The 54,303-nt window shown below is 66.5% G+C and carries 57 protein-coding genes and 1 tRNA gene (2 of these 58 cut by a window edge); 28 read left to right on the top strand and 30 right to left on the bottom strand.

From position 1 onward, the window contains the following. On the bottom strand, window positions 1-220 hold the 5' portion of the coding sequence (locus ACFQMF_RS12815; RefSeq protein WP_256408191.1) for a M24 family metallopeptidase. It extends 920 nt beyond the left edge of the window; only the first 220 of its 1,140 coding nucleotides appear in the window; it begins with the start codon at window positions 218-220; its stop codon lies off the left edge, out of view. A gap of 207 nt (window positions 221-427) precedes the next feature. Between ACFQMF_RS12815 and ACFQMF_RS12810 the strand changes: the two genes are divergently transcribed. Both ACFQMF_RS12810 and ACFQMF_RS12805 read left to right on the top strand, forming a co-directional pair. After that, window positions 428-502 (top strand) — tRNA-Val (locus ACFQMF_RS12810). 457 nt (window positions 503-959) lie between these two features. Next, complete coding sequence (locus tag ACFQMF_RS12805) at window positions 960-4,613, top strand: Eco57I restriction-modification methylase domain-containing protein (RefSeq protein WP_256408190.1); 3,654 nt, start codon at window positions 960-962, stop codon at window positions 4,611-4,613. Between the two features lie 3 nt (window positions 4,614-4,616). Here ACFQMF_RS12805 and ACFQMF_RS12800 read toward each other — a convergent pair whose 3' ends face one another. Beyond that, window positions 4,617-5,150: a hypothetical protein gene (locus tag ACFQMF_RS12800; protein WP_256408189.1), complete on the bottom strand. Its 534-nt coding sequence runs from the start codon at window positions 5,148-5,150 to the stop codon at window positions 4,617-4,619. Between the two features lie 169 nt (window positions 5,151-5,319). Between ACFQMF_RS12800 and ACFQMF_RS12795 the strand changes: the two genes are divergently transcribed. Next, a complete protein-coding gene (locus tag ACFQMF_RS12795) occupies window positions 5,320-5,523 on the top strand; it encodes a hypothetical protein (protein ID WP_256408188.1) in 204 nt (67 codons plus the stop codon). Between the two features lie 546 nt (window positions 5,524-6,069). Here ACFQMF_RS12795 and ACFQMF_RS12790 read toward each other — a convergent pair. Continuing rightward, window positions 6,070-6,576: a hypothetical protein gene (locus ACFQMF_RS12790; protein WP_256408187.1), complete on the bottom strand. Its 507-nt coding sequence runs from the start codon at window positions 6,574-6,576 to the stop codon at window positions 6,070-6,072. A 689-nt stretch (window positions 6,577-7,265) separates the two neighbouring features. Beyond that, window positions 7,266-7,607, bottom strand: coding sequence for a hypothetical protein (locus ACFQMF_RS12785; RefSeq protein WP_256408186.1), 342 nt, complete (start codon window positions 7,605-7,607; stop codon window positions 7,266-7,268). 133 nt (window positions 7,608-7,740) lie between these two features. Between ACFQMF_RS12785 and ACFQMF_RS12780 the strand changes: the two genes are divergently transcribed. Beyond that, window positions 7,741-8,313, top strand: coding sequence for a hypothetical protein (locus tag ACFQMF_RS12780; RefSeq protein WP_256408185.1), 573 nt, complete (start codon window positions 7,741-7,743; stop codon window positions 8,311-8,313). 452 nt (window positions 8,314-8,765) lie between these two features. On the opposite strand, the gene ACFQMF_RS12775 is transcribed toward ACFQMF_RS12780, so the two are convergent. Then, complete coding sequence (locus ACFQMF_RS12775) at window positions 8,766-10,409, bottom strand: hypothetical protein (RefSeq protein WP_256408184.1); 1,644 nt, start codon at window positions 10,407-10,409, stop codon at window positions 8,766-8,768. A 271-nt stretch (window positions 10,410-10,680) separates the two neighbouring features. Continuing rightward, window positions 10,681-11,682: a tyrosine-type recombinase/integrase gene (locus tag ACFQMF_RS12770; RefSeq protein WP_256408183.1), complete on the bottom strand. Its 1,002-nt coding sequence runs from the start codon at window positions 11,680-11,682 to the stop codon at window positions 10,681-10,683. 243 nt (window positions 11,683-11,925) lie between these two features. Between ACFQMF_RS12770 and ACFQMF_RS12765 the strand changes: the two genes are divergently transcribed. The 4 genes from ACFQMF_RS12765 to ACFQMF_RS12750 all read left to right on the top strand — a co-directional run bounded on the left by ACFQMF_RS12765 (window position 11,926) and on the right by ACFQMF_RS12750 (window position 15,233). Then, entirely contained in the window at window positions 11,926-12,354 is a 429-nt protein-coding gene (locus tag ACFQMF_RS12765; RefSeq protein ID WP_256408182.1) for a dCTP deaminase/dUTPase family protein, read from the top strand. Window positions 12,355-12,491: 137 nt separating this feature from the next. Beyond that, window positions 12,492-14,000, top strand: coding sequence for a carotenoid oxygenase family protein (locus ACFQMF_RS12760; protein ID WP_256408181.1), 1,509 nt, complete (start codon window positions 12,492-12,494; stop codon window positions 13,998-14,000). Between the two features lie 131 nt (window positions 14,001-14,131). Then, window positions 14,132-14,437 carry a hypothetical protein gene (locus ACFQMF_RS12755; RefSeq protein ID WP_256408180.1) on the top strand — a complete coding sequence of 102 codons (306 nt, stop codon included), beginning with the start codon at window positions 14,132-14,134 and terminating at the stop codon, window positions 14,435-14,437. Window positions 14,438-14,513: 76 nt separating this feature from the next. Then, window positions 14,514-15,233: an SDR family NAD(P)-dependent oxidoreductase gene (locus ACFQMF_RS12750; protein ID WP_256408179.1), complete on the top strand. Its 720-nt coding sequence runs from the start codon at window positions 14,514-14,516 to the stop codon at window positions 15,231-15,233. A 50-nt stretch (window positions 15,234-15,283) separates the two neighbouring features. On the opposite strand, the gene ACFQMF_RS12745 is transcribed toward ACFQMF_RS12750, so the two are convergent. Then, a complete protein-coding gene (locus ACFQMF_RS12745) occupies window positions 15,284-15,640 on the bottom strand; it encodes a hypothetical protein (RefSeq protein WP_256408178.1) in 357 nt (118 codons plus the stop codon). Window positions 15,641-15,722: 82 nt separating this feature from the next. Continuing rightward, window positions 15,723-17,183 carry a dihydrolipoyl dehydrogenase gene (locus ACFQMF_RS12740; RefSeq protein ID WP_256408420.1) on the bottom strand — a complete coding sequence of 487 codons (1,461 nt, stop codon included), beginning with the start codon at window positions 17,181-17,183 and terminating at the stop codon, window positions 15,723-15,725. Between the two features lie 102 nt (window positions 17,184-17,285). Here ACFQMF_RS12740 and ACFQMF_RS12735 point away from each other — a divergent pair, with 102 nt between their 5' ends. The 3 genes from ACFQMF_RS12735 to ACFQMF_RS12725 all read left to right on the top strand — a co-directional run bounded on the left by ACFQMF_RS12735 (window position 17,286) and on the right by ACFQMF_RS12725 (window position 20,260). Then, window positions 17,286-18,071: a sulfite exporter TauE/SafE family protein gene (locus ACFQMF_RS12735; protein ID WP_256408177.1), complete on the top strand. Its 786-nt coding sequence runs from the start codon at window positions 17,286-17,288 to the stop codon at window positions 18,069-18,071. 102 nt (window positions 18,072-18,173) lie between these two features. Beyond that, the gene (locus ACFQMF_RS12730; RefSeq protein ID WP_256408176.1) at window positions 18,174-19,154 is read left to right on the top strand and encodes a S49 family peptidase; all 981 of its coding nucleotides are present in this window, start codon (window positions 18,174-18,176) and stop codon (window positions 19,152-19,154) included. Beyond that, complete coding sequence (locus tag ACFQMF_RS12725; protein ID WP_256408175.1) at window positions 19,151-20,260, top strand: hypothetical protein; 1,110 nt, start codon at window positions 19,151-19,153, stop codon at window positions 20,258-20,260. The genes ACFQMF_RS12730 and ACFQMF_RS12725 overlap by 4 nt, the downstream gene beginning before the upstream one ends. Window positions 20,261-20,306: 46 nt before the next feature. Here the strand turns inward: ACFQMF_RS12725 and ACFQMF_RS12720 are convergent, their stop codons facing one another. Then, window positions 20,307-21,050: a competence/damage-inducible protein A gene (locus ACFQMF_RS12720; RefSeq protein WP_256408174.1), complete on the bottom strand. Its 744-nt coding sequence runs from the start codon at window positions 21,048-21,050 to the stop codon at window positions 20,307-20,309. Window positions 21,051-21,218: 168 nt separating this feature from the next. Between ACFQMF_RS12720 and ACFQMF_RS12715 the strand changes: the two genes are divergently transcribed. Beyond that, a complete protein-coding gene (locus ACFQMF_RS12715; protein ID WP_256408173.1) occupies window positions 21,219-22,097 on the top strand; it encodes a DUF7260 family protein in 879 nt (292 codons plus the stop codon). An 84-nt stretch (window positions 22,098-22,181) separates the two neighbouring features. After that, window positions 22,182-22,832, top strand: coding sequence for a methyltransferase domain-containing protein (locus ACFQMF_RS12710; RefSeq protein ID WP_256408172.1), 651 nt, complete (start codon window positions 22,182-22,184; stop codon window positions 22,830-22,832). Between the two features lie 38 nt (window positions 22,833-22,870). Here ACFQMF_RS12710 and ACFQMF_RS12705 read toward each other — a convergent pair whose 3' ends face one another. Further along, window positions 22,871-24,238 (bottom strand): MFS transporter, encoded by a 1,368-nt coding sequence (locus ACFQMF_RS12705; protein WP_256408171.1) that lies wholly within the window; start codon window positions 24,236-24,238, stop codon window positions 22,871-22,873. Between the two features lie 406 nt (window positions 24,239-24,644). Here ACFQMF_RS12705 and ACFQMF_RS12700 point away from each other — a divergent pair, with 406 nt between their 5' ends. From ACFQMF_RS12700 to ACFQMF_RS12670, 7 genes are all read left to right on the top strand, one after another. Then, window positions 24,645-25,226 (top strand): universal stress protein, encoded by a 582-nt coding sequence (locus ACFQMF_RS12700; RefSeq protein WP_256408170.1) that lies wholly within the window; start codon window positions 24,645-24,647, stop codon window positions 25,224-25,226. Between the two features lie 90 nt (window positions 25,227-25,316). Next, complete coding sequence (locus ACFQMF_RS12695; protein ID WP_256408169.1) at window positions 25,317-26,354, top strand: NAD(P)/FAD-dependent oxidoreductase; 1,038 nt, start codon at window positions 25,317-25,319, stop codon at window positions 26,352-26,354. 51 nt (window positions 26,355-26,405) lie between these two features. Next, entirely contained in the window at window positions 26,406-26,810 is a 405-nt protein-coding gene (locus ACFQMF_RS12690) for an abortive infection protein (RefSeq protein WP_256408168.1), read from the top strand. Between the two features lie 70 nt (window positions 26,811-26,880). Beyond that, on the top strand, window positions 26,881-27,183 hold the full coding sequence (locus ACFQMF_RS12685; RefSeq protein ID WP_256408167.1) for a hypothetical protein: 303 nt from the start codon (window positions 26,881-26,883) through the stop codon (window positions 27,181-27,183). A gap of 133 nt (window positions 27,184-27,316) precedes the next feature. Then, window positions 27,317-28,237, top strand: coding sequence for a DNA adenine methylase (locus tag ACFQMF_RS12680; protein ID WP_256408166.1), 921 nt, complete (start codon window positions 27,317-27,319; stop codon window positions 28,235-28,237). Between the two features lie 125 nt (window positions 28,238-28,362). Continuing rightward, complete coding sequence (locus tag ACFQMF_RS12675; protein ID WP_092564335.1) at window positions 28,363-28,812, top strand: universal stress protein; 450 nt, start codon at window positions 28,363-28,365, stop codon at window positions 28,810-28,812. Next, window positions 28,812-29,627 (top strand): DUF63 family protein, encoded by an 816-nt coding sequence (locus ACFQMF_RS12670; RefSeq protein ID WP_256408164.1) that lies wholly within the window; start codon window positions 28,812-28,814, stop codon window positions 29,625-29,627. Before ACFQMF_RS12675 ends, ACFQMF_RS12670 begins: the two co-directional genes overlap by 1 nt. Before the next feature lie 33 nt (window positions 29,628-29,660). Here ACFQMF_RS12670 and ACFQMF_RS12665 read toward each other — a convergent pair whose 3' ends face one another. The 5 genes from ACFQMF_RS12665 to ACFQMF_RS12645 all read right to left on the bottom strand — a co-directional run bounded on the left by ACFQMF_RS12665 (window position 29,661) and on the right by ACFQMF_RS12645 (window position 33,467). Further along, window positions 29,661-30,143: a DUF456 domain-containing protein gene (locus ACFQMF_RS12665; RefSeq protein WP_256408163.1), complete on the bottom strand. Its 483-nt coding sequence runs from the start codon at window positions 30,141-30,143 to the stop codon at window positions 29,661-29,663. 73 nt (window positions 30,144-30,216) lie between these two features. Beyond that, window positions 30,217-30,798 carry a DUF2150 family protein gene (locus ACFQMF_RS12660; RefSeq protein ID WP_256408162.1) on the bottom strand — a complete coding sequence of 194 codons (582 nt, stop codon included), beginning with the start codon at window positions 30,796-30,798 and terminating at the stop codon, window positions 30,217-30,219. A gap of 98 nt (window positions 30,799-30,896) precedes the next feature. Beyond that, on the bottom strand, window positions 30,897-31,754 hold the full coding sequence (locus tag ACFQMF_RS12655) for a TatD family hydrolase (protein WP_256408160.1): 858 nt from the start codon (window positions 31,752-31,754) through the stop codon (window positions 30,897-30,899). Window positions 31,755-31,875: 121 nt separating this feature from the next. Then, window positions 31,876-32,331: a YbhB/YbcL family Raf kinase inhibitor-like protein gene (locus ACFQMF_RS12650; protein WP_256408159.1), complete on the bottom strand. Its 456-nt coding sequence runs from the start codon at window positions 32,329-32,331 to the stop codon at window positions 31,876-31,878. 89 nt (window positions 32,332-32,420) lie between these two features. Next, the gene (locus tag ACFQMF_RS12645) at window positions 32,421-33,467 is read right to left on the bottom strand and encodes a succinylglutamate desuccinylase/aspartoacylase family protein (protein WP_256408158.1); all 1,047 of its coding nucleotides are present in this window, start codon (window positions 33,465-33,467) and stop codon (window positions 32,421-32,423) included. Window positions 33,468-33,654: 187 nt separating this feature from the next. Between ACFQMF_RS12645 and ACFQMF_RS12640 the strand changes: the two genes are divergently transcribed. Beyond that, window positions 33,655-35,010, top strand: a complete 1,356-nt coding sequence (locus tag ACFQMF_RS12640; protein WP_256408157.1) for a putative ATP-dependent zinc protease — start codon at window positions 33,655-33,657, stop codon at window positions 35,008-35,010. 345 nt (window positions 35,011-35,355) lie between these two features. Here the strand turns inward: ACFQMF_RS12640 and ACFQMF_RS12635 are convergent, their stop codons facing one another. Then, window positions 35,356-35,952 (bottom strand): DNA-3-methyladenine glycosylase family protein, encoded by a 597-nt coding sequence (locus ACFQMF_RS12635; protein WP_256408156.1) that lies wholly within the window; start codon window positions 35,950-35,952, stop codon window positions 35,356-35,358. Window positions 35,953-36,100: 148 nt separating this feature from the next. On the opposite strand from ACFQMF_RS12635, the gene ACFQMF_RS12630 reads away from it, so the two are divergent. Continuing rightward, window positions 36,101-38,104, top strand: a complete 2,004-nt coding sequence (locus ACFQMF_RS12630; protein WP_256408155.1) for a 3-hydroxyacyl-CoA dehydrogenase/enoyl-CoA hydratase family protein — start codon at window positions 36,101-36,103, stop codon at window positions 38,102-38,104. 57 nt (window positions 38,105-38,161) lie between these two features. On the opposite strand, the gene ACFQMF_RS12625 is transcribed toward ACFQMF_RS12630, so the two are convergent. Beyond that, entirely contained in the window at window positions 38,162-38,368 is a 207-nt protein-coding gene (locus ACFQMF_RS12625; protein WP_256408154.1) for a hypothetical protein, read from the bottom strand. A 52-nt stretch (window positions 38,369-38,420) separates the two neighbouring features. Further along, window positions 38,421-39,467, bottom strand: coding sequence for an aspartate-semialdehyde dehydrogenase (asd, locus tag ACFQMF_RS12620; RefSeq protein WP_256408153.1), 1,047 nt, complete (start codon window positions 39,465-39,467; stop codon window positions 38,421-38,423). A 254-nt stretch (window positions 39,468-39,721) separates the two neighbouring features. Here asd and ACFQMF_RS12615 point away from each other — a divergent pair, with 254 nt between their 5' ends. Both ACFQMF_RS12615 and ACFQMF_RS12610 read left to right on the top strand, forming a co-directional pair. Further along, window positions 39,722-41,401 (top strand): Na+/H+ antiporter NhaC family protein, encoded by a 1,680-nt coding sequence (locus ACFQMF_RS12615; protein ID WP_256408152.1) that lies wholly within the window; start codon window positions 39,722-39,724, stop codon window positions 41,399-41,401. Window positions 41,402-42,482: 1,081 nt separating this feature from the next. Next, window positions 42,483-43,694, top strand: coding sequence for a glycosyltransferase family 2 protein (locus ACFQMF_RS12610; protein ID WP_256408151.1), 1,212 nt, complete (start codon window positions 42,483-42,485; stop codon window positions 43,692-43,694). 501 nt (window positions 43,695-44,195) lie between these two features. Here ACFQMF_RS12610 and ACFQMF_RS12605 read toward each other — a convergent pair. From ACFQMF_RS12605 to ACFQMF_RS12570, 8 genes are all read right to left on the bottom strand, one after another. Continuing rightward, entirely contained in the window at window positions 44,196-44,537 is a 342-nt protein-coding gene (locus tag ACFQMF_RS12605) for a DUF5615 family PIN-like protein (protein WP_256408150.1), read from the bottom strand. After that, entirely contained in the window at window positions 44,537-44,818 is a 282-nt protein-coding gene (locus ACFQMF_RS12600) for a DUF433 domain-containing protein (protein ID WP_256408149.1), read from the bottom strand. The genes ACFQMF_RS12605 and ACFQMF_RS12600 overlap by 1 nt, the downstream gene beginning before the upstream one ends. A 167-nt stretch (window positions 44,819-44,985) precedes the next feature. Beyond that, window positions 44,986-45,333 carry a DUF5615 family PIN-like protein gene (locus ACFQMF_RS12595; RefSeq protein WP_303654706.1) on the bottom strand — a complete coding sequence of 116 codons (348 nt, stop codon included), beginning with the start codon at window positions 45,331-45,333 and terminating at the stop codon, window positions 44,986-44,988. Between the two features lie 17 nt (window positions 45,334-45,350). Next, a complete protein-coding gene (locus tag ACFQMF_RS12590; protein WP_256408147.1) occupies window positions 45,351-45,626 on the bottom strand; it encodes a DUF433 domain-containing protein in 276 nt (91 codons plus the stop codon). A 128-nt stretch (window positions 45,627-45,754) separates the two neighbouring features. Then, window positions 45,755-46,084 carry a hypothetical protein gene (locus ACFQMF_RS12585; protein WP_256408146.1) on the bottom strand — a complete coding sequence of 110 codons (330 nt, stop codon included), beginning with the start codon at window positions 46,082-46,084 and terminating at the stop codon, window positions 45,755-45,757. 3 nt (window positions 46,085-46,087) lie between these two features. Beyond that, on the bottom strand, window positions 46,088-46,447 hold the full coding sequence (locus ACFQMF_RS12580) for a hypothetical protein (RefSeq protein WP_256408145.1): 360 nt from the start codon (window positions 46,445-46,447) through the stop codon (window positions 46,088-46,090). A gap of 152 nt (window positions 46,448-46,599) precedes the next feature. Next, complete coding sequence (locus ACFQMF_RS12575) at window positions 46,600-47,694, bottom strand: DUF7972 family membrane protein (RefSeq protein WP_256408144.1); 1,095 nt, start codon at window positions 47,692-47,694, stop codon at window positions 46,600-46,602. Next, window positions 47,691-48,341, bottom strand: coding sequence for a hypothetical protein (locus ACFQMF_RS12570; protein ID WP_256408143.1), 651 nt, complete (start codon window positions 48,339-48,341; stop codon window positions 47,691-47,693). Before ACFQMF_RS12570 ends, ACFQMF_RS12575 begins: the two co-directional genes overlap by 4 nt. Window positions 48,342-48,452: 111 nt before the next feature. Between ACFQMF_RS12570 and ACFQMF_RS12565 the strand changes: the two genes are divergently transcribed. Together ACFQMF_RS12565 and ACFQMF_RS12560 are read left to right on the top strand one after the other, a co-directional pair. Continuing rightward, window positions 48,453-49,433 carry a calcium/sodium antiporter gene (locus ACFQMF_RS12565; RefSeq protein WP_256408142.1) on the top strand — a complete coding sequence of 327 codons (981 nt, stop codon included), beginning with the start codon at window positions 48,453-48,455 and terminating at the stop codon, window positions 49,431-49,433. 54 nt (window positions 49,434-49,487) lie between these two features. After that, window positions 49,488-49,679, top strand: coding sequence for a hypothetical protein (locus tag ACFQMF_RS12560; protein WP_256408141.1), 192 nt, complete (start codon window positions 49,488-49,490; stop codon window positions 49,677-49,679). A 31-nt stretch (window positions 49,680-49,710) separates the two neighbouring features. Here ACFQMF_RS12560 and ACFQMF_RS12555 read toward each other — a convergent pair whose 3' ends face one another. Both ACFQMF_RS12555 and ACFQMF_RS12550 read right to left on the bottom strand, forming a co-directional pair. Further along, entirely contained in the window at window positions 49,711-50,418 is a 708-nt protein-coding gene (locus tag ACFQMF_RS12555; RefSeq protein ID WP_256408140.1) for a DUF2270 domain-containing protein, read from the bottom strand. 68 nt (window positions 50,419-50,486) lie between these two features. Next, window positions 50,487-50,822 (bottom strand): DUF7113 family protein, encoded by a 336-nt coding sequence (locus ACFQMF_RS12550; protein WP_256408139.1) that lies wholly within the window; start codon window positions 50,820-50,822, stop codon window positions 50,487-50,489. A 142-nt stretch (window positions 50,823-50,964) separates the two neighbouring features. On the opposite strand from ACFQMF_RS12550, the gene ACFQMF_RS12545 reads away from it, so the two are divergent. Continuing rightward, complete coding sequence (locus tag ACFQMF_RS12545) at window positions 50,965-52,911, top strand: ATP-binding protein (RefSeq protein ID WP_256408138.1); 1,947 nt, start codon at window positions 50,965-50,967, stop codon at window positions 52,909-52,911. A gap of 85 nt (window positions 52,912-52,996) precedes the next feature. Next, window positions 52,997-53,458: a universal stress protein gene (locus ACFQMF_RS12540; protein ID WP_256408137.1), complete on the top strand. Its 462-nt coding sequence runs from the start codon at window positions 52,997-52,999 to the stop codon at window positions 53,456-53,458. 59 nt (window positions 53,459-53,517) lie between these two features. Here the strand turns inward: ACFQMF_RS12540 and ACFQMF_RS12535 are convergent, their stop codons facing one another. Then, window positions 53,518-53,805: a transcriptional regulator gene (locus ACFQMF_RS12535; RefSeq protein WP_256408136.1), complete on the bottom strand. Its 288-nt coding sequence runs from the start codon at window positions 53,803-53,805 to the stop codon at window positions 53,518-53,520. A gap of 121 nt (window positions 53,806-53,926) precedes the next feature. Beyond that, window positions 53,927-54,303, bottom strand: partial view of a 50S ribosomal protein L11 gene (locus ACFQMF_RS12530; RefSeq protein WP_256408135.1) — the 3' portion only. Its footprint extends 100 nt past the window's final position; 377 of the gene's 477 nt are visible here — the last part of the coding sequence; its start codon lies off the right edge, out of view; its stop codon occupies window positions 53,927-53,929.

Genomic DNA, 54,303 nt, shown 5'->3' with positions numbered 1-54,303 from the left:
CCTCGTCGGCGAGTCGCTCCGCCTCGATGTTGTCCGTGATGACGCGCAGCGCGCCGTCGTAGCCGGCGGCGGCGACCCCGACGTCGGCCTCGGCGTCGACGACGTTGTCGCCGCCGGCGAGCCACGCGAACCCGTTCGGCCTGGCGAACCACACCGCTTCGAGCCCGCGCTCGTCGAGGTACGCGTCGAGCCTGTCGGTGCGGGCGGCGAGATCGACCATACCGACCGACTCTCGTCGACCCAGTAAAAGCGGTCGAAAGCCGCCCGCGACGAGCGCGCCGCGACCGACGGACGCCCGCCGGCGCGACGGGTAATCGCCGCACGTGGGCGCCGCGCGATCGGGGGACCGCGCCGTGCCGCCGCCGGTCGAAACGAAAGGTTCAATTACGTCCCCCGGATACGACGAGACGCGTTAGTAAGCCCCCTCGGGTTGGTAGTCTAGTCCGGTTATGACACCTCCTTGACATGGAGGAGGCCGGCGGTTCAAATCCGCCCCAACCCACTTGCGCTGTGCGCGTTTCTCAAGTAGACTATCCCCGCGCCGTACCGGGGTTTGTCCCTTCCAGCGTTCTCAATTGAACTGCGGAGCAACGCTTTGTGTCTCACCACAGGGCCGTACAGCGATTCACTCCCAAGGAGACGCGATAGTGTTAATAAACTGCCGATAAGTGCGCATTGAGGGTGATTGACGGCGATCCCCCTCACAGCCAACTGACCATATTCAACAAGCCGCATCTGGAGTGCGTTCTTTTATAAACAATGTTACCTCTATATTTACTTATCCCTCTGCCTTACTGCGATTCTCGCAACATAACTTAGTGTTTTTTGTGGGGGGATGGAGACAGTAGAGATACGAATATATCGAGACTGAAGAATAACAACCGACTGATATGGGATGCGAAAACACTACCTTATCGGGTTGTTTCTGAATCGAATAGTTGCGGTTCAGGGACTTATCTATGACTGGAACACACGGGGACGAGTTCATCGACGAGATTATTGAGGAGTACGCTTCCCTCTACGAGGAAATTGAGGATGGGGAACGACGCGAACTTGATTTACGTTCTCGACTCATCCGACGACTGTTCTGTAACGCTCTCGGATGGGAGCATAGCGAGTACGCTCAGGAAGACGACTGGAACGACGTTCGGTTTTACGACGAGGATAGAACGCCAGTAATCATCATCGAGGGGAAGAAGCGGGACGTTGATATTAGCGAAGGTGTCGCCCAAGTCTTCCGCTACGCCTCGGAAACTCCCTATGCTGATCTCCTCATCTCCACCAACATCGACTCATTCCGTCTCTACCGCCGCTGTGAGCCGACTGATCCCGACGCAATCTCTCACCACGGGGTAAGTGCCCGCCTTGTTACGGAGATTGATTTTAAATCCATTAGCGGGGCCAACAGCCGTGTGGAAAGCCATGAAGACCTCTCCCACGGACAGCGACAGTCGTTACAGAAGCTGGCCGCCCTCCGGCGTGAGGAGGTCCTCAACGCCGACCGCTACGAGGACTTTTTTTTCGAGAACCCCGCCGATATTAGCGAAGACGAAGGCTTCCGTGAACTCATCCGCGTACTCGGCATCTCCCTCGATGAGTATTTCGTCCCCTACGCATCCGAAACGTTCGACCAGTATTGGAGCCGCTACGAGGAGTACGAGAGTCAACGCGACGAACTCGAAAACCAAATCGAGCGACTGGAAGAAAGCGGCCACGACGAAGCGGAGGTCGCGGAACTCCGAACGCAGTTGAGCAAACTGAACGACGAGTACGAGGAGTACGCTCAGTTCCACAACGACTTCGAGACGTGGGTTCGCCTCAGCGGTCGGCAAGACGAGGACTTGGAGGACAACAAGGTCGTGTTCTGCCGCGAGAGTGTGTACGTTCAGCTAAACAAACTCCTCCTCATCCGGATTGCCGAGGACAAAGGACTCACCAACCGGATGGTCAGCAATGGCGGTGTTGAAGATTACTTCGAGTTTTGGGACGACTACACGAAGTACGTCGAACGGAACTACGTTGACCTGTTCGAGCTGGCCTCCGAGGAACTGAGCGAGATCTACGAGCATCTATTCGCCCGGCGTATCTTCGATTGGGAGATTCGAGACGACTCCGACCTCGATGAAGTGATACAGCGAACGCTGTGGCACTTGAACCACTTCGACTTCAGCGAGGTCAACCGGGACATACTCGGACACCTCTACGAAGAACACCTCTCCCCGGAAGAACGGAAGAAGCTCGGAGAGTTCTACACGCCGACCGCAATAATCGACCTGATTCTTGACAGCGTCGATTACACCCCGGACGAACCCCTCGAACGTGAGGACTACGACCTGTTAGACCCCGCGTGTGGGAGTGGTGGATTCCTTGTTCGGGCCGCCCGGCGTCTCCTCGAACGGCTTGACCGGAAAGACGTGCCGGCGGGCGAGACAATCGAGATTGTACGCCAGCGACTCCACGGATTCGACATTAACCCGTTCGCGTGCCACATCGCGGAAATCAACCTCCTGTTCCAAGTCATCGACAAGTACCAGACGGCGAAAGAGGAGAACCCTGACTACACCCTTGACGGGTTCAACATCTACCAGACGGACTCCCTCCGTTCGGACAATCAGGCGTCTCTGACGGCGCTTCACAGTAGCGAGGTACAGCGACGATACCGTGAGGAACGTCGAGAGGCAAATCGCCTCAAGACACGGAGCGATTACCGTTTCGTCATTGGGAACCCCCCCTACGTCCGAAAACAGAACGTTCCGACTGGCCCTGCCCGCGCAGAGTACGACGATTACGACGTAGCGAAGTGGAACTACGACCTCAGCATCCTGTTCTTCCGGAAAGCTGGAGACTGGCTTCGTGAAGAAGGTCAGGTGGGGTTCATCACCTCGAACAAGTTCATCCCGAACCGTTACGGGGCGGAGATTCGGCCATACCTTGCCCAAAACTTCCAGTTCCGTTACCTGATTGACTTCGGTGATTACGACGTTTTCGAGACACCACAGGCGTACCCCATCATCTTCACCGGGGAGCGAATCAACAAGAGCGAGCGCGCACGCTCACCCGAGGAGTTCCAACCCGAGGACTACGTTTTTACGTTTGCCGAAGCGACCGACGCACTTCCAAGTATCTCCCAAACTGCGATTCGTGCTGACGGTAACGAAGACTCCGACTCGGAGGAGGAGGGCGAGGATTCAACACTCACCGATCCTGACCGGGAAATTGGGGAAGACCCAGCCGAAGGACGTATTGCGGATATTATTGGGGCTTGTCTCCCCGAAACGCCCGACGAAGAACCGCCGGGTTGGGAGACAGTCGAAGGCCGGTTGAGAGAGATAATATCGGGTAACGACTTCGAGAGTTCGCCCATCCGTGCGTTCTCCGTACCCGCCTCGATGATTGCCGGTGAAGACTGGCGTTTCGTACCCGCCGATGAAGAAGAAGCCCTCGGGAACATCGAAGCCGGAGGAACGCAGTTCCAAGAATACGCGAATGGTGAGGAACTATCGAAAAACGGTGTTCAGACGGGAGCAAACCCGATATTTAAACTCACCGAGGACACCCTGAGAGACTACGACCTCGAAGACGAACTCGTGAAGGACTTGGTCAGCGGTGAAGACGTCCACCGATGGCATACCGACGTTCCGGATTACCCGAAGCTCCTCTACATCGCAAACGACGACGAACTCGAAGATTACCCCGGAGCGAAGGAGTACCTGTTCGACAACAAAGACAGTCTTGAAGACCGCTACTGTGTCACCGACGAACACAGACGTTGGTTCGATTTAGCCCGAAACCGACCGGACACGTTCGGTAAGGAACTCATCTTCACGCCGGACGTTAGCTACTACAGCAACTTCTGGTACGAATCAACCGGAGACGTGTATGGGCTGAACTCCATCTATGTGCTGTACATCATCGATGGGTTTGATCCCTACTACCAGCTTGGCGTCTTCAACAGCAACGTTGCGCAGTTCTTCATCCGGCGTATCGCTTCGAGCTACGGGAGCGACTACCTGAGGTATCAATGGGACTATATGAAGAAGGTTCCCCTACCTGACCCGTCTGACGTTCCCACCGAATTAGTCGAGAAGGTCAAAGACGCCGCCGAGGAACTTTCCGACCTCCGTGAGGACTACGTCGAAGCCAAACAGCTTCGGGAGAACCCGGCGGAGCTACTGGACGAGTTCGAGACGAAGTCCCTGTCCTACGCCGGCTACATCGACCGGCTTGGCTTTCAGGACTTGGAGGGAGAACTACACCCAAGCCTCGATGCGGAGACTATCCGGTTCGGAGTGACCGGGGCAAGCATCGAGTTCAACGACGAACGAGCCGCCGAAATCGTGTACGAGCTGTTACAGGCTCTCGAAATCACTACCGGAGACGAACTCCGGGCCATCGAACTGCCTGCTCTCAAAGAAGACCTCGTGGCGTTGTACGAGCGTTACGAGGACGTACACAATACCGTAGAAGAAGCCCCGGAGAAGGCGAAAGATCTCGAACAAGGATACAACGAAGTCGTGTACGATCTCTACGATTTGGACGAGGAAACGAAAGAACTCATCCGCGATCGTGTTACACGACCCAAAAATCCGCTCGAACCGAGAGAAATCGAGTAGTCCTTATCTATCTGGAAGTTCTCGCTTCCCATCTCTCACACACGGCCAGCAAGGGAAGTCGTCGGATAGTTCCGCACAGTCGCACTCCTCGCGTTCATCCGCGTCGAGAGGCAGAGGATCGGCGTCGTCTCTCTCTGTTGTAGTTCCCCCGTCAGTGCGGAGTCGATCTTCCAACGTCTGCCGGGTGGTTTCCCCACCGTCCACCGTGGGGGTTGGGCAGTCAACAGCGGCTTGTAGAATTACCGGGCCGCCGATCGTCGCCAGCGCGACCTTATGCTTACAGTCATGCTCCTCGTTGTACTTGTCTGCCGGACACTCACACTCCGCCGGAATGAGGAGGCCGTCCCGATCTTCGACGCCGACGAGATAGCTGTGATCCTCTTTCTCGAACCCGTATGCGGCGTTCGTCACACGGACGAGATGAGGCGCTTCTACGCCGAACTCCCACGCTTCCCATCCGACCCGCTTCGACGTCTTCGTGCCGAAGTTCAGTTCATTGACGATGCTCTTATCTGCCGCAGAGTTGTTGTCTGTCATGCTTCGGTAGCCCGAAGCGCGGTCGTGTGTTCCAGCACACGGCCATTTCTACGATGGCAACCCGCGCTTCTACTCAGTAGTCTCTCGGCCACTCACTTAATAGTTCCCACATACGGGAACGCTCCCGAATACGGACACCAATAAGTAACGCGCGTACGTGGGAGTACGTATGGCACGACGCGCTCTGTTGACAGATCGAGAGCGGGAACTTATTGAGGGGGGGAGTGAGTCAGATGACGACCTCCGGTATCAGGCAATCTCCCGCGTTCGTCGGAAGATCGAAGACGAGATGGCGACTGATGTGGAGATACTACAGAAGCATCATCCCGATCTCTACGACGAACTTCGAGAGGCCGTGTGTGAGCTGGAGTGAAGCAGAGTATTGAGGCGGCGGGAAAGCAACACGACTCAATGCACCGAACTACCGGTTGGAACATTGCCGGATGCGCCAGCGGGATGTATAAGTAAGTCCCTCCGTGAAATTTTTCGGCTGAGGTCAGGAATTTGGGCTACTGAGCGGGCCGATATTCGTCATATAGAGGAACCTGGAACGGGCAGTATGGAAGGTCGTGACAGTCTACTGCTTTCCTCTCACGTAGTTCCATGGCATTGCACCGGTGATTCATCGCGGAGCTTTTGGATGGCGTGACCTACTTGCTGTTGACGCGTAGGGACTCTGTCATTCCTCTCGGGGAACCGCTTGCTGGAGTTCTCTGATTTGTTTATAAGTGGGAACAACGCAGTAGAAAGCCAATCCGTAGCCTTGCCGTGATTCTCGCAACATAACTTAGTGAGTGTTGTGTGTGTATGTAGGGATAGATAGTAGAGGTAACAGATACATCGGGAGATGAGATCAACGAATGATTGACACGAGGATTCTACCTCAACCCATTGATTGAGTATATACAATGCAAACAGACTATTGATCTAAGACATAATCAACGTCTGCATCAGTCTGTTCATCTTTCTCCTTACGTTCATTAAAATCATCCAGCCTTTTCTGATTGTTTAAGCTTCTTTCCCGTATATATCTCGCCTTCTTTTTATTTGTGTTATAATACTCTCTTGCAGCAATTAAAGTCAATATCAGGATAAATACAAAAAGGAACATTAATACGCCTAATCCGACGAGAGAGTATAAAGTTGAAATAAGTCCGAAGGAAATTGCAGCATATAAAATTAAACCAGAAACACCACCGAAACCTGTTAAATAAATCACTGTAATCAATATTTTTGAAAAGGAGACTCCACCTTCCATCTCCATCATTGCTATTTCCCAAGCTTTCTCTGACTTGTCGTACTTATCAACAATATCAATATCTATTGAATTAGAAAATGATTTCATGAGAAATAATACTACTGGTAAGTATAGCGCAAAGGCTGTAAAAAGAATACCAAGCAGATCTGTAGTCGTAGACGTTTCCACTGTTGAAAGTTGTAAGGTTATCTGTAACAAACTCATCAAGGTGGAGATAACACTCAATTTCAATAACAATTGTGCTATCGTACAATTACCCACACCCCCCATTGAGTACACATCATGCAGGTGCGTAGGATATGCCGGTTAGAACACTCAACACCTCCCCGAGCGCGTCGTATAGGTAAGCCTCTCCGAGAGATGGGTGAATGAGAGTCAGAAGTCTTGGAGCTGTTCGTATCAGAGTAATGTATCCACAGTGAATTGTAAGGTAGAACACAGATATGAGAATCGTTTTTATAGAGTTTCATGTGAGAGACTATATCTTCAAGCAAAAATCTCCTCACGGGCTTGCTGTAGAGCCTGAGGAAAGTGAGATAGTTCCCCTATCTGAGGATGTGGGTGTTACAAATAAACCGACCGTATGAAAGAAACGTGTTAGAAGAGTCCAGATAGTCTCTCCGGAGCTAAGACACATTGAGGGCGAAGAGAAACTATGCCCCTCAAAGGTTCAAAGCTCGTCGACCCTCGTACAATAGTAATTGCTGTGTTCTCCTTACGTTGCGGAGGGAGAACGTAGGTGAATACGTATTCCCGAGATCAGTACTACGTAATATATACAGTATACTGCGTTGCGGTAATGCGCGTCGCCCGCGTACGAGGGAAATCGAACCTCCGGAGCATACGCAGTTGGTGTCTTATGTGTGTATCTTCGCCTTTAGAGCAATCGCGCCGGCTAATGTTAGCAGGAGCAGAAGGTAATCAGATGCACCCAAGAAGCCGGTCTGCAAGAAAGCTCCCAAACCGAAGGGAATCCCGAGGCAAACCCCTGCCAAGTAACCGAAAGACCAGTATTTGGCGTTGCCAATCATCATCACCGCTCCGAATATGGATGCCATCATGAACAGCGAAAACACGTACTTGGGGAGTAGACCAGCTTCCACAAGGACCGGGACAAGCTTACCGAGAATGATCGCTGTAACCACTGCTTCTACGACTACACTGAGTCCACGCTCGAATCCGTGATCGACACCCGGCATCTTATTCCTCCCACGGTCGCATTACATTTTGTGTCATGTGCGATTACGATTACGAGCCGCTGACATATAAACAGGGAAGATAGTTTATTCGACTGATAGGTTATGATCGGAATCACGAGCAAAAACCAAGGGTGTGATCGGAGTCACAACCCGCTACAGTGTGGCGATTAGCATGAGTACAAAAGAAGATCTGCTGAAAAAATATGATGGGCCAAATCAGGACACAAAACGAGAGATCATCAAGTATCTGTATGATAATCCGGATATGGAACACAAGCCAGATGTAGTTTTCCAGTCGATCCAAGACAAATGTCGGGCAGGGAAAGAAACAACAGTGGCAAATCAAATATCCGAACTGTCCAAAAGTGAAGATCTGATCAAACAAGAAAAAAGATCATACTACCAGTGGAAAGGACAAGGAGATCCACACCCTAATCGGCGTTTGAAAGGCGTAAAATCGTCTGTGGCTGATTGGATTAACTCTCTCGGCATTTCCTATGGTACTTTACTTCTGGGATTTGTTGTTTGGCTACTTGGTATTTTTAATGGATTTCTTAGTTTGATCGCACTTTTTACATCCGGTTCAATCGGTGGAGTTCCATTCATAACATGGTTCCAATTCGCCGGATTATTCACTATTCTTGGGTCGTCAGTTGTCATGATTTGGATTCCGCTATATTTGGTAGAAGTGTGGCTGAAAAAGTGAGACATGCTTTTTACAGTTGTCGGCATCGCTGTGCGTAGTGCCGACCTCTGAAAGAAGTCCGTCAAAGTGGTATCTCGACTCGCTAATCGGGGGAGTAGAGCGGGAGATTACGCAGTCGGCGGGCCGCGGGTCCGGTAGAAAGTCATAGGTTGGCGGGCGGTCTCGCGGAGCATTTGGACGGCGTGACCAGCTTGCTGTTGACGAATAGAGGTGCGTCATTCGTTATCAGGGAAACTGGTCGCTGGAATCCTGTTATTCTATTATAAATGGATATGACGGAAGAGAAGACTTCCCCTCTGCCTTACTGCGTTTTCGCAACATAACTTAGTGGCAGGGTCGTGTGTTGTATGAGGAATAAAGAACAAGTGCTGATTTCATTATCGAAGTAGGATAGTCACGTCCCTACGTGAAAGGTAGACAGTATCTGTCCAGACAGTACGCGAGAATGGGCATCACGCGGGCTTCGGGGGTACGTCTACGTGATTGTACTCTTCGAAGTCTTCGACAATCCCCTTGAGGAATTGCCATGTGATCTCGGGCTTGAACGTGGGGCCGAACTGTTCCTCGAACCACTCCCACGTTGCTTGCCAGCCGTTCTGGAGATGGCGACACGCAACACGGACTCGTTCCTTGTGCGAAAGCGTACCAATACCATCCTGTTCGGCTTTCCATTGGAGGCCTTCTACGTCCGTGTTCCAGTTCTCGCGAGCGGGCCAAATCGTCCCTGTTTCTCTGCTGAACTCGCCTGACGTCGATGTAGTTGTCCCATTCGAGTTCGATCCGGTAGAACCAGACGCACCAACGTTGTATCCCTGCTTGGAGAGGTAGTTGAGCGCGGTGTCTCGCCCGCCCTCGTCACTCATCAGCGCATGACCGACCACGGTGGCTTCCCACGAGGAGACGCTGAAGATCCGGGAACTCCCACTCTTCCCGCCGATGATGACGATCTTCTCGCCGACTTCGTAGTCCCACTTCCGGTAGTCCTTCTTCGACAACTGGAGCGGCGCGTGGACGTCCTGCTTTGTGAACCCGCCGTTACACCCAATAGCACCGTAGAAGTACGCCGGTACCATTGTCGCGCCTCCGCGCTTGTCTCTCCGAGCGAACGGCCCGCCTTTGACGCGAACTGCGGCGACACTTCGAGGGTTTCCGGAGGCGAGAGCATACGGGGAGAACTCTTGCGTGTTGTACATCGACCACTCTGGAACGTCAGCGGGGTTTTCGGGATACGCCACCTGCTCGATGAGGGGAGTCTCGATCTCGCTTCCCGACTCATCGTGCGCGAACTCCAAGAGGGTCTTCTTGGGGTTTAGAACCTGAAACAGGCTTCGAGGTCTGTTTCTGGAAGGAATGGGTGTCTCGAAGGTCAGCGGCTCTTGAACGTATACATCCCACAGTACGTCGGCGTATGATGAATACGTGGTTGGGTTTGATCCGTTTGCCTCACGGAAGATGCGATTATGATTCCAGGTTGATTCGATCTCGACCTTCGGCATGCCAGACTTCGCGTGTTCGACACCGGGAAGCCTGAAAAGCCGCTTTCGCGAATACAGCCCCAAATCAAGGTCTGCCCCGGCCTCCTCGCAGAAGGACTCAGCCAATTCCTTCAGCCCTTCCCGATCGTCTTCTCCCGATACGAACCGGGGAACGTGAACGTGGATGGATCGATTCCCCGAGAAGTAGAGCGTACACGTGTTGAACGGAACTTCAAGATAATCATCGACGAACTCCTGAAACCACGAGATGAGCGTCTTCGGCCCCACATCGTGGTATGCGTCGGACTCAATGTGAACGGGACAGAGGACACGATCATCCTCTTCACACTCGTCCTGAATTTCCTTCGCTATCGAGGAACCACCCTTGATCTCGTAACCCGTCTCGAACTCGTCTTGCCGTTCATACTGCTCACTCGGTAGCTTGTAGATGGGGCTGGCAGTCTTGGCACCCTCGGGAATGGGATCGAAGATCGTTCGGAGTTTCGGTTCCCGGTGCGGCCCCTTTTCGTCAGAGAAACCGTACTGGACGCACGCGCAGTCGTTGTTCGATTTTCTCTCTGTACTGGATGACGTTTTCGACGTAGATGTATCTGTACTCATATGTCAGAAAATAATGAAGGGTCACAGCAATTCGCGATCCTCTCCGCCTCAATGAAGTGATACTCAGAGAGGAACCGATAGTTGCGACTCGCAAGTTGGGAGTCCCGCGAGAATCTGCCTTCACCCTATAGACAACGTCCAAGGGGAAATAGATACCGAAATACGCAGACGGCGTCACCATTCCAGAAAATAAATCAAAGAGATTGAGGACTGTCTTGGGCACTCGAACCCCCGGAGTTGCGGGCAGGATTTGCTTGGAGAAACGGCTTCGCTACTCCATCCCGAACTCCTCGCGGCGAAGTTCCCGCTTTTCGCTCTCCGTCCGAGCATCGTAGTGCTTCTCCAGCGTCTTCACGGAGACGTTCATCCTATCGGAGAGGAGTTCCTTCGTGTGGCCGTCGTTGAGCCATGCCGTGATCGCAGAACGACGAATTGCGTGAGGCGGAACTGAACCGGGACACCGTGCGGCCGCGTCGCGCCGCTGTGCGGCTTCGCAACTATCGGGGTTCCTATCGTGGGGACAGCTATCCGCGTACACGCAGGGCCGCGTCATCGAGTTGATGTGGCCGCGTATGTTCGACCGAACAGGTCGACCTTGTTGCGTAGTGATCAGCGGTTCTCGTCCGTGGTCATCGGTTACATCGTGCCTGTACATCTCTATGTAGTCGTCGATCACGTCGCACACCCACTCGTGGAGGTTCACTTCACGTTCGGCTCCGTACTTGTTCTTGAGCGGTGTACCAGTCTCCGCACGATGCTCCACCTCAATGAACTGTTCCTCTGAGTGGTAGTCTTCGAGATCGACCGCTCGGAGAGTTCCCACACGGAACCCCGTGTCCCACAGGAGCGAGAACACCGTATGTTTCAACGTCCCGTGTTCGTACTTCTGGAGGTACTGGAGGATCTGTGCCGCCGTCTCCGAGTCGATCATCGTATCCCGAGAGTCCTCTTCGGGAACCGGCATCAGGATGTTCTCCGCGAGGCCTTCAGCCAGACTGCGTGATTCACACCATCGGAGAAAGACCCGAAGGACAGTCATCTGATTATAGAGAGTAACTTTGTTGATGCCGTCCTCATCCCGGCGGTGGATCTTGAAGTCGGAGATGTGGAACCCGTCGAGTTCGTTGACGTAGTCCAGATCTTCGGCCTCACACCACTCAATGAACTGTGACAGCAGGGACGAGTGGTTGTAATAGGTGGACTCGGAAATGTCCGCCCGGCGTTCGTTTAGATACCGTTCTACTGCGCGTTCGGGTTCGATTTGTCGGGTCATCGGTGTTTCCGAATCGCCTGACCCTGTGTGGTACGTGCGCGGCGTTATTCTGCAGATCTTGACTCCGCGGGAGCGCCGTATCCGCCGCAGGCGGGCGCGAGAGGCGCTGAGGAGGCCGGCGGTTCAAATCCGCCCCAACCCACTCACTTATAAGCGAAAACCGCACGACGGGGAGCGACAGCGCGGGTCCCTCCCCCGAACGCCGCGTGATTTTACGTCGCTTCGCCGGTAAGGCGTCCGTCGATGTCATCGTACGCGACTCACATCGACGGACTCGTCCACGAACCGACCCAGACCGAGGGAGACGGCGTCGACCTGACGGTCGCCGAGGTCCGCGAGGTCACCGGGCCGGGCCGCGTCGACTTCGGCGGCGACGAGCTGGAGGCCGCGGCCGTCGAACCGTGCGAGCGAGAGAAGCGCGACCCGGACGACGAGTACGGGTGGTGGTCGCTCGACGCCGGCACGTACCTCGTCGAGTACAACGAGTCGATCGCCGGGGACGACCTGCGGTTCACCGTCCAGACGCGGGACGCGCTGCTGGAGCGGGGCGCCTTCCATCCGACGCTCCGCGTCACGGCGCTCCCGCGAGTCCCGCTGTCGGTCGGCGGCGCCGGGGTCCGGATCAAGGAGAACGCGCGGCTCTCGACCGTCGTCGACGTCGATCCGGTCTGAATCGCCGATGTCGACCAGGCGTGAATCGCCGACGTCGACCCGGCGCGGGTGGTTCGGGCCGAACCGGCGCGAGTCGGCGGCCTCGCCCGTCCCGGTCCGCCGTCAGACCTTAGCCCGCCGCGTCCCGGGGATCCGTCATGGACTCGCACGCCGGGTTCCACTCGCTCCGCGATGAGGCGGCCGCGTCGCTTCCGGTGCGCGGCGACCTCCCCGCGTGGCTCCGAGGGAGCCTGATCCGCAACGGTCCCGGGGCGTTCTCGTTCCCGGACGGGGGCGAGGTGGACCACTGGTTCGACGGGCTCGCGATGTTGTACCGCTTCACGTTCGATCCGGGCGACAAGGCCGGGTCGGTGACCGACGGCGACGGCGACGCGGTCCACTACCGCAACCGCTTCCTCCGGACGGACGCGTACGAGGCGGCGACGAGCGGCGCGTTCGAGGGCGGCTTCGCCACCGGCGAGACGACGCTCCGCTCGCGGCTGGCGACCTTCCTCACGGACCCGTACGACAACGCGAACATCGTCGCCGAGCGGGTCGGCGACGCGTACGTCGCCCTGACCGAGTCGCCGCGGGGCGTCCGGTTCGACCCGGACACGCTCGAAGCGACGGGGTACGCCGACCGCGACGGCGACGCGCCGAGCGGCCAGCTCTCCTGTGCCCACTTCAAGCGCGACCCGGCGACCGGCGCGCTCGTCACCGTCGACACCGAGTTCGGGCGCACCAGCCGGTACCACGTCACCGCGTGGACCGCCGACGGGGACCGGCGCCACGTCGGCAGCGTCGAGACCGACCGACCGGCGTACATGCACAGCTTCGCGCTCACGCCGCGGTACGTCGTGCTGACTGAGTTCCCGCTCCGGCTCGACCCGCGCCGGTTCCTGAAGCCGGGGCGGCAGCCCCCGTTCATCGAGCAGTTCGAGTGGGAGCCCGAGCGCGGGACGCGGATCGTCGTGCTGGACCGGACGACGGGCGACGTCGTCGCGGAGCCGACCGCGGCCCCCGTCTTCGGCTTCCACCACGTCAACGCCTTCGAGCGGGACGGGGGGACCGAGGTCGTCTTCGACCTGGAGACGGTCCCGGACGCGACCGCGATCGACTCGCTGTACCTGGAGAACGTCCGCGCCGGCGAGATGGGCGCCATCGTCGGTCGGGTCGACCGGTTCACCCTGGACCTCGGAGCGGCGACCGGCGCGGACAGGTACGACGGCGCGGGCGAGGCCGACCGCGACGGCGCCGCGGTCTCCCGCGAGGCGCTGTACGACGGCGGGACCGCGCTCCCGACCGCGTCGCCCGCGCGGTGGTGCCGCGAGCACCGGTACGTCTACGCGATGGGGATGGAGGCGCCGGTCACCGAGTGGGCCCGACGCGTCGTGAAGCTGGACGCCGAGTCGGGGACCGCGGAGACCTTCGACGCGGGCGGCGACTACTTCGGCGAGCCGATCTTCGTCCCGGCGCCCGACGGCGAGCGCGAGGACGAGGGCGTCGTGCTGACCGTCGCGCTCGACGTCGACGCCGACCGGTCGCGCCTGCTCGTCCTCGACGGCGAGACGTTCGCCGAACGCGCCCGGGCGACGCTGCCGCACGCGGTCCCGTTCGACTTCCACGGCCGGTACTTCCCGGAGCTCCGGGCGGCCACTGAGGGGTGAGGTCGGTCCGGACTCCTCCGGGTCGCGGTCCGCGACGATCTCGGGTTGCGTCGGAAGCGTTCAATAGCCGTCCGTCGCCGTACGATGGCCTCATAGTTCGTTTTATGCCGTGCCGTGACGCCCGCCAAACCATGAGAGCGACCGACGCGGTTCGACGGCGATGCACGCTCGCGGCGGAACCGAACCGCGACGGGGCGGTGACCCTGTACGGCGTCGACGGGCGGACCTACCAGGCGATCGACGCGAGCGAGGGGGTCCGCGAGCGGCTCCGGGGGCTCGGTCGCGGGGACACCGTCACGGCCGTCCTCGAGCCGGTCCGCTGTCGCGGCGACGGCTGGCGGATCGTTCGGCTCGACGGGATCACCCCGCGCGGTCACCCGCTCGAACGAGGGCCCTCCCCCTCGACGGGCGGAACCGTCGACGGGTCGAATCCATGAGAGCGACGCTGCCGCGTCCCCACGCCCCCTTCGCCGGAGCGGCCACGGTTTTCAACCGGGCGCCCGTAGCGCGGGCATGACTCGCACGGCAGTCGTCGCCGGCGTCGGTCCGGGGCTCGGGGAGTCGCTCGCGCGGAAGTTCGCGGCGGAGGGCTGTCGGGTGGCCCTGTTCGCCCGCTCGACGGAGTACGTCGAGGGGCTCGCGGCCGACCTCCCCGACCCCGGCGAGGGGCTCGCGGTCACGGTCGACCTGACCGACGTCGAGGCCATCCGGGACGGCTTCGAGACGGTGCGGGAGGCGTTCGGACCGGTGGACGTCCTCGTCAACCACGCGAGCGCCGCGTCGTGGACCGGCCTGATGGACACGAGCGTCGAGGCGTTCGAGGAGGCGTGGGCGGTCAACGGCCGCGGCGCGTTCGTCTGTTCGCAGGAGGCCGTCGGCGACATGCTCGACGCCGGCGGCGGCACGGTGATATTCACGGGCGCCACCTCGGCGGTGCGGAGCCGCGGCGGCGCGATCGGGTTCACGGCCGCGAAGTTCGCCGCGCGCGGGATGGCGATGGACATCGCGCAGGAGTTCGGCGGCGACGGCGTCCACGTCGCGCACGTCGTGATCGACGGCCAGATCGGCTCGGCCGAGGCCCGCGAGCGCGACCCGGACCGCGAGGCGGACACGTTCCTCGATCCCGACGAGCTGGCCGAGACGTACTGGCACCTCGTCGAGCGGGACGACGTCGGCACGCAGCCGTTCGAGGTCCACGTCACGAACGGGCCGAACCCCTCCGAGTTTATCTGACGCTACCGATCGGTGTCGTTAAAAAAGGGAGAACGCGCCGCGAACGGCGCTCAGAACGTGATGATCTCGTAGTCGTCGTCGACGAGCGACCGGACGCTCGGGTGCCCGTCGTACTCGTCGAGCGTGACGAGGCCCGCGTCGGCGACGGCGTCGTCGACGCCGAACGCGCCGGAACAGTAGTCGCAGACCGCGGCGTCGTCGCGCACCGCCTGGTAGAGCTCGTGGTAGTCGCTCTCCTCGTCTTCCAGCTCCGGGATCCACTGGGTCCCGGCGCCGTCGAAGATGAGTTCGAGCTCGTCGCCGTCGGTCTCGGCGAACTCCTTCGCGGCCTCCAGCGCGTTCGCGAGGCGACCGTAGTCGGCGTGCGACTCGTTGCCGGCGAGAATCACGATTGCTGCTTTTGCCATCGTACTCCGGTATGGGCGCTACCGGTACATAACCCACCGGCGGGTGTGTGTCCCGGACGCCGACTCGGCATGCGATGACGTGTCACGAGCGACGCCCGTGGTCGTGACCGCCGCCGCGCGAGAACTGCCCGGAGAATGCCCGGTCGACGACCTCGGAGAGCGCGGGGTGGACGTGGACCGCGTCGCGGATGTCCGCGACCGTCCCCGAGCCCGCGGTCATCGCGACGACGACCTCCTCGATCAGGTTCGACGCCTCGGGGCCGACGATGTGACACCCCTCGATGGTCCCGTCGAGGTCGATGAGGACCTTCACGAACCCGTCGGCGTGCATCGCGCTCCCGCGGGCCGTCTCGTCGTACGGGTAGGTGCGCGTGGCGTAGTCGGCGTCGGCCTCGCGGAGGTCCCGCTCGCGCGCGCCGACCCCCGCCACCTCGGGCGAGGCGAACACCGCGAACGGCATCGCGGAGTAGTCGACCGGCTCCGGCTCGTCGCCGAGCAGGTTCCGGATCACGGCCTTCGCCTCGTGGTTCGCGTTGTGTTTCAGCAGATACTCGCCGACCACGTCGCCGAGCGCCCACACCCCCTCGGCGTCGGTCCGGAGGTACTCGTCGGTCTCGACGAACCCCCGCTCGTCCGTCTCGGCGCCGGTCGCGTCGAGGTTCAGCGCGTCGGTGTTCGGCCGGCGGCCCGCGGCGACGAGCAGTTCGTCGCCCGCGACCGTCACGTCCTCGACCTCGTCGGGCACGCCGACCGCCTCGCCGCCCGCGCGGACCGAGCCGGCCTCGGGGTACGGGCGGGCCTCGACCGTCACCTCGCCGCCCGTTTCGTCGGCCGCGACGGCCTCGTAGCCGGTGTACACGTCGAACCGGTCGGCGTAGCGGTCGGTGAACGCCTTGCCGACCGCCGCGTCCGCCTCCGGCAGGAGGTGCTCGCGGCGGCCGACGACCGTCACGTCGGTGCCGAACGTCCCGAAGAAGTGACCGAGCTCGGCCGCGATGTAGCCGCCCCCGACGATCACGAGGCGATCCGGGGGCGACTCCAACCGGAGCGCCTCGGTGCTCGTGAGGTAGTCCACGTCCTCGATCCCGTCGATCGGCGGGATCGAGGGGCGCGTGCCGGTCGCGACGAGGACGGTGTCGGCCCGCAGCGTCGCGCCCGCGTCGTCGCCGTCGACGACCTCGACCGTGCGGTCGTCGACGAACCGCCCGGTCCCCGAGAACAGGTCGTGACTGTCCGACGAGGAGAGTCCGCGTCGGATAGAGTCGGAGCTCTCGGAGACGTCCTCGTTCACCTTCCGGACGATCTCCGCGAAGTCCACGTCGGTGACCTCGGCGTCGATCTCGAACGCGCCGGCGCCCTCGATCGTCTCCAGCACGTCGGCGTGGTAGAGGAGCTGCTTCGAGGGGATACAGCCGCGGTTGAGACACGTCCCGCCGAGCCGCCCCTCCTCGACGACCGCGACCGAGTTCCCCCGGCCGGCCATCGCGTTCGCCACGTCCAGTCCCGACCCCGACCCGATCACGAGGAAGTCGAACTCCTGCATGCCCCCGACGACGACGGCCACCCTCATCAAGGCCCGTCCCCGGTGGCGCGCGCCGCACACGACCGGTGGTCGTTTATCACCGATCCCCTCGTCTCCCCGGGTATGACGCTCGGGCTCTCGACCGAGCTGGCGGCGGCGATCGCGGCGGTCGTCGCGGTCGCGGGCGCCGTCAACGGGGTCGCGGGGTTCGGCTTCGCCGTCGTCGGGACGACGGCCCTCGCGACGCTCGTCGACCCCGCGACCGCGGTGACGTTCATGATCGTCCCGATGTTCGCCGTGAACGCCGCGCTCGCGGGGGAGCTCACCCGCGAGGAGCTCCGCGTGTGCGGGAGCCGGTTCGCCCCCCTGCTCGTCGCCGCCGTCGTCGGCACGGTCGCCGGGATGGCCCTGCTCGACCGGCTCCCGGGCGCCCCGCTCCGCGTCCTGCTCGGGGTCGTCTCGCTCGGCTTCGTGGCGACCGCCCAGCGGGCCTTCCCGCTCCCGTCGCTCTCGCGGGCGAGGGACCGCTGTTTCGTCGAGACGCCGCTCGCGATGAGCGCCGTGGGCGGCGCCTCCGGGCTGCTGTTCGGCGCGACGAACGTCGGCGTGCAGCTCGTCGCGTTCGTGCGGAGCTGTGACCTCCCTCACGGCCTGTTCGTCGGCGTCGTGGCGCTGGTGTTCGTCGGGATCAACGGCCTCCGCGTCGCGGCCGCCGGCGCCCTCGGGCTCTACCCGGACGGGTCGTTCGCCCTCGCGTCGGCCGCGGCGGCGCTCCCCGCGGTCGGCGGGGTCGCCGTCGGGAAACGGCTCCGGGACCGCGTGAGCGAGCGACCGCGTCGGGCCGTCGTGCTCGGCCTGCTGACGCTCGTCGGCGTCCGACTGGTGCTCGGCGGTGCGGGCCTCCTCTGACGGCGGTGCGATCCGCCGCACGGGACCTCCCCGTGAGGGCTGATATCACCGCGCTCGTTTCCGCAATTTTTATTTTCCGATTGACGCAGGGTCTACTCGGTCATGTCATCCAAACAGCCCTCCACGGCCCTCACGTCGCGGCAGCAGCTCGCCGTCGTCGTGGTGGCCGCGGCGGTGGTCGGCGCCGTGCTCGCGCCCAGCGTGTACGCGGCGACCAACGACCCGGACGATACCGTCGCCGTCGTCGAGATCGAGGGGCCCGTCAACACGGCCCTCGCCGAGGACGTCGAGAGCGAACTCGCGGACATCCGCGCCAACGACTCCGTCGGCGCGGTGGTGCTCAAGATCGACACGCCGGGCGGCGCGCCCGTCGCCTCCGAGCGGATGTACAAGGCGGTCCAGCGGACGAGCGAACAGACGACCGTCATCGCGAGCGTGCAGTCGATCAGCGCCTCCGGCGGCTACTACGCCATGGCGCCCGCTGACGAGATCTACGTGCTCCCGACCTCGACGGTCGGCAGCATCGGCCTGAACGCCCCCGCGCCGCGGTCGACCGCGCCGGTCTACGGCCCGAGCGGCCCGGACAAGGCCGGGAGCAACGAGATACAGAGATGGGCCGAGCAGCAGACGCTCGCCGACACGTTCGTCGACGCGATGATGGCCGAGCGCGGAGAAGAGTTCCAGATGCCGCGCGAGGAGGTCGCGAAGGCGGACGTCTACCTCGGTACCGAGGCGGTCGAGAACGGCTTCGCGGACGAGATCGGCTCGCTCAACGAGGCGATCCACGCCGCCGCGACCGAGGAGAACCTCGGCGAGTACGAGGTCGACACCCGGGAGACCGGGCCCGACGGCGGCCTGCCGTTCCTGCTCCGCACTGACACCCAGGTCGTCGCGGTCCACGCGAACGATCCCGGCTACGCCGACGTCGAGCCCATGGGGCTCACGTACGTCCACCTGCCGGCGATCCCGCACGTCGACACGGTCGAGCGCTTCTCCGAGAGCGATCTCAAGGTCGACGGCGAGGGAGCGACCGGCGCGACAGGTAACGAGACGGCGCGGTCCGCCGGGGGTGTCGGCGCGTGAGCGACCTCCGCACGCTGGCGGCCGCCTTCGTCGTGACGCTCGCGGCGATCACCGGCGGCGCGGCGGTCACCGGCTTCGTGACCGCCGACGGCGCCGCCCCCGCGCCCGAGATCCAGAACGAGCACTACGTCGACGGCGACGCGGTCGCGAACGACACGCCGGGAGAGGCGACCGTCGAGATGGAGTCGACGGCGCGGTCGCAGACGGTGCTCGTCGACCCCGGCATCGACGCGTCCGGCGGCGTGCCCGCGAGCCCGCTCGCGCTCCTCGGTCTCGGGGGCGGGGGCGTCGCCGACCGCGACGTGCGGCCGCTGGCGAACGCGCTCATCGAGAACGGCCACGAGGTCGACGTCTACGTGCCGGGCGCGACGCGGCAGCGCCCCGCCGCCGGTCCCGGCGGCCCCGGCGCCCCCGGCGGCGGGCCGGAGACGGCCCTCGGCGAGCGGCTCGCCGACGCGGACGCCTTCGTGACGTTCCGGACCGACTACGACGAGGCGGAGCTCTCGGCGATCGAGGAGTTCGTCGACTCGGGCGGTCGCGTGATCGTGGCGACGGAGCCCGACGCGGCGTTCGACCGGCCGGGAGCGGTCGGCCTCGACGCGACGCTCGACATTACGACCGAGCCCGGCTACGTCTACAACATGGAGGAGAACGACCTGAACTACCAGCGCGTGTACGCGGAGCCGACCGGCGGGTCCGACGCCGCGCTGACCGAGGGCGTCGACCGCGCGGTCCTGCCGACGGCGACGCCGGTCGGCACGGCGGCCGCCGGCAGCGACGTGCTCCGCCCGATCGAGGGGAGCGAGCTGTCGACGACGCGCGCGTCGACCGAGGCGCCGCTGCTCGTTCGGACCGACGGCGTGGTGATGGTGGGGGACAGCGACTTCCTCTCGCCCGAGAACGCCGCGCGCGCCGACAACGACGCGCTGATCGGGAACCTCGCCGACTTCCTCGTGACGGGCGGCCAGGCGGCGCCGGGCGGCCAGCGCGCGCCGACCGGGCCGTCGGGGAACCGGACGGCGCCCTCCGGACCGGACGGACCGTCGGGGAACCAGACGGCCCCGTCCGGATCGCAGGACCCCTCGGGGAACCAGACGGCCGGCTGATCCGCGTCCGCGGTCGACCGGCGTCCCCTTCGTCGCCCCACTTTTTTCAGTCCCAGTCGCGCCGCACCGGCGTCTCGCTCGCGTCGACGTTCGCCAGCAGCCACGCCGCCGCGTCGTCGAGGGCGTCGTCGTCGGTCGTGGTCACCTTCAGGCGGTTGTGCTCGGCCTCGCGGTCGGGGTAACAGCCGACGGCGACGTCGAACCGCTCCATCGCCTCCTCCAACGCGGGGACGATGTTCGACTCGGGCTCGACGGTGTAGAGGAACCGCGAGCGCCGGTCGCCCGCGAACTCGTCGGCGACGGTCGCGAAGACGGCCTTCAGCTCGTCCGGGATCCCCGGCATGACGTAGACGCCCTCGACCACGCAGCCGGGGGCGAGCCCGGCCTCGGTCACGAGCGGGCGGCTCCCCTCGGGGACCGCCGCCTCCGCCTCGACGTCGACGTCGAACTCGCGGTCGGGGACGCGCTCGCGGATCGCGGCCAGCCGGCGCTCGACCGACTCGCGCGTGAGGTCGGTGGCGGCCATCTCGCGGTCGAACGCGTCCGCGACCGCCTCCATCGTCACATCGTCCGGCGTGCTCCCGATCCCGCCCGTGACGATCACGGCGTCGAACGCCCCGGCGTAGTCGCGGACGTGGTCCGCGATCGCCGCCCGGTCGTCGGGCACGGAGAGGATCCGCGCCACGGTGACTCCCCGGTCGCTCAGCTCGCCGGCGAGCCAGTTCGCGTTCGTGTTCACCGTGTCGCCCGAGAGCAGCTCGTCGCCGACCGTGATCAGCGCGACGTCCATCGGCGCGGCCTTGGGCCGGCCGACGGATGTACGTTTCCCGCCGCCCGAGCGGGCGCGAGGCGAACCCGGCCGCCGTCTCGGGAGGGCTATTGAACGCTCGGGAGCGCTCACGGCGGCCCGATACCGCTCATATAAGCGCTTACGAGGCCCGGTGGCGAGGGACGCGGTATGTCAACGGCCACCGACGGATCGGATGGGTCGAGGGCGCCCGTCGACGACGCGCGGGAGGCCCTCCGGGTCGAGCGGCGCCGCACCGTCGACGAGCGCGAGGCGTTCCGGGCGTTCCGCGGCCGACTGGAGGCGATCCCGACGGAGTCGACCGCGCCGGGCGGGTCGTCCGCGCCGGGGCGGGGCGGTCCCGGAGGGCCGCCCGGGATCTCGGGAGCCGGCGGCGTCTCGGGACCGACCGCTGCCCCGGGCGCGACCGCGGACGCGGGCTCGGGCGTCCCCGCCGCGCCGCCGGGCTCCGGGCTCGTCGCCGTCCGTGACGCGTACGTCGAGACGGTGATGTCGGTGCCGCACTACGAGGACGAGTACGACGACACCTACGAGCGCAGCGTCGCCGCGGAGTTCGGCCCCGAGCTGGCGTGCGCGCTCACCCGGAACACCGCCTATCACCCCGACTGCGAACGGGCCCTGTTCGACGCGGTCGACGCCGCGATCGCGGAGCGCGAGCGGCTCGAAGAGCGGCTGGCGACGGAGGCCGAGTCGCTCGACCGCGCCGGGTCGCGGCTGGCGGCCGTCCGACGCGAGATCGCGTCGCTCGACGCGGCGGTCCCCGAGGGCGACTTCGGCGCGCTCGACGCGTGTCGCGCCCGCGCCGGCGTCCTCCTGGACGACTGCGACCGGATCGCCGCGCGCCGCCAGCGGGTGATCGCGGCTCACGAGCGCGAGCTCCGGCTCGACGAGGACGCCGTCGACCTCCCGACGTACCTCTACGGGTCGACCGGCGCGACGTACCCCGTCCTCGCGGCGGTCGGGTCGGTCGGCGACCGGCTCGACGGGGTCACGCGGCGGATCGAGCGCGCGATGGCGCGCGTCGGGTGAGCGGGCCGGTCCCCGGGCCGGCGGACGGGGAGCGTCGTCGCCGGCGACGGGCTCTTTGGTCCGCACCCCCGAGCGACGGTACCCGTGACGACCGTCCTCTCCGACCGCGACCGGCGGAAGCGCGACGACCGGCCCGACGGGACGTTCTACGAGGAGCCGCGGTTCGTCACCCACGCCGACGACGCGTTCCTCGACCGCCTGACGGCGCTGTACGACGATCTCCTCGACCCGGGCGACCGCGTGCTCGACGCGATGAGCAGCTGGGTCTCGCACCTTCCCCCGACCGAGTTCGACCGAGTCGTCGGCCACGGGCTCAACGAGGCGGAGCTCGCCGCGAACGACCGGCTCGACGACTTCGTCGTCCGCGACCTCAACGCCGATCCGACGCTCCCGTTCGCCGACGGCGCCTTCGACGCCGTCTGCTGTGCCCTGTCGGTCCAGTACCTCCAGTATCCCGGGCCCGTGTTCGCGGAGTTCGCGCGCGTCCTCGCGCCCGGCGGCGCCGTCGTCGTGAGCTTCTCGAACCGGATGTTCCCGACGAAGGCGGTCCGGGCGTGGCGGACCGCCTCGATGGACGAGCGCGCCGACCTGGTCGAGCGATATCTGAGAGCGGGCGGCCTCGCGGTCGAGGACCGGATCGCGGAGCGCCCGGGGACCGACCCGTTCTACGCGGTCGCGGGGCGGAAGCCGGGGGCGAGCGACACGACTGACCCCGCGGCGAGCAGCCGCGACTGAGTCCGGCGGCGACGCCGTCGACCTTGTAGCCGCGGCGGCTAATCCGCCGGCGTCGCCGACTCGGTCTCCAGCCCGGAGCCGCTCGGGGGGCGGAGCGCGAGCGCCGCCAGTCCGGCGGCGATGGCGAGGCCGCCGCCGAGCGCGAACGTCGGGACCCAGCCGAACGCCGCGACGAGGTAGCCGGTGACGGTCCCCGCGAAGACCCCGCCGCCGACCTTCGCGGTGTAGAGGACCGCGTAGTTGCCGGAGGAGTTGCGCGAGCCGTAGTAGTCGGCGATCACCGACGGGAAGTAGACGAACAGCGGCGAGGAGAAGAACATCGCCGCCATCACCAGCGCGACGAACGCGATCCCGGCCTCGGCCCGCCCGGCGCCGATCAGCGCGAGCCGGAAGACCCCGGCGAGCACGAACGAGGCGGCCATCACCCGCTTGCGGTCGAAGCGGTCCGAGGCCTCGCCGAGGACCATCCGCGAGACGCCGGCGGCGACGGGCAGCAGGGTCGCCGCCGCGGTCGCGACGACCGCCGCCAGCCCGAACTGCTCGGCGAACCGGACGACGTTGGCGATGACGATCAGGTCGGCGCCGGCCATCGCGACGAACATCGCGTACAGCAGCCAGAACTGCCACGTCGACAGCATCTCGCGGGTCGTGTACGCCCGCCCGCGGAGCGAGGCGGCCAGCCCGTCGTCGCCCTCGTCGTCGTCTCGGTCCTCCAGTCCGAGCCAGTCGTCCGGCGGGTCACGGAGGAGGTACGCGCCGACGAGGGTGACGGCGAGGATGGCGACCCCGACGTTCCGGAGCACGTCGCCGTACGCCGACACCGTGGCGTTCGCGCGCACGTACGGCACGACGAGGGCGCTCCCGCCCGCGAACGCCATCGTGCCGATGCCGGTCGTGAGCCCGGTGCGGTCGGGGAACCACTTGACCGCGGTGTTGACCGCGACCGTGTACACGATCCCGACGCCGACCGCGCCGAGCGAGTACAGCAGGTAGAGCTGCCAGACGGCCGTCGCGTACGCCAGCCCGATGTACCCCCCGCCCGCCAGCAGCGCCGCGAGGAAGGTGAGCGCGCCCGGCCCGCGGCTGTCGCGCCACTTGCCCGCGGGGAACTGCGAGAGCGACTGGAAGACGACGTAAAACGAGAACACCGCGCCGAGCGCCGGCAGCGCGATGTCGAGGCTCGCGGCGAGCGGCTGCTCGATCGACGACCAGACGTACTGGTAGGGGCTCACGGCGGCCATCATCCCCGCGGCGGCGACGATCTGCCACCACCGGGAGAACCCGAGGATCGACGACGCCCGGCCGGCGTAGTCGACCTCGCCGGCCGGTTCGTCGGGGGCGGAACCGTCGCCGGCCGGTTCGTCGGGGGCGGCGTCGCCGTCGCTCGCTGCGCCCTCCTCACCCATCGTTGCCGTCCGTCGACCGCGTGGTGATGTTCGGTGTCATGGCGTGTGCGTCGGGTCGCGCCGCGGGGGGCTCCGCCGCGCCGCTCGCGTCCGTACCGGTACTGTTCGGACTCGCCGATTAAAACGCGTCGTTGGGGACGTTCTTGCCTCGTCGCCCCGCGCCGGACCGGATCCGGGACGGGAGCCCCTCAGAGCGCGTCGGGGGGCGCCGCGGTGAACCGGATCGCGGTCGTTCGTCGAGAAAAACCGGGACGGATCACCGCGAAACGCAACCGACGCCGAGAATCGCTGCCGGATAGATAATGATAATCGTCTATACTGTCGAAAATTGTTAAGAGGACGGCTCTCCTACGTGAATACGAACACGACCGGCGCCCGAGAACGGGCGAGGCCGGCACCACTCATCATGTCCGCCGACACCGACGCCGTCGACGCCGAGGCCCCAGACGTCAGCGCACCCGCCGAGACCGACCGGACCGCCGCCCGCGGGGCCACTGCCCCGAGCGCGGTCGACGCCGCGACCGACGAGGCGCGCGGCGCGCCGGGCTCGGTCGGAACCGCGCGAGGCGGATCGGTCTTCGAGCGCGTGCTCGTCGTCACCGGCGACGACGAGGCCGGTCGCGCCGCGATCGACGCCGGGCTCGACGTCGCCGCCGCGCACGGGGCGACCGTCGACGCGCTGTACGTCGTCGACACCAGCGAGCACTGGGACGTGGTCGTCGAGCGCCGGGAGCGCACGGGCGAGGCGCTCGTCGAGGACGCCGCCGCCCGCGGCGAGGCGCTCGGCGTCGACGTCGAGAAGCGGTTCCGGTACGGCGCCCCTCACGAGGAGGTGCTCGACTTCGCCGACGCGCACGGCGCCGACCTGATCGTGGTCGGCTCCGCGCGCCGCACCGGCCTCGACCGGCTGGTCCACCCCGAGACGCTCCCCGTCCGCGTCCAGCGCGGCGCCTCCGCGCCCGTGATGGTCGTCGGCGCCGACGACTGACCGCGGTTCTCTAATTCGTCACGGCGTCCGCGTCCCGCCTCCGCGATCCGCGAGACGACCGACTAAGTGACTGCGTCGCGTACGACTGGTATGACCGAGATCGGCATCGTCGGGGCGGGCGCGGGCGCGGCGGCCGCGGCCTTCGTCGTCGACGGGGCGGCGCCCGACGCGGACGTGACCGTGTTAGAGAAGTCCGGCGGGCTCTGCGGCCGCGCGGCCACCCGTCGCCACGGGGACCTGACGTACGACTACGGCGCGAACTACCTGAAGTCCGACGACGAGCGCGTCGTCGAGCTGATCACCGAGACCCTCGACGACGAGGGGCTCGTCGACGTCACCGAGCCGGTGTACACCTTCGACGTCGACGAGGCGGTCTCGCCCGGCCGCGACGCAGACGAGCACAAGTGGAGCTACCGGCGCGGGCTCACCCAGATCGCGAAGCGGCTCTTCGGCCGGACCGACGCGACGGTCCGCCGGCGGACGCGCGTCGAGACGGTGCGCCGGGTCGGCGAGCGGTGGGAGCTCGACGACACGGGGGGGGAGACGTGGGGGCCGTTCGACGTCCTCTTGATGAACCCGCCGGCGCCTCAGACCGCCGAGCTCCTCCGGGACGCCGAGTGGGAGTCGCCCCTGCGGGAGTCGCTCGTCGACGCCGTCGGCGACGTGGCGTACCGCTCGGTGTGGACCGCGGTGCTCCACTACCCCTTCGCGGTCGACGTCCCCTACTACGCCTTGGTCAACACGGACAAGGAGCACCCCGTGGGGTGGATCTCGCGCGAGGAGTGCAAGGCGGGCCACGTCCCGGACGGCGAGACGCTGCTCGTCGTCCAGGCGGGCCCCGAGTGGTCCGCCGAGCGCTACGGCGACGACCCGGCCGCGAACGTCGCCGACCTGGCGGCGCACACCGCCTCGATCGTGGGCGACGAGCGGCTGGCCGACCCGGCGTGGACCGACCACCAGGGGTGGCGCTACGCGCTCCCGGAGGGCGGCGTCGACCGCGGACCGATCGACTCCGCCCGCCGGGACGGGCTCTACCTGCTCGGCGACTGGGTCGCGGGCGAGGGGCGGCTCCACGCCGCCATCGCGAACGGCCTCGACGCGGGCGAGCGCGTGGTCCACGGGCTCTGACGGCGTGACGGGAACCGGAGGGTTTCTCCCGGCGGGGCCCCGCGGTCGGGTATGGGCTCCCCGCCGACGGCGTCGCGGCGCGCGAACGTCCCCTTCTGGACGACGGTCGCGGTCGCGGCGCTATACCTACCGGCGTCGGTCGCGGCGCGCGCGCTCGTCGACTCGGAGTACGCGGCCGCGGTCGCGTGGCTCCCCCGCTCGGTCGGCGGGGTCGCGGGGACGCCGCTCGGGACGGCCCTGGCGGCGGCGCTGTGGCTGCCCGTCGCCGGTGGGTTCCTCTACGCCTTCGCGACCGAGCTGGCGGCGATGCGGGACCGGACCGCGTGGTCGCCGCCGGACAAGGGGTACCTCGTGCTCGCGGGCGGCTCGCTGCTGGCGCACCCGCTCACGGGGCTCCCGTTCGTCTTCCTCGTGATCGCCGGCTACACGCTCCACCGGACGCTGCGGGTGCGGTAGGCCGCCCCCGCGCCGGCCGCTCGCCCGTACTTTTATTTCGCCACACGCCGTGAAACAAATACGAACGGCCATGTCGACGACACGCGACACGCTCGCCGCGCGAACGGCGGCGCTCGACGCGACGGAGGCGCGGCGGACGGTCGCCGGGCTCGCCGACGGAACGGTCGAGACGGTCGCGGACCTCCGCGTCCGCGGCCGGGCGGACGAGATCGCCGAGGAGCTCCGCGAGGTCCACCTCCCCGCGCTGGAGGAGGCCGGGTACATCGAGTGGGACCGCGAGGCCGGCACGATCGCGCCGGGGCCGAACTTCGACGAGGCCGCCGCCCACGTCGCGGACCTCCCCGATCTCGACGAGGAGCCGGGCGACGACTGAGTCCGGCCGACGGCCGACTCCGGACGCCGACCGTCCGCACCCGGGCGACGGCCGACTGCGGCCGGCGACCGACTCCGGCCGACGACAGGGCCCGAGACGTTTTTACCTCGTCGCGGGGGAGTGCCGGTATCGCATGGCCGAGCCGATCCTGAAGTGGGCCGGCGGCAAGCGCCAGCTGCTCGACGAGCTGTACGCCCGCTTCCCGGCGTCGTACGGCCGGTACCACGAGCCGTTCGTCGGCGGCGGCGCGCTCTTCTTCGACCTGGAGCCCGCGGACGCGACGGTCAACGACGCGAACCCCCGACTGATCAACTTCTACGAGCGGGTGCGCGACGAGCCGGAGGCCCTGATCGAGCGGCTGGCGCGGTTCGACGACCCGAACGCCGACCCCGACCCGACGCTCCCGTACGCCGAGGAGACGCCCCGCGGCCGCGACGTGGAGAGCTACTACTACCAGCAGCGCGCGCGGTTCAACAGACGCCCCTACGAGGGCGAGTTCGACCCGCTCGAAGAGGCCGCGCTCCTGTTGTACCTCAACCGGACCTGCTACAACGGCCTCTACCGCGAGAACGCCGACGGCGGTTTCAACGTTCCCGTCGGGCGGTACGCGAACCCCGACTGGGTCCAGCGCGACCGGATCCGCCGGGCGAGCGACGTGCTCGCGGACGCGACGCTCCGGAACGGGGACTTCGCGTACGTCCTCGACGCCGCCGAGCCCGGCGACCTCGTCTACTTCGACCCGCCGTACGAGCCGATGAGCGCGACCGCGAGCTTCAACGAGTACAGCGCCGAGGGGTTCGACCGCGACGACCAGCGCCGGCTGCTCGACGTCGCCGGCGAGCTCGACGACGCGGGCGTCCGGGTCGTGGTGAGCAACAGCGGCGTGATGTACGAGCCGTACGCCGACGCGGGGTTCCACGTGGAGCGCGAGGACGCGACCCGCGCGATCAACAGCGACGCCGACGCCCGCGACGCGGTCGACGAGATCGTCGCGACGAACGTGCCGCCGGCGGAGCGTCGCGGGGCGCCGCAGCGCGAGCTCTCCGGCTTCTGAGCGCGGGCGGGGGATCGCGGACCGGTCCGTCGCCGGGCCCGGCGACGGCTCCGACGCGCCGACGGGAGCAGCCTCGCCGACCGCATGGGGCGGGCTTTTTGAACTCCCCCGACGAGGTCTCGCGTATGACCGACATCGACATCGACCTCGTGCTCGTTCCCGTCGACGGGAGCGAGGAGTCCCACGAGGCGGTCGACTACGCGATCGCGGTCGCCGCCGAGTACGGCGCGAGCGTCCACGCCCTGTACGTGTTAGACGAGGACGTGGTCCGCGCCATCGACCACGGCGCGGTCGACGAGAGCGACGTCGCCGACGACACGGAGGCGTTCACCGACTCCGTCGCGCGGCGCGCGGAGGCCGCCGGGGTGCCCCACAGCAACTCCATCGCGGCCGGCTTCTCGATGACGGTGAAGACGGTTCACCCCGGCAGCGTCGTGCTCGACACCGCCGAGGAGCTGGACTCCGACTTCATCGTGGTGCCGCGCGAGCCCGTCACGGGCGACCCGGGCGAGGTGCTCGGGAAGGCGGCGGAGTACGTCCTCCTCTACGCGAGCCAGCCGGTCCTGTCCGTCTGATGGCCGGCGCGATCCCGTTCCTCCCCGCGGGCACGACGCTGCCCCCGCTCCCGTACCTCGTCGCCGTCCTCCTCGCGGCCGGGGCGGTCGGCGCCGCGCTCCGCCGCCGCTCCCCGCGGGTGACCGCCCGCCACGTGCTCGCGCTCGCGCCGTGGATGGCGCTCGGCTCCGCGGCCCACGTGCTGTACGTCGTCGACGCGCTCCCGCCCGCGCTCGCGCCGCTCGCCGGCTCGCCGACCGTCTACCTCACGGTGGGGTCGCTCGCGGGCGCGGCGTGGCTCGCGGGCGCGGAACTGCGCGCCGAGCGCGTCCCGACGCTGGTCGCCGTGGCCGGCGCGCTCTGCCTCCTCCCGGTCGTCGCGGTCGCGGTCGGGACCGGGCTCTCGCCGGTCGGCGCCCGGTGGTCGACGGTCGCGCTCGCGCTCGCGCTCCCGGTCGCCGGCGCCGCCTGGGTCGGGCTGACCCGGCTGCGCCCGGAGGCCGCGGTCACCGGCGAAGTCGGCGCGCTCGCGGTGTTCGGCCACGCGCTCGACGGCGTCTCGACCGCCGTGGGGACGGCGCAGCTCGGCTTCGGCGAGCGAACGCCCCTCTCCCGGATCCTCCTGGGGTTCGACTGGATCCCGCCCGTCCCGGTGCTGGGCGAGGGATGGGTGTTCCTGCTGGTGAAGCTCGCGGTCGCGAGCGCCGTGGTCTGGCTGTTCGCGGCGTACGTCCGCGACCGGCCGGCGGAGGGGTACCTCCTGCTCGGCTTCGTCGCGGCGATGGGGCTCGGGCCGGCCGCGCACAACCTCCTGCTGTTCTCCGTGGCGGCGTGAGGAGTGGACCCGGGCGGCGCGCTCCCGGTCGCCTCACAGGACCGCAAGCGCGAACGCGACGGTAACCCCGGCGAGCAGGACGGCCTGAACGAACGCGCTGGCGAGGGCGCCGACCACCGCGTAGGCAGCCTGTCGAGCGGCCTCGCGCGTGTCGCCGTCGTGCTCGTTCAGGGCGGCGAGGAAGACGGTGCCGCCCAGCCCGACGACGATCCCGATCGGACCGAGCGGGATCAGGAGGACGATCCCTACCAGCGTCCCGACGACGACGGTCCGGGTCGAGGCACCGCCGAGCCGCCCGGAGACCATCCCCGACGCGACGTCCGCGGCGGCGGCCAGCAGCGAGACGGCGACGAGCGCGACCACCACGGCGGGGCTCGGCTCCGCGAACCCGGTGGTGTAGGCGTAGCCGACGACGGTCAGCGCCGCGAGGACGCCGCCCGGCACGAGCGGGACGAACGAGCTGGCCGTCCAGACGACGAGCAGCGCGATCGCCAGTCCGGCCGCGAGGGAGACCATACGGATCGGACGCTACGTGCGCTGAAAACGCTTCACCCCGATCGACCCGGCGGGGGCGGGCCCGCCGACGCCGTCAGTCCTCTTCCTCGACGACTTCCGGGTCTTCGATGGCGGACTGCAGGGAGTCGAGCCCGTTGACCCACTCGGAGACGAGCCCGTACTCCAGCTCCTCGACGACGTCGATGTCGAGCGGCTCGCCGTCGATGACGCGGGTGCCGGCCTGCACGACGTAGCCGAGGGCGGCGTCGAGGTCGTCCTCGGCCTCGGCGTCGGCGGCCGCGCGCACGAACTCGGTCACGTCGCCCTCGACGACGCCGCCGACGACGTACTCCTCGGCCGCGTAGAAGACGGGGACGAGCGAGGTCTGGACGCCGTCGATCAGCATGGCCTTGTCCTCGTCGTCGAAGTCGACGTCGGCGAGGACGATGTCGCGGATCTCGCGGATCTCCTCGACCGCGCGGTCCTCGTCGATGCGCTCGTCGTCGAGCGCCGCGAGCACCTTCACGACGGCGATCGCCGCGTCGTCCTGGAGGTTCAACAGGAGCCGCGCCGAGTCCTCGTTCTCGGGGTCGAGCTCCTCCTCCTGCAGCCGGTCGAGCCAGTTCTGCCAGCGGTCGTCGGTATAGAACGCTTCGACGGCGTCGTCGTCGGTCATGTCCCGTACGTCGCCCGGACTACTCAAATGCCTTTCCTATCGATCGCCGCGCGAGAGGGCGTCTCACCCGCTCGACGCCGGGATTCGGGAGTTCCGGATTACGCCTCCCGATCCAGCGTCGCCTCGGTGTCGATCCCGTACACCGCCGCGGGCGTCTCGACGTGCGCGCGCCGGACCGCGTCGTCGTAGCCCTCTTCGAGCATCCAGCGCACGCGGCGCGGGACCGTCTTCGGGCCCAGCACCATCCCCGGCTTCTCCGGGTCGTCGACGAAGTCGGTCTCCATCAGGAACGGCTCGCCGGACTCGGCGGCGCGTGCGAGCCGGTCCTTCTCGCTCATCACGCTCGGCGTCGGGCCCGCGAGCCAACCCTCGGCGTAGTGTTTCACGACGGTCGTCGGGTCGAGCCCGACCGTCTCGGCGACGGCGGCCAGGTCGGTGAGGTCCTCGCTGGCCTCGGTGTGGAGCTGGACGGCGCAGTCGAGCGCGGCGCCGAGCTCGAACGCGCGCCGCGTCACGGCGTTCGACGCGTCCCAGACCGCGTCGGTCACGTCGTAGTGCGGGCGCCCCGACTTCAGCGCGAGCGCCCGGCCGTCGGCGACGAACTCGCTCGCGACCTCCAGCCCGCCGCACATCAGGTCGCGGGCCGCTCCGGGCGCGAAGCCGCGCTCGTCGACCAGCCGGCTGATCAGGCCGGGATGGACGCCGAGGACCGGCCACGCGCGGCCCGGGAGGACCTCGTTCGCGGCCGCGACCGCGTCGAGCGTCTCCTCGAAGACCGGCCGGAAGTCGGCCGGCTCGTCCGGCTCGACGCCGAGGTGCCAGGAGGGCTTGTTCACCACGAGCAGGTGGGTGCCGCCGAGCCGGACGAAGTCCTCGACCGCGTCGACCCCGCGCCCGTGGCGCGGGTCGAGGTGGAGGTGGTCGTCCAACACCGGCGTGTCGAAGTCCTCGGTCATGGTCGGTGCTTCGCCCGCGGCGGAATATAAGGCTCGATCGCGGGGCCACCGCGGCTCACACGCCCGCCGTCACCGGTCCGGGTGCGTCCTGTCGCCGGTCACGCCGGATACGTCCCGCCTATCACGCCGGATACGTCCCGTCGATCCGGGCCTTAGCGACGATCCGTCCCGTCATCGCGTCGATGAGGTCCTCCTTGTCGGCCGACGGCGGAAGCCCGAGCGGCTCCTCGACCGCGTACAGTCGGAACCGGTAGGTGTGCTCGCGGTCCGGGGGGTTCGGTCCGCCGTAGCCGTGCTCGCCGAAGTCGTTCTGTCCCTCGGTCGCCTCCGCCGGGGACCAGTCCTCCGGGACCGCCTCGCGGTCGGGGTCGACGTCCCAGACCAGCCAGTGGTCCCACACCTGTCCCGCCGGCTCCCGCGCGTCCGGATCGTCGACGATGAGCACGAGCGCCGCCGCCGCGTCGGGGACCCCGCCGATCCGCAGCGGCGGGTTCACGTTCCGCTCCGCGTAGCCGTACTCGTCGGGGACGCGCTCGCCGTCGCCGAACGCCGGGCTCGATAGGCTGAGCTCGCTCATGCGATCACCCGTCCGGACGGTCTCCGGACGCGTCGATCTTGGCTCGTCGGCGTCAAAAGCGTTCCCGCGGAGCGGTCGCTTCGAGGGGGTCAGTCCCTCGGTTCCGACGGCTCCGGCTGCCCGACCGGCGTCGGGGCGTCCCCCGTCTCGATCGCGCGGCGGACCGCCTCGTCGATCTCGACGAGGTGACAGAGCGGGTTCCCGGGGTAGACGACGGGGTTTTCGAGGAGTCCGATGAGGAGCCCCGTGAAGGGGGCCTCGACGCCGACCGCGTCCTGCTTGAACGGGTTGGTGATCGTCGCGATGCGCTCGCCCTCGCGGACGAGCGACCCGCTCTCGAAGTGGGTGTCGACGATGCCGCCGGAGTCGGCGCGCAGCCACGTCTTCTCGCCCGCGCCGGCGATGATCGTCCGCCAGCCGGGCCAGCGCACGGTGTCGGTTTCGAGCAGCCCGTACTCGGCGAAGACGGAGCGCACGCCGCCGAGCGCGTCGTCGATGAGCGGGCGCTGGAAGCGGTGGGCCTCGCCCATCTCGATCGTGATCGTCGGGATGCCGTCGGCGGTCGCCTCGCCGCGGAGGGTGCCGCCCGGCCCGTCGCTGTCGATGATCACCTTCGAGCCGAACGCCATCGCGAGGCGGTGGACGCCCGCGTCGGCCATGTCCGCGCGGACGTGGAGCATGTTCGTCCGGCCGCGGGTCGAGGTGTGGAAGTCGAGCCCGAAGTCGCAGGGCGCGATGAAGTTCTCGTAGATCCGGTGGGCCATCCGCTTCGAGCTCGTCGAGCCGGGCTTGCCGGGGAACGAGCGGTTGAGGTCGCGGTCGTAGACGGGGAGGTAGCGCTGCTGGGCGAGGAAGCCCGGGACGTTGAGGACGGGGAGACAGACGAGCGTCCCCGCGAGGTCGTCGAGGTCCCACTCGTGGGCGACCTCGCGGACCACCTCGATCCCGTTGAGCTCGTCGCCGTGCGAGGCCGCGGTGAGGAACACCGTGGGGCCGTCGCGCGCGCCGTTGACGATCGTCACGGGGATCCGGACGGGGTCGCCGAGGTACGTTTCGCTGATCCCGTAGCGGATGTTCTGCGTCTCGCCGGGCGGCACCGCGCCGCCGTTATACGTGAACACCCGGTCGTCGCTCATGTCACGAGGGAGCGGGTCGGGGGGTATATATATGGCGACCCGCGGATCGGGGGACCGACGGGTCGCTAACTGACCGGCAGTCGACCAGCGATTCGGTTGGTGGTCTGTCGGCGGTCATCCCCGGTCCGCCCGGCCGCCCGGCTCACCGATCGGGCGACCTTTTACCCGGGCCCACGCAGGTGCGCTTATGAGTTCGGATCCGGTCCGGGTGGGAGTGCTGTCGCTGCACAACAGCAAGGAAACGAAGGCGATCTGCAACGCGGTCGAGGACCTCGGCCACGAGCCCGTGTGGCTCCGCGAGGAGAACGCCGCCATCAGCGTCGAGGACGGCGACGTCTCGGTGGAGCCGCCGGTCGACGTCATCGCGAACCGCCTGCTCCTGTCGAACACCGACCAGCCCGCGGAGCTGCTCGGGCTGGCGACGACGTTCGAGCGCATCCGACCGATGCTGAACGAGCCGAACGCCGTGCTGGCGTCGATCCACAAGTTCGCGACGGCGGCGACGCTCGCCGACTGGAACATCCGCGTGCCCGACGCGCTGCTCGCGCTGTCGAACGACCGGCTCAACGAGGACCGCGAGCGCTTCGGCGAGGTCGGCGTCTACAAGACCGCGATCGGCACGCACGGCGGCGGCACGTGGAAGGTCGACCTCACCGAGCGGGTGAACCCGAAGGTCGGCAACCGCCAGGCGTTCCTCCAGCAGCTCATCGACCGCGACGACGAGGAGCACCGCGACCTGCGCGTCTATATCGTCGGCGACGAGATCGTCGGCTCGATGTACCGCTACGCGCCCGAGGGCGACTGGCGCACCAACGTCGCGCTCGGCGGCGCGGTCGAGGACGCGACCGACGACATGCCCGAGGAGGCCGCCGAGACCGCGCTGTACGCGGCCGACGTCATGGGGCTGGACTACGCCGGCGTCGACCTCGTGGAGGGGTACGAGGGCTGGTACGTGCTCGAAGTGAACCCGACGGCCGGGTTCAAGGGGCTCTACGAGGCGACCGGCACGAGCCCGGCGCCGCACATCGCGCGGCTCGCGATCGAGACGGTCGGCGGCGAGGTGGACGACGACGACGTCGAGCGGGTCGCGGCCACCCTCGACGACTCGCGGCCGTCCTGCGCGCCCGCGCCGAAGAAGAACCCCGCCGAACAGCCCGACATCGGCTACATCGAGGAGGTCGTCGTCACGGGGACCTCCGGCTCCACGCAGGCGCTCGCGAAGTCGGACACGGGCGCGACCCGGACCAGCATCGACACCCAGCTGGCCGCCGAGATCGGCGCCGGCCCGATCAAGAGCATGACCCGAGTCAAGTCGGGCAGCGTGAAGGGCGGGAAGGCCCGTCCCGTCGTCGATCTCGTCATCGGCATCGGCGGGAACCAGCACACAGTCACCGCCAGCGTCGAGGACCGCGGTCACATGGACTACCCGCTGCTGCTCGGCCGCGACATCCTCACCGACTACCGGGTCGACGTCCGGCGGCGCGCGGACACCGACGAGGCCGAACGCGGCGAGGCCGGCGAGATTCTGGAAGAAGAGGAGTAGCGAACGCGAGAGGCGAGGCGATTCGGGGACGAAGCGGTGGCGCGAGCCGCCGGTGCGAGGGACGCGGTGAGCGACAGGCGACCGGAGGGAGCCCGAGCGAACCGCGAAGCTGGGGAGGTGTGAGGTGTGGTGCGGTCGGGTGGGACTCAAAGGGGCAGCCGCGAGGACGGCGCAGGCGACGTAAGCACTGCAGGGAGTGAGCGAAGCGAACGACCGAAGCGCGCAGCGAGCGTGCGCCGTCCTCGCGGCTGGGGCTTTGGAGGTGTTCGCTGCAGGGTCGTCGATTACGTACAACTGAGCGACTGGACTTTCGATGCTATTCGATACCACTCAGTACACAACAACTTACGACTCGTATTCGGCCCAGATGTATCGCGTCCCGTAGCTCCGGTAGGGTCGCCACGCCGCGGCGATCTCGCGCATCTCCGCCCGAGTCAGCTCCGCGCCGTCGTTGTACACCCGCTCGATCCCCTTCCGGACCGCGAGGTCGCCGAGCGGGAGCACGTCCTCGCGGCCCAGCGCGAAGATGAGGTACATCCGCGCGGTCCACTCGCCGACGCCGCGGATCTCGGTGAGCGCGGCGACGACCGCCTCGTCGCTCTCGCCCGCCAGCCCCTCGCGGGTCAGGTCGCGGTCGCCGTCGCGGAACGCGTCGGCGGCCGCGCGCAGGTACTCGACCTTCGTGCCGCTGAGCCCGGCCTCGCGCAGGGCGGCCTCGTCGGACGCGAGCACGCGGTCCGGCGTCGGCTCGCCGCCGAGGACGTCCACGAAGCGCTCGCGAATGGCGGCCGCGGAGGCGGTCGAGAGCTGCTGGTTCACGATCGAGGTGCAGAGGCGCGCGAACTCGTCGGCCGCGGGCTCGATCGACAGCCGGCCGTGCCGGTCGATCAGCGTCGCCATCGTCGGGTCCTCCCGCAGGGTCGCCGCGACTCGGTCGTCCATCGACCGGGCGTTCGAGCCGGAGCCACCCGACGGTTTCGGTCGCGGCGACGGTCGCGCCCGCCGCGCGCTCCGGGGGTCGTAAACTTGCCGCGGGTTTCGCGTTTGGAAGATGGAAACGTTCAACCGCCGCGGTTCCGACCGGTCTCGTATGCAACTCGACGACGTCCAGCACGTGACGGTCCTCGGCGCCGGGAACATGGGGCACGGCATCGCGGAGGTCGCCGCCCTCGCCGGCTACGACGTGTCGCTGCGGGACATCGAAGAGGCGCTCGTTCGGGACGGCTACGACCAGATCGAGTGGTCGCTCGGCAAGCTCGCGGAGCGGGACCGCATCGGCGACGACGAGGCCGAGGCGGCGCTCGACCGCGTCCAGACGTTCGTCGACCTCGAAGCGTCGCTCGCCGACGCCGACGTGGTGGTCGAGGTCGTCCCCGAGAAGATGGCGATCAAGAAGGACGTGTACGACGAGGTCGTCGAGCACGCGCCCGCGGAGGCGGTCTTCGTCACCAACACCTCCAGCCTCTCGATCACGGAGCTCTCCGAGGTCACCGACCGCCCCGAGCGCTTCTGCGGCATGCACTTCTTCAACCCGCCGGTGCGGATGGACCTCGTCGAGGTCATCTCCGGGAAGCACACCTCGGAGGACACCCTCGACCTGATCGAGGGGCTCGCGGAGTCGATGGGGAAGACCCCGGTCCGCGTCCGGAAGGACAGCCCGGGCTTCGTCGTCAACCGGATCCTGGTCCCGCTGATGAACGAGGCGGCGTGGATCGTCGAGTCCGGCGACGCGACGATGGAGACGGTCGACTCCACGGCGAAGTTCGGCATGGGGCTCCCGATGGGCTCGTTCGAGCTCGCCGACCAGGTCGGCGTCGACGTGGGGTACCACGTCCTGGAGTACATGCACGAGACCCTCGGCGAGGCGTACCGCCCCTGCCCGCTGCTCGTCGAGAAGGTCGAGGCCGACGAGCTCGGCAAGAAGACCGGGAAGGGGTTCTACGACTACGAGGACGGCGACGGCGCCCGCATCCCCTCGGACGCGGTCGACGAGGACGTCCGCCGGCGCCTGCTCGCCGTGATGGCCAACGAGGTCGCCGGCCTGATCGGGGACGACGTCGCCGACGCGCCCGCTATCGACCGCGCCGTGACGCTCGGCGCCGGCTTCCCGGACGGCCCGGCGACGCTCGCCGACGACGAGGGCCTCCCGGCCCTCGTCGACGTGCTCGACGCGCTCCACGAGGAGACGGGCGAGGCGCGCTACGAGGCGACCGACTACCTGCGCGAGGCCGCCGAGGCCGGCGGCTTCCACGGCGGAGGCGACGGGGACGCCGAGAGCGCCGACGGCGAGGGCGGCGCGGGCGACGCGCTCGACTACGACGCCCTCAACGTCGTCGTCGAGGACCGCGTGGGACACGTCGAGATCGACCGTCCCCACCGGATGAACACGATCAGCGGGGAGCTGCTCGACGAGCTCGGCGACGCGATCGACCGCCTCGACGCGGACGACGAGGTGCGCGCGATCCTGCTGTCGGGCGCCGGCGACCGCGCGTTCTCGGCCGGCGCCGACGTGCAGAGCATGGCCGCCGGCGGCGCGGACCCGATCGACGCCGTCGAGCTCTCGCGACGAGGCCAGCGGACGTTCGGCAAGCTGGAGGAGTCCGACAAGCCCGTCGTCGCCGCCATCGACGGCTACTGCCTCGGCGGCGGGATGGAGCTCGCGACCGCGGCCGACATGCGGGTCGCCTCCGAGCGCTCGGAGCTCGGCCAGCCCGAACACGACCTCGGGCTCCTCCCGGGATGGGGCGGCACGCAGCGGCTCGCCCGGATCGTCGGCGAGGGGCGCGCGAAGGAGATCATCTTCACCGCCGAGCGCTACGACGCCGAGACGCTCGAAGGGTACGGCTTCGTCAACGAGGTCGTCCCCGGCGACGAGCTCGACGAGCGCGGGCGCGAGCTGGCCGAGTCGCTCGCCGCCGGCCCGCCGATCGCCCAGAAGTACACGAAGCGCGCGATGCACGCCGGCCGCACGGACGCCGAGGCCGGCCTCGAAGTGGAGGCGATGGGCTTCGGTCACGTGATGAACACCGACGACCTCGTGGAGGGCGTCACGGCGTTCATGGGCGACGGCGAGCCCGAGTTCGAGGGGAAGTAGGTCGCCGAGGGGAAGTAGGGCCGCCGCCCGCGGGACCGATACCCTCCGATCGCCCGGTTACAGCGGCGTGTCGGCCGCCGAGACCGCCTGTCTCCCGACGCTGACGACGAGGTACGCGACGGCGGCGACGAACAGCGCGACGCCGAGGACGTCCGAGAGGCCGGGGAGCGCGGACTCGACGAACGCGGGCAGCGTCGTCGATCCGGACAGCGGAAGCAGGAGGAGGGCGACGCCCCGGCGGAGGGATCGGATCGTCTCTGACATGACGAGCGGGAGGCTGACGGCCGAGTGTGAAATCGGTAACGGTCGGGGCCGCTCAGACGTACCCTTCCTCGACGAGCAGCTCGCCGTTGAGCAGCGAGGCGCCCGCGGCGCCCCGGATCGTGTTGTGCGCGAGGCAGTTGTACTTCGCGCCGGCGTCCGTCGACTGGACGCCGCCGGCGACGATGCCCATCCCGTCCGCGTACGTGCGGTCGAGGCGGGGCTGCGGTCGCTCCGGCTCGTCCTCGCCGAACACCTTGATGAGCTGGTCGGGCGAGCTCGGGAGCGAGCCGACGCCCTCGAACGAGCGCATCGCCTCGCGGAGGGCCGCGGGCGAGGGGTCCTCGGCGAACTCGACGAAGACGTTCTCTAGGTGGCCGTCGAGCGTCGGGATCCGGTTACAGGAGGCGGCCACGTCGGCCCCGTGGAGGTGGACCTCAGCGCCGTCGAACTCGCCGAGGAGCTTCCGGGACTCCGTCTCCATCTTGTCCTCCTCGCCGCCGATGTGCGGGATGGCGTTGTCGATGATCTCCATCGAGGTGACGCCGGAGTAGCCCGCGCCGGAGACCGCCTGCAGGGTGGAGACGCGGACGCTCTCGATCCCGAACCGGTCGATCGCCGCGAGCGTGGGGACCATCGTGATCGTCGAGCAGTTCGGGTTCTTCACGAGGGCGCCGTCCCAGCCCCGCTCGTCGCGCTGGACCTCGATGAGGTCGAGGTGGCCGGGGTTGATCTCGGGGATCGTGAGGGGGACGTCGGCCGCCATGCGGTCGTTCGAGGAGTTCGAGGAGACCACGTACCCCTCGTCGAGGAAGGCCGGCTCGACCTCGGCGGCGACCCCCGACGGCAGCGACGAGAACAGGAGGTCGACGTCGGCGTCCGCGATCCCCGCGGGCGTCGTCTCCGCGACCGTCATCTCCGCGACCCCGTCGGGGATGGGAGTGTCCACGCGCCACTTGGCGGCCTCTCGGTACGTCTTCCCGGCGCTGTCCGCGCTCGCGGTGACGGCCGCGAGGTCGAACGTCGGGTGGTCGTCGAGCAACTGGATGAACCGCTGACCCACGGCGCCGGTGGCACCGAGGATGCCGACTCGTACAGACATTGCGCGTGGGTCGGTCACAGGGACGTAAGTGCGTTCGGATACGCGCCGAATCCGCCGGTCGAGGGAGGGAGTCGCCGCGTCGGACCGGTCGTCCGGATCGCCGAGACGCCGACCGAGACCGGAAGGAGACCGACGAACGGTCGCCGTGAGCGCCCTCGACCCGAGATCGGTTCCCGAACGCGCCGCGTGCCGCGGGATCCGTCAGTCCGGACCCACGGGTGGTATTAAATACTCGCGTGCGAGAGTAGGTGCCAATGACCGGGTTCGGAGCGCTGTCCGTCGCCCCGCCGTTGCTCGCGATCGTCCTCGCGGTGATCACCCGCAAGGCGGTGCTGTCGCTGTTCCTCGGCGTCTGGTCGGGGGCCGTCATCGTCACGGGCGGGCTCGGGATCGTCCAGACGTTCGAGTGGATCGTCGCGGCGGTGTCCGACGAGTTCCAGGCGACCATCCTCGTCTTCACGCTGCTGCTCGGCTCCGGCGTCGCCATGGTGTGGAACCTCGGCGGCACCGCCGCGGTCCGCGACTGGGCGCTCGACCGCCTCGACTCTCAGCGGCAGGCCGGGCTCGTCGCCTGGGGGCTCGGGATCGTCCTCTTCTTCGACGACTACGCGAACACCGCCATCGTCGGCTCGGCGATGAAGGACGTCTCCGACCGCCTCCGGATCTCCCGCGAGAAGCTCTCGTACGTCGTCGACTCGACGGCGGCGCCGGTGGCGACGCTGGGGATCTCCTCGTGGGTCGCCTTCCAGCTCTCGCTCATCGGCGAGGGGTACGAGGCCGCCGGGGTCGCCGAGGCGAACCGTCCCGGCACGTTCGAGGTGTTCGTCTCGTCGATCCCGTTCAACATGTACGCGATCCTCGCAATCGTGATGGTCCTCCTGATCGTGGGGTCTGGCCGGGACTACGGCGAGATGCTGACGGCCGAGCACCGCTCGTGGACCTCAGGGAAGGTGACCCGCGACGAGGCCGTGCCGATGCAGGACGTCGCGGGCGAGCTCGGCGAGCCGCCGGCGTCGACGCCGCGGCTCGTCAACTTCTTCGTCCCCGTGGCGGTGCTCGTCGCCGTCACGGTCGCGACCGCCCTGTGGTCCGGCGAGTTCTCGCCGGTCGGCTTCGGCGGCGACCTCCTCGCCGGCGAGCTCGGCGCGGCCGGCGGCCGGCTGTGGGACGCCGCGCTCAACGCCTCGTACGAGGTGGCGCTCATGATCGGCTCGTTCGCGATGGTCGCCAGCGGGTTCGTCCTCGGCAGGGTCTACGGCATCTTCGGCGCCGGCGACGCGACCGAGTACACGATCGACGGGTTCTCGATTATGCTCACCGCGGCCTCCATCCTCGTGCTCGCGTGGGGGATCGGCGGGGCGATCGACGCCCTCGGCACCGGGGAGTACGTCGCGAACGCCGCCGTGGGGTCGGTCTCGCCGGCGCTCCTGCCCGCCCTAGTGTTCGTCGTCGCCGGCGTCATCGCCTTCTCGACCGGCACCTCGTGGGGGACGATGGGGATCGTCACCCCGATCGCGATCCCGATCGCGTGGGAGATCAGCGGCGGCGGCGCGGCGGGCCACACGCTCGTGGCGGCGATGGTCGGCGTCATCTTCTCTGGCGCCATCTTCGGCGACCACAGCTCGCCGATCTCCGACACCACCGTCCTCTCGGCGACGTTCACCGGCGCCGACCTGATCGACCACGTGCGGACGCAGATCTACTACGCGGTCACGGTCGCGGCGGTCGTCGTCCTCCTGCTGGTCGTCTGGGGACTGACGCGGGTGACGCCGCTCGCGCTGCTCCCGCTCGGCGCCGCCCTGCTCGCCGGGCTGGTGTACCTCCTCTCGGAGTTCGACGCCGCCCGCCGCGGGATCGACCCGGTCTCGGTCTCGGAGCGGCAGGAAGACGGCGGCGAGGGCGTGTTCGTCGCCGGCGCGGAACAGGACGACTAAACTCTCAACCGACTGTTTAAGAGCGTTCGCCGGTTACCGCGTGATGCGCGCCCTCAGTCCCCGCCCGAGTACTCCCCGATGGGAGCGATGACAGCGCGGAGAACCCAGGCGCGTGACATCCGGTCGCTGACGCGACCCGCCCGTCGCCGCGCAGGCGACCGCCCGCCACGAGGGTTTCCCGGTCGACGCGGCACGCCGCCGGAGATGAGACCGGTCGTTAGTGTCGCGGGCGTACATTTTGAGTGTGTTATTAGAATTATTTGAAAATAATATTTGTAGTATTGATTGTAGCCTACTGTTGAGACAAGAGATCCCATACTGATCCCTATCCTCGTCGTATTCTCGGGTGAACAGTCGATGATGACGAGCCTGGAATGATGTCTGACGAGAGTACAAATATGTCTGATATGTTTGAAGATCCGTGCTACATACAATGCACATATCCATCGAATACAGGTCGGAGCTAAGAAACACCGAATATATTAACCGAACCCACTATACTGCCCGCATTCTGGGCATTGGCCGCTCTGATCGAGGTTTTGAATCCCAATTCTTGTCTTACACTCGTTACACTTTATTACGAAGTCTACCATCAGGATGTTCCCCTCAGTTAGATTTCCACCACACTCTGGGCACTCATCTCCTACCTCATCGCTGGCGAGATCAGCAGGACAATCAGGGCACTCAATCACTATCATATCTATATCACTCCGGTTTGCCACCGGCTTTGTATTTGCGGTGTGAATCACTCTGCTCAACCGCTCGCGCCCACACATATCTTGTACTGACTTCACTCTCTGTATCTCACACGCGTTTTTGTCAGAAGCTGAAGAAATCTCAGAGACGCTGCTGAATACAGGGCGCGTATCGGTCACCGGATGATTGGCATTCCGCGAGTACTTGGATTGGTAGAGACTGATCCAGCAGAGATCGGTTAGCCCAAGGCTACTAACCGTTAGAAAACCGGCACAGACCCGTAACGACAAACTGGTGCTCGACCGATCCTGTGGCCGACTTGCTGGATCTGCTGGTAAAGATATGAGGAGCAATATATTATTAACAAGCGATCTAAAGGACGGTAATGGATTATCAGCTGGCGAATTTGCTTTTCACACTGTTCGCTTGGACAGTGCTGACGATCTTCTTTGTCGCTACAGTCTTTTGGCTCATTGAGATTGTGATTATTGGCCGTGCTCGCCGTGGGGCGATAGAGCACGAACCCGCAGAGGTTGAGGTTCGAGTGATGACCGTAGCGGCTGAACGTGTCGTCCAAGCCACCGTCGACCAACTACCCACAGAACTGGACACTATTCGGGTCATTGCTGAACGACCGATTACCATCGATGGTGCAGAGGTATGTGTCGTCCCTTCTGAGTTTGAGTGTGAGGCCACACGGAAGGGCCGAGCGCTGGAGTGGGCTAGACGAGAGTTGAACTGTAATGCATCGTATATCCTGTATTTGGACGAGGATACGCTCTTGCGAGAGTTCCATGGGTTGCCGGATGCTGACATTGTCCAACTTTCCGAACAACCGATCAGGAGCGACTCGTGGCTCACGTACTTTGCAGAGATATTTAGGATGGGTTTCCAGTTGGAACAAGCCGTATTCCCGAAGTTTCGGTATCCACTGTATGCATGGGGAGGGGGAATCGCTGTCAGAAAGGAACTTGAAGATCAGATCACTTGGGACGTGAACACCGTCACCGAAGACACGAACTTCGTCTGGCGGGCCTTCCAGGCTGGTGAGTGTGCCTTTCAGTTTCTCAACATCCGCGCTATGAACCAAGCCCCGCCATCAGTTCGAGAGATGATCTACCAGCGTCGTCGTTGGATCTCCGGGGCGGCCCGTGATTCCCATCTCTTGCCCCGGCGGTATCAACTGTTGTCGTTAATGCGAAATGCTGCTTGGGGACTGGTCTTCGTGTCACCACTGCTCGCGCTGCCGCTGGTGACGCCGGTGACTGTCGTGCTATTCCCTGTTGTGTACGGCTATGGAATTCTGTTTCAATTAGTGGGACTGTTCGGGTGGGCTGTCCTCGGGTACTGGTACTACGGTGAACGCCCACTCGTTTTAGCGGCCCTGCTCGTGACTATCCCACTGGTAGCAATCATCCACGCAGCAGGTGCATTCTGGGCGATCTTTCAACCGACCACTGAGTTCCGTGTCACCCAAAAGGTGCCACCTGCCGAAGTTGAGGATAGTAGGGCTGCCGAGATCGCCGTCACTGAGAAGCATACCGATTCCGAACAGACTACTGAGGAAACTGAGCCCGTCGAACCCCGTCAGCCATAGTACCCATCCTACTGTAGATGGCCATTACGCACACTCACTGAGCGGTTGGTTCAGCCGAGGATTATTCAAAGAACGGTTCGTATCTGTTGACTGTAAGCTCTGTATTTTGCACGGTGCTACTGACATACTGTGGAGAGGTCAGCATTTGGTATCGGTACCTGAATCCCCTGTACTAACTGCAGTCGCCCCTGTTGTATCACTGACAGAAGATTCCAACAGTCACTCTTTTCACTCAGCCCACTGGCCGAAACCGGACAGATACCCATTTGATCGAGTTCCCTCAGCAGTCTGGTCTCAGTACCGTTACAGATATTCATCTGGGCCGAAACGCGTTCGTGGGCAGTAAGCACTTGATCTATAGGTTTGACTGGATCTACTGATTTTGGGAGTATATAGTCTTCTAAACCGTTACTTCACTTTCACCGAGCCTACTAGTAGATTTTCGTCCGGTAGTGTCGCGGGCGTACATTTCAAGTGTGCTATTAGCTCCCAACGGCAGTTTTACAGCCAGTTTCGACTCACGTATTCGAGCGTCACGTCAGACTGGTCGATATGCTCGGAGAGTTCGTGTACGACATCTCCCACCTCTCGGGCCGAAAGCGCCTGATCCTTCTGAAAGAGGATTCCAGCAGTGTCTTCGATGTCGATCTGAGTGAAGAAGTCGTCATCTTGGGTGAGAACGAGACGGCTCGTCTCGCGTCCGTACACAGCGATCGACCTATCGTCGGTGCCGAGATTGAGTTCCGCCACATCGCCGACCCACTCGACATCGCGACCGAGTTTCCGCAGATAATTGATCGTCGCCTGCTCGACGTTTTCGTCAGCGAGAATGCGATACCCCATCAATCACGCACGTCGTCGGGATCTGTCGTCAGGTGGTCGTGTTCTTCGATCGCGGATTGCCGCCGGCGTTCGGCCGTACGCATCTCTTCGGGATGGTCGTGGTAGTACGTGAGCGCTCGATAGACATCAGCCACGTCGAGGTCGTGGCGATCGGCGACCGTTTTCGGGGGGAGTCCCCGTTCTTCGACCTGTTCTTTGAGGAACTGAACGGTAATCCGTCGGCCTTCGAGATGCGGCTCGTCGTGGAGTTCCCGCACAATACGCCTCGTCACCTGACTCATGCGACACGCTATGTCGCCACCGTACTTGAACGTCTGGGCCGGGATTCACTCCGTTTCACTTCCACCGAGCCCACTAGTGGATTTTCGTCCGGTAGTGTCGCGGGCGCACATTTCGTAACCGAAAGCGGTAGCGCTGTAGAGTCGGGTATCGAACCGTTGACTATCAGTTACTCGTGTAGCCAGTCGTACCACTCGTCGAGGTCAACGACCTCGTTTTCGATGTCTGTCGCTCCGTACTGAGTGAACACTTCGTCCACGACTCGCGCAAGCCCTTCCGGATCCTCGTCGGGGCGGCTCTGATCGTAGTAGAGCAGTAGCCCGGCGTGTTCGATCTCCCGGTGAAGTTCCTCGAAGTCCCGCGCGTTGTTCGTCATCAGCGCGACGCCGTGCTCGCCGCACCACGCCAGTAACTCCGCGTCCTCGGTGAACTCTCCGAACACGTCCTTCGCCTGATCGACCTCGTAGCCGCGCTCGCTGAGCACGCGCTCGAACACTCGCCCGACGTGTTCGTCCAAGAGAATCCGCGTTCCCGTCACTGAATCGTTTCCTTCGGCTTCAGCGAGGACTCGTGAATTCGCTCGAAGGCGTCCTCGTTTTCGCGCTCGAATTCTCGTATCTCCTCAACGTGCGCGTAGTAGTACGAGAGAGCCTCGTAGACTTCAGAGAGGGAGATGTCGAGTTGGTCTGCGATGTGCGCTGGCGATCGGTCGCTATCGAGAACTCCTGCCGCGACGTGCCGGACGCCGACTCTCGTCCCCTCTATTCGGGGTTCGCCTCCGAGGACGGCCTCGTCGCGGGTGATGCTCATACGACGCTGTTAGTCGCGTTCTCGTTTATATCTTTTCTGCGGCCACCCATCGCTCACACTGCTAGTTCCACATTCACCGAGCCTACTAGTAGATTGTCGCCCGATAGCGTCGCGGGCGTACATTCGACTTACCGGAGATACGTCTCTATCTCGTCGACGACGATATCTGCGAACTCGTCGGTAACCCGGCCCTGCCACGCTGCCAGATCTTCGATCCGCGGCGAGTGGACCGCCCACGGGGAGACGAACGACTCGCGTGGAACACCGCCAACCTCCCACACGTCGGAGCCCAACGCAACCGAGTCTTCGTACTCCTTGGTCGATACGGCGACTCCGAGGAACTGCTCGTCGTCGAACGGGTGCGAACTGTTGTTGACGATCAACCACGGACGCTGGCGGTCCTCGCCCGTTTTGAACGGGTCGGAACTCCGAACGACATCTCCCCGTTTCGGTTGCATCTATTACTCCCGTTCACTCGGGTGGGGCTCGGCCGGAGCGACGGCGTCCCAGTCGTCCGGATCGATGCCCCCGTCCTCGTCGTCGAGTCGCTCCGTCGCTGTATGGAGATCGTACGCGTCCTGAACACGGTTCAAATCGTCAGTTATCGCCCAGTATTCCCCTCTGTGTCGGACGAAATCGCGCTGTTTCAGCCGGGAGAGAGCAGTTCCGACCGTATTCGGGTCTTCCTCGATTCCGGTCGCAATTTCCGAGCGGGTGAACGCCTTGTCCCGATTCGTATATAAGTAGACGAGTACCTGCTCGGGAACGCTCGGACTATCCGGTAGCTTCCCCGTTTCAAATTCCTCGATACGGACGGGCATAGACCGTATTTATCGTGCTGATGTAATGAATGTACTGCTGTACCGAAGCCACCGACGGTCAAGACGGTCCCGCGTTCTCCGAGCCTACTAGTGGATTTTCGTCCGGTAGCGTCGCGGACGATATTCCGATCCCGAAGAGCGACGGTGCTCGGCTACTCCGAGTCCCGCAACACCAGCGGCCCGATGGCGAGGGTCCGCTTCGCGAGGGTGAGGACGCGGAGCACGTAGGAGACGAACAGCGAGAACGGGAGCAGCGCGACCGCGAACGCGCCGCCGACGACGAGCGTCACGTGGTCGATTCCGAGGGTGCTCCCGGAGAACGTGCCGGCGTCGACGACCGTGACCATCGCCGCCGCGACGACCAGCGCGGGCACCGCGGCGTAGAGGATGAGCCGCGAGAGGTCGATCAGCGCCCACTGGAAGTACAGCGTCTTCACGTGCTCGCGGGCGGGCCCGAACAGCGACAGCGACTCCCGCAGCGCTTCGAGCGAGTCGCGCTCCGCGTCGGTGAGGGCGTCGCCGTGGTCCGCGACGATGCGCTCGATACGGCCGAGCTTCCGGCCGTAGTTGAAGTCGAGGGCGGCGAACACCACGTCGAAGGAGCCGAACGCCGCGCCGTCGAGGCGGTCGTGCACGGCGTCGGCGTTCCCGACGACGCCCGCGGCGAACTCGTCGACGTCGGCTTCGAGGCCCGTTCCGTCAGGTCCGTCCGGTTCCCCCGACCCGTCGCCGTCGCGTTCGCGGACCGACTCGCGGAGGTCCCGAGCGCGGGCGGACGCGGTCCCGAGGATCGCGTCGAGGAAGCCGGCGGGGTCGGTGGGGGCGGGCTCGCCGGTCAGCTCCGCGACGGAGTCCCGGACCGCGAGCGTGTCGTCCATGCGCTCGCGCTGGTCGCCGAGCGGGCCGTTCTCCTGCGTGAGCACGAGCTGCCCGATCGTGACGACGAGCGTCGCGCCGGTGACGATCGCCGTGATCATCGCCGAGAACAGCGTCTCGATCGGGTCGCTCGCTCCGACCTTCCCGGCGAGAGACGGGGAGAACGCGGCCGACACGGCGACGAACGCGACGAAGACGACGAGCGTCAGGACCCCCGCGACCACGAGCCGGTTCGCGCGCAGCAGCAGCCAGAGCTTCGCCCGGTTCTCGCCGGCGCGCTCGCGCATCGTGTCGGCGGCGGTCGCGTCGCGGTCGGTCGGTCCCCCGTCGGAGTCGTCGCCGGTCGACGCCGCTTCCGACTCCCCGCTCATCGGGGCTCGACGCGCACCGAGAGGTCGTCGACGTAGTGCGTCGCGTCCGACTCCCAGATCACGGCCGTGCCGACGGCGAGGTAGAGCGTGTCCGTCGACAGCTCCGGGGTCGTCCACTCGAAGGCGTACTCGCGCCAGCCGTCCGCGAGCCACAGCGCGTCTCGGAGCCCGCCGTACGGCGTCTCGCCGAGTTCCGTCGTGTCGAGCCCGGGCTGCGGGAAGTCCTCCTCGGTCGCCGGCGGTTCGGGGCCCAGCCGCATCAGCGCGTGCCGGATCGTGTTGAACGACTCCGAGTCGCTCCAGAACTGCCCGGAGACCTCGATCCGATACGACGCGCCGGAGTCGATCGGGACGGGGTGGACCCCCCACGTGACGCCGTCGTCGTAGTCGCCCTGGTTCCAGACCCGGAGGGACCGCTCGCCGGCGGCCGCCTCCTCGTCGGAGACGCCGAGCTCCCAGTCGAAGTCGGCGAGGTCGACCTCGGGTCCGATCGCGGCGCCGGCCTCCCAGTCGCCGATCCCGTCCTCGAACCCCTCCTCGAAGGCCGGGGCGTCGCCGCCGCTCGCACAGCCGGCGAGACCGACCGCGCCGGCCGCGGCTCCCGCCCGGATCAGGTCCCGTCGCCTCACGGCGTCGCGTCGGTTCATGCGGCGACACGACGACCGGCCGACGGATAAGTGCACGTGCCGGGCGGGACTGATGGAGCGGTGCGGCCCGGTGGATCGGTTTTAATACCGGCTTGACGGAACGGGTACCCAATGGTTCCGGGAACGGCGGCCGTGGGGCTCGCGACCGTCGCGCTCACCGTCGTCGGGCTCTGGATCGGCGCCCGCGCGCTCGTCGACTCGACGGTGCGGATCGCGCGGCGGTTCGGCGTCAGCGAGCTCACGATCGGGCTGACGATCGTCGCGATGGGTACCTCGACGCCGGAGCTGGTCGTGACGGTCGACGCGGCGCTGGCGGGGCTCGGCGAGATCGGCGTCGGCAACGTCGTCGGCTCGAACGCCTACAACCTCGCGTTCATCCTCGGCGCGGTGTCGCTGCTGCGGGTGATCCCGGTCGAGCGGTCGCTCGTCCACCGCGACGGGGTCGCGCTGGTGTGCTCGACGCTGGCCGGCGTCGCCGTCCTGTTCGACCGGACCGTCACCGCGGGCGAGGGCGCCCTCCTCGTCGGGGGGTTCGTCGCGTACACCCTGTACCTGATCCGCGACGAGAGCACGGCGCACTCGATCGAGACGGAGTACACGGAGTCCCGGGTCACCGGCGCGGTCCCGGCGCGGCTCTCGCACCGCGCCCGCGACGCGCTGCTGCTCGTCGGCGGGCTGGCCCTCGTCCTGGTCAGCGGCCACTTCATGGTCGAGGCCGCGTCGTCGCTGGCCCGCGGCGCGGGTATCTCCGACTGGGCGATCGGCGGGACGATCGTCGCGGCGGGCACGTCGACCCCCGAGCTCGCCGTCTCGCTCGTCGCCATGCGGCAGGGCCACGTCGGGATGTCGGTCGGGAACGTCGTCGGCAGCAACGTGTTCAACGTGCTCGGGATCCTCGGGATCGCGGCGCTGATCGGCCCGCTCTCGGTCGGGCCCGCAGCGATCGAGACGCTGCTCTGGCTGACGGTCCTCACGGTGCTGATGGTCGCGGCGCTGTGGTCGGGGCGGCGGCTCTCCCGCGCCGAGGGCGCGCTCTTCGTCTGCTCCGAGCTGGCTCGGTGGACGCTCGGACTCCTGCGGATCTTCGGCTGATCCCGCGGGGCTCCCCGAACAACGCTTTTGTAGCTACGGCGACCAGCGACGGGTATGACAGAGGGTTCGGTGTCCGTTCCGCCCGAGCAGTACGAGCGGCTCGCGGCGCTCGCGGCCGCCCGCGGCGTGACGCCCGAGGCCCAGCTCGCCCGCCTCATCGACGACGCCTACGAGGGGCTCGACGGCGACGCGGAGCCGCCGGAGTCGCTCCCGCTCGGCGTCTCCGCGCCGGACGACGGGGAGTGACGGCGCCGGGAGGAGCCGCGGGCGGCTCGGTTCACTTCCACTCCTCGGCGTCGTCCGCGGACCCGAGCTCGCCCTTCGCCCGCCTCGGCGCCCGGCGCAGGGTCAGCGCCAGCACGGCGAGGTAGAAGCACCCGACGAGCGCGAGCACGACGGCGCCGGGGACCGCGCCGACGTCCGCGGTCGCGACGACGCCGCTTCCGGCGGGCGTGAACACCGTGAGCCGGACGACCCACGCGGCGATGAGAACCGTGAAGAGCGGCGCGTACACCCGTCGGAGGCGCCGGGAGACCGCCTCGGCGCTCGGCGTCTTGATCGTCGGCTCGCGGAGGTCCTCGCTCAGGAGCTCCCGCCAGTTCGACTGCTCGACGCCCTCCGGGTCGAGCGCGTTCGCGAACACGTTCTCCTCTAGGAGCCGCACGCGGGACCGCCAGACGTCGAACATGCGGTACCGGCGGATCTCGATCCCGAGGAAGACGCTGAGCATCACGAGCCCGATGAGCAGCACGTAGTGCGGGCGCGACTCGTTCGAGAACGTCCACGTGAGCAGCGACGCCGTCACCACGACCGCCCAGTTGGTCGTCCGGTCGATGCGGGTCCGCCACGAGCTCATCCGCCCGAGCTCGCCGCGGTAGGTGTGACCCATGAGCGAGAGGAGGTCGGAGCGGTCGCCCGCGGCCTCGGCGGCGACCTCGCGCTCCGCCCGCGACCCGGGATCGAAGTCCTCCGGTGGTTCCGACATACCGTCCGTAGCGGGGCGCGACGGGTAAATCCCGATGCGGTCCCCGACGCGATCCGGACCCCCTCGATTCAGGCCGGGTCGGCCCTCGTCGCCTCGACCTCGACGGCGTCGGGGTCGACGCCGATCCGCGCGAACTGCGTGCGGACGTGCTCCTCGGCCGCGTCGAGCGCGGCCGACTTGGTGTCGAACCCCCGGGGCATCGGCTCCTCGAAGGCGACCCGGATCTCCTCGCCGTCGACCGTGAGCGCGGACCCGCCGCTCTCGACCTGATAGAAGGCGTCGCACACCCAGACGTAGGGGGCGTCCTCGTCCGGCGCGCCCCTGTACGTCGGCGGGTCCTCGCCGCGCTCGAACACCGTCCCGGTGAGGTCGGTTCCCCCGCCGCTGCCGCGAACCAGTATCATACCACTCGTAGGACCCCGACGCGGAAAAGCGCCCCGTGACGGGCGCGAGTCGCCGAGACCGCCCCGACGCCCGAGACGCCGGCGCCGCCCGAGGCGACGTGGAGGGGGAAACGCTTTCGGCGTGGCGGCCGGTGGTTCGCCCATGACGCTGGAGGACTTCACCGAGTTCACCGACGACGAGGGCGACGGCGGGGGGGACGCCGCCGGGTCGCCCGTCGACCGCGACGGGGCCGGCGCCGCCGACACCGACGACGCGCCCGACGCGGAGGGGGCGGTCTCGGGAGGCGCGGGTACCGGGGACGGCGGTCGCGCGGTGGCCTCGGGGAACGAGGGCGACCGGAGCGCCGCCGAGGGCGAGGCGGGCGACGGCGACGCGGACGCGGACGCCTTCGCCGCCTACGACGTGGAGCCGGCCGGGGAGGACGCCGGGCTCGGGGTCGTCTCCGTCTCGCAGGGGCTCCGCGTCGCCGAGGAGGACGACGAGACGACGCTGCGGGCGTTCGTCACGACGGGGAACCGCGAGGCGGTTCGGCTGGGGAAGTACCTCCTCGTCCCGTACCCGGACGGCGAGCGGCTGTTCTGTCGGATCACGGGGTTGGAGTACGCTCAGGAGTTCCGCTCGGACGACGCCACCGAGATCCACGCGCGGCGGCAGATGCGCCGGGACGACTTCGCCGAGCGCGACTACAAGTTCATGGCCGAGCTGGAGCCGATGTCGGTCGTCTACGGCGAGGGCGACGGGATGAAGCGGCGGATGACCGACCGGGTGCCGAAGCCGGGCGCGGTCGTCGAGGAGGCCTCCGACGACGCCGAGATCAAGACCGGGCTGAAGATCCCCGAGGACGGCGTCTTCCTCGGCCACCTCTCCGTCGGGGGCGAGAAGGTCCGGACGGCGGCCGAGCCCCCCACCGTCGACTACCGGGTGAAGGACGACTACGCCGACGGCGACCCGCTCGCGTTCCGACACACGCTCGTCGCCGGCGGGACCGGGTCGGGGAAGACCCACGCCTCCAAGAACGTCCTCCGGCAGTACCTCGACGCGGACCGCACGTATCCCACGGGAGACGGCCGGGAGTCGCGGATGGCGGTCGTCCAGTTCGACCCGCAGGACGAGTACGCGCAGATGCACGACGACAACCCGGACCTCGACGCAGACTTCGCCCGGCGGCTGGACCGCGAGGGGATCGCGCACGGCGGCCACGACGACACGGTCGCCCTCGTCCCGCGGGTCGCGAACGCGACGTACCCCGGCGAGGGCCACCGCGCCGAGCGCGTCGAGTTCACGATCCCGTTCTCGCTCGCGCAGGACATGCCGTGGCTCGTCGCCGGCTCCGGGCTCAACGACAACCAGTACCCCGCGCTGTTGACCCTCCTCAACCGCTTCTTCGACGATTACGGCGACTCGGGGACGTACGGCCAGTTCCTCTCGTACCTCGACGACCCGGCGCTCAAAGCGGAGCTCGACGAGAGCGGGCGGGTCCACGAGGCGACGTTCGACGCCGTGAAGCGCCGGGTGCGCGCGGTCCCCGGCGGCGTCTTCGACCAAGACGCGAAGCCGATCACGGAACTCGACCACACCCTCGTCCGTCCCGGCGGACTCTCCGTGGTCCCCACGTACCACCTCCCGACCTCCAGGCAGAAGGAGATCGTCGTGCTCGCGGTCGCGGGGCTCCTCGTCGACGACAAGCTCTCCAACGACCCCGACAGCGACCGGATCGAGGAGACGCCCCTGTTGATCGGCATGGACGAGGCGCACAACTTCCTCGCGGACGCCGACAACGTGCAGGCGCGGAAGGTCGTCCAGAAGTTCACGGAGGCGGCCAAGCAGGGCCGCAAGGAGCGGCTCGGCCTCTTCCTGATCACGCAGGACCCGCAGGACGTGGCGGAGTCCGTGTTCAAACAGGTGAACACGAAGGTCGTGTTGAACCTCGGGGACGAGGACGCCATCAGCAGCGTCAACATCCCGTCGAACCTCGCCGGCAAGGTCCCGTACATGGAGAAGGGGCAGATGGTCGTCTACTCGCCGGACAACTCCGAGCCCGTCGAGCTGATCGGGCTCTCGAAGTGCGTGACGCGCCACGGCGACTGAGCGGGGCGTCGCCGAGTCGGACCCGGTTTCCACGCGGCGGAAGTCGCCGTCGGCCTTTTTGAGGACGGGACGAGAAGCGCCGCGCATGACCAAGCGCATCCTCGCGGCGGTCGACGGCTCGGAGGAGGCGGCCGAGGCGCTGCGGTTCGCGGTCGAAGAGTGGCCCGACGCCGAGGTGACCGCGCTCCACGTGATCAACCCGGCCGACTCGACGACCGGCGCGGAGGGCGGGTTCCCGGGCGCGGTCGACCGGTGGTACGAGGGCGCCAAGGGCCGCGGCGAGCGGATCCTCCGGGAGGCGAGCGAGGCGGTGGACCGCGACGTCGACACCAGGCTGGAGGTGGGCCGGCCGACCGCGACGATCCTCGCGGTCGCGGGCGGCGAGGCCTCGGTCGGCGACGGGGACGGAGAGGGCGGGACCGGCGAGCCGTTCGACCACGTCGTGCTCGCGAGCCGCGGCCGCACGGGGCTCTCGCGCATCCTGCTCGGCAGCGTCGCCGAGGGGGTCGTCCGCCGCGCGGAGGTGCCCGTGACGGTCGTGCGGTAGGCGGAGACGCGGACGCGGCCGTCGGCGCGCGGGGCGCGGACGGCCCGACCCCGCCGTACCTACTCCTCGGCGCGCTCGGCCTCGACGACCTCGCCGACGACGGTCCACCCCTCCTCGTCCGGTCCCGACCGACCCAGCAGCACCGACTCGCGGTCCTCGGAGGTGATCAGCCGGAACTCGGCGTCCCGGTCGGCGTCGGTGCGGACGCCCTCGCCGCGGAACTCGCGCTGGAAGAACTCGGTGGACGAGAACTCGAAGACGCCGGTCTCGCCGTCGTCGAGCGCGAGCCGGACCGGTCGCGGCTGGACGTTGTGGATCCGCTTCGCGATCGGGTGGAGATCGGCCATGAGGGTCAGTCGGCGCGTCGCGGACAAAAGCGGCGGGGTCGGAGCGACGGCGGGCGTCACGGGGCCGTCGCTCTCGGGTCGGAACGCGCGAAAACGCCGCCGGAACGGGCGAAAGACCGCGTTACGCTTCGAGGACGTCGTCGTAGTCGCCGGCGTCGACGCGGTCGTCGAACGTCCGGGCGTCCTCGCCCTCGATGGTGACGCCGAGGGAGGCGCAGGTGCCGCCGACCTCCTTGGCGGCGTTCTTCACGTCGTACGAGAGCAGGTCGGTCGACTTCTGCTCGGCGACCTTCTTCACCTGTTCGATCGACATGTCGGCGACGAAGTCGGTCTGGGGCTCGCCGGAGCCCGTCTCGAACCCGGCCTCGTCCTTGATCAGTTCGGCCGTCGGCGGGACGCCGACCTCGATCGTGAACGAGCCGTCGTCGTCGTACTCGATCGTGACGGGGACCTCCATCCCGTCGAACGCGGCGGTCTCCTCGTTGATCTGCGACACGA

It is taken from the genome of Halorubrum rutilum (genome assembly GCF_042665015.1).
Taxonomy (GTDB): domain Archaea; phylum Halobacteriota; class Halobacteria; order Halobacteriales; family Haloferacaceae; genus Halorubrum; species Halorubrum rutilum.
This window is presented reverse-complemented; position numbering and strand designations above follow the sequence as displayed.

What these genes read in the sequence shown, in the direction of transcription:
- ACFQMF_RS12695 (WP_256408169.1), top strand. Translation starts at nt 25,317, where the DNA reads ATGACCGAGATCGGCATCGTCGGGGCGGGCGCGGGCGCGGCGGCCGCG.
- ACFQMF_RS12805 (WP_256408190.1), top strand. Translation starts at nt 960, where the DNA reads ATGACTGGAACACACGGGGACGAGTTCATCGACGAGATTATTGAGGAG.
- ACFQMF_RS12550 (WP_256408139.1), bottom strand. Translation starts at nt 50,822, where the DNA reads ATGATACTGGTTCGCGGCAGCGGCGGGGGAACCGACCTCACCGGGACG.
- ACFQMF_RS12665 (WP_256408163.1), bottom strand. Translation starts at nt 30,143, where the DNA reads ATGGTCTCCCTCGCGGCCGGACTGGCGATCGCGCTGCTCGTCGTCTGG.
- ACFQMF_RS12735 (WP_256408177.1), top strand. Translation starts at nt 17,286, where the DNA reads ATGACGCTCGGGCTCTCGACCGAGCTGGCGGCGGCGATCGCGGCGGTC.
- ACFQMF_RS12770 (WP_256408183.1), bottom strand. Translation starts at nt 11,682, where the DNA reads ATGACCCGACAAATCGAACCCGAACGCGCAGTAGAACGGTATCTAAAC.
- ACFQMF_RS12535 (WP_256408136.1), bottom strand. Translation starts at nt 53,805, where the DNA reads ATGGCCGATCTCCACCCGATCGCGAAGCGGATCCACAACGTCCAGCCG.
- ACFQMF_RS12655 (WP_256408160.1), bottom strand. Translation starts at nt 31,754, where the DNA reads ATGACCGAGGACTTCGACACGCCGGTGTTGGACGACCACCTCCACCTC.
- ACFQMF_RS12580 (WP_256408145.1), bottom strand. Translation starts at nt 46,447, where the DNA reads ATGCCCGTCCGTATCGAGGAATTTGAAACGGGGAAGCTACCGGATAGT.
- ACFQMF_RS12730 (WP_256408176.1), top strand. Translation starts at nt 18,174, where the DNA reads ATGTCATCCAAACAGCCCTCCACGGCCCTCACGTCGCGGCAGCAGCTC.
- ACFQMF_RS12630 (WP_256408155.1), top strand. Translation starts at nt 36,101, where the DNA reads ATGCAACTCGACGACGTCCAGCACGTGACGGTCCTCGGCGCCGGGAAC.
- ACFQMF_RS12800 (WP_256408189.1), bottom strand. Translation starts at nt 5,150, where the DNA reads ATGACAGACAACAACTCTGCGGCAGATAAGAGCATCGTCAATGAACTG.
- ACFQMF_RS12575 (WP_256408144.1), bottom strand. Translation starts at nt 47,694, where the DNA reads ATGAGCGGGGAGTCGGAAGCGGCGTCGACCGGCGACGACTCCGACGGG.
- ACFQMF_RS12740 (WP_256408420.1), bottom strand. Translation starts at nt 17,183, where the DNA reads ATGCAGGAGTTCGACTTCCTCGTGATCGGGTCGGGGTCGGGACTGGAC.
- ACFQMF_RS12670 (WP_256408164.1), top strand. Translation starts at nt 28,812, where the DNA reads ATGGCCGGCGCGATCCCGTTCCTCCCCGCGGGCACGACGCTGCCCCCG.
- asd (WP_256408153.1), bottom strand. Translation starts at nt 39,467, where the DNA reads ATGTCTGTACGAGTCGGCATCCTCGGTGCCACCGGCGCCGTGGGTCAG.
- ACFQMF_RS12745 (WP_256408178.1), bottom strand. Translation starts at nt 15,640, where the DNA reads ATGGCAAAAGCAGCAATCGTGATTCTCGCCGGCAACGAGTCGCACGCC.
- ACFQMF_RS12570 (WP_256408143.1), bottom strand. Translation starts at nt 48,341, where the DNA reads ATGAACCGACGCGACGCCGTGAGGCGACGGGACCTGATCCGGGCGGGA.
- ACFQMF_RS12610 (WP_256408151.1), top strand. Translation starts at nt 42,483, where the DNA reads ATGGATTATCAGCTGGCGAATTTGCTTTTCACACTGTTCGCTTGGACA.
- ACFQMF_RS12765 (WP_256408182.1), top strand. Translation starts at nt 11,926, where the DNA reads ATGTCATCGTACGCGACTCACATCGACGGACTCGTCCACGAACCGACC.
- ACFQMF_RS12605 (WP_256408150.1), bottom strand. Translation starts at nt 44,537, where the DNA reads ATGGGGTATCGCATTCTCGCTGACGAAAACGTCGAGCAGGCGACGATC.
- ACFQMF_RS12625 (WP_256408154.1), bottom strand. Translation starts at nt 38,368, where the DNA reads ATGTCAGAGACGATCCGATCCCTCCGCCGGGGCGTCGCCCTCCTCCTG.
- ACFQMF_RS12720 (WP_256408174.1), bottom strand. Translation starts at nt 21,050, where the DNA reads ATGGACGTCGCGCTGATCACGGTCGGCGACGAGCTGCTCTCGGGCGAC.
- ACFQMF_RS12705 (WP_256408171.1), bottom strand. Translation starts at nt 24,238, where the DNA reads ATGGGTGAGGAGGGCGCAGCGAGCGACGGCGACGCCGCCCCCGACGAA.
- ACFQMF_RS12555 (WP_256408140.1), bottom strand. Translation starts at nt 50,418, where the DNA reads ATGTCGGAACCACCGGAGGACTTCGATCCCGGGTCGCGGGCGGAGCGC.
- ACFQMF_RS12750 (WP_256408179.1), top strand. Translation starts at nt 14,514, where the DNA reads ATGACTCGCACGGCAGTCGTCGCCGGCGTCGGTCCGGGGCTCGGGGAG.
- ACFQMF_RS12540 (WP_256408137.1), top strand. Translation starts at nt 52,997, where the DNA reads ATGACCAAGCGCATCCTCGCGGCGGTCGACGGCTCGGAGGAGGCGGCC.
- ACFQMF_RS12635 (WP_256408156.1), bottom strand. Translation starts at nt 35,952, where the DNA reads ATGGACGACCGAGTCGCGGCGACCCTGCGGGAGGACCCGACGATGGCG.
- ACFQMF_RS12615 (WP_256408152.1), top strand. Translation starts at nt 39,722, where the DNA reads ATGACCGGGTTCGGAGCGCTGTCCGTCGCCCCGCCGTTGCTCGCGATC.
- ACFQMF_RS12700 (WP_256408170.1), top strand. Translation starts at nt 24,645, where the DNA reads ATGTCCGCCGACACCGACGCCGTCGACGCCGAGGCCCCAGACGTCAGC.
- ACFQMF_RS12590 (WP_256408147.1), bottom strand. Translation starts at nt 45,626, where the DNA reads ATGAGCATCACCCGCGACGAGGCCGTCCTCGGAGGCGAACCCCGAATA.
- ACFQMF_RS12715 (WP_256408173.1), top strand. Translation starts at nt 21,219, where the DNA reads ATGTCAACGGCCACCGACGGATCGGATGGGTCGAGGGCGCCCGTCGAC.
- ACFQMF_RS12690 (WP_256408168.1), top strand. Translation starts at nt 26,406, where the DNA reads ATGGGCTCCCCGCCGACGGCGTCGCGGCGCGCGAACGTCCCCTTCTGG.
- ACFQMF_RS12645 (WP_256408158.1), bottom strand. Translation starts at nt 33,467, where the DNA reads ATGAGCGACGACCGGGTGTTCACGTATAACGGCGGCGCGGTGCCGCCC.
- ACFQMF_RS12755 (WP_256408180.1), top strand. Translation starts at nt 14,132, where the DNA reads ATGAGAGCGACCGACGCGGTTCGACGGCGATGCACGCTCGCGGCGGAA.
- ACFQMF_RS12560 (WP_256408141.1), top strand. Translation starts at nt 49,488, where the DNA reads ATGACAGAGGGTTCGGTGTCCGTTCCGCCCGAGCAGTACGAGCGGCTC.
- ACFQMF_RS12675 (WP_092564335.1), top strand. Translation starts at nt 28,363, where the DNA reads ATGACCGACATCGACATCGACCTCGTGCTCGTTCCCGTCGACGGGAGC.
- ACFQMF_RS12795 (WP_256408188.1), top strand. Translation starts at nt 5,320, where the DNA reads ATGGCACGACGCGCTCTGTTGACAGATCGAGAGCGGGAACTTATTGAG.
- ACFQMF_RS12565 (WP_256408142.1), top strand. Translation starts at nt 48,453, where the DNA reads ATGGTTCCGGGAACGGCGGCCGTGGGGCTCGCGACCGTCGCGCTCACC.
- ACFQMF_RS12600 (WP_256408149.1), bottom strand. Translation starts at nt 44,818, where the DNA reads ATGAGTCAGGTGACGAGGCGTATTGTGCGGGAACTCCACGACGAGCCG.
- ACFQMF_RS12585 (WP_256408146.1), bottom strand. Translation starts at nt 46,084, where the DNA reads ATGCAACCGAAACGGGGAGATGTCGTTCGGAGTTCCGACCCGTTCAAA.
- ACFQMF_RS12640 (WP_256408157.1), top strand. Translation starts at nt 33,655, where the DNA reads ATGAGTTCGGATCCGGTCCGGGTGGGAGTGCTGTCGCTGCACAACAGC.
- ACFQMF_RS12760 (WP_256408181.1), top strand. Translation starts at nt 12,492, where the DNA reads ATGGACTCGCACGCCGGGTTCCACTCGCTCCGCGATGAGGCGGCCGCG.
- ACFQMF_RS12660 (WP_256408162.1), bottom strand. Translation starts at nt 30,798, where the DNA reads ATGACCGACGACGACGCCGTCGAAGCGTTCTATACCGACGACCGCTGG.
- ACFQMF_RS12775 (WP_256408184.1), bottom strand. Translation starts at nt 10,409, where the DNA reads ATGAGTACAGATACATCTACGTCGAAAACGTCATCCAGTACAGAGAGA.
- ACFQMF_RS12545 (WP_256408138.1), top strand. Translation starts at nt 50,965, where the DNA reads ATGACGCTGGAGGACTTCACCGAGTTCACCGACGACGAGGGCGACGGC.
- ACFQMF_RS12680 (WP_256408166.1), top strand. Translation starts at nt 27,317, where the DNA reads ATGGCCGAGCCGATCCTGAAGTGGGCCGGCGGCAAGCGCCAGCTGCTC.
- ACFQMF_RS12650 (WP_256408159.1), bottom strand. Translation starts at nt 32,331, where the DNA reads ATGAGCGAGCTCAGCCTATCGAGCCCGGCGTTCGGCGACGGCGAGCGC.
- ACFQMF_RS12685 (WP_256408167.1), top strand. Translation starts at nt 26,881, where the DNA reads ATGTCGACGACACGCGACACGCTCGCCGCGCGAACGGCGGCGCTCGAC.
- ACFQMF_RS12785 (WP_256408186.1), bottom strand. Translation starts at nt 7,607, where the DNA reads ATGCCGGGTGTCGATCACGGATTCGAGCGTGGACTCAGTGTAGTCGTA.